Here is a 57,671-nt window from a genome sequence, read left to right as displayed (position 1 = left end):
TCTGTGGGAGTTAGGTGTAGATATTCGATGATTTTTTGAGTTGTAAATTTAATATATTCAGGAGAGTATGACCAGAGATTATCGTAAATATTGGCGATATTTTTGTAATGATTTTCGGAAGGGTTATTCAGCATAATTAAGATTTTTGCTCAAATTTTTGACAAACTTTTGATATTATAAAGAATTTAATCCCTGTTGTAAAATTGCTAATACTTGGGTTAAATTCCCTGCAAGTAAAGCCTCTAGGGCTAACCATAAACCAGGGAAATATTCACTACAAATAATACTTTTTTCATTTATTCCTTAAACTCCTTCAAAATGGTACTCGCCGCTCTCCAACTTTTGAATCGCAGCGGACTTGATTTCAGGCGGGCATAAACGAAACACTTTCCTACCGGGATTCTCAAAGTTCCTTCTTTCAAGAGTAACTGCCGACTCACCCAGTTTTTCTTCTCAGCAAATACCTCATGTTCGGTTCCGATAATCTCTTGCAAACGACGTAATATCATGCTTGCTCCTCTTGTGATTCAAACGATTGCTTAACTGATTTTTCAATAATATCGAGACCTTCAAGGAGCAACTCATCTTCAATAGTTAAAGGCGGCAGCAACTTTAGAACCTCATTGTACGGTCTGTACGAACCTTCATTATCACTATTCAACTGGATGATATAATTAAGCGAAACCCAATATGTGTTGTACCGGTATCAGGAGCTTGAGACTCTCTGGCAGCAGGTCGATAACGACTACAATAATTTTTAGCGCACAGGTAAGAACCACCTTTAATAACGTGTAAAGCTCCTTCCTGGGGTTTGATGGGATCGAAACTAGCGGTTTTGTCCGGTCCGAGGGGGTTTACACTATGGTCTTTGCCAGAATGTCCGACTTGATACCAGTCTGATGTCAGTTCCCAAACGTTTCCGGTCATCTCATACAGTCCGTAACCGTTAGGAGGAAAAGATTCTACAGGTGCAGTTCCTAAATAGTTATCTTCTTTGGTATTGAAAAAGGGAAACATCCCTTGCCAAGTGTTGGCTTTCTTTGCAGAATATTGATTTCCCCAAGTAAATTCTTGTTCCTGAAGACCACCCCGCGCTGCATATTCCCATTGAGCTTCTGTGGGGAGAGATTTACCCGCCCAATTAGCATAAGCAACAGCATCCTCATAAGCAATGTGAACCACAGGATAATTATTTTTCCCTCTGATGTTGCTTTTTGGACCGTAGGGATGTTGCCAATTAGCACCGACTGTCCAATGCCACCAGCTTAAGTAAGCAACTTGTTGGATGCCTTCGGAGGGAGGTTGAAAGACGAGGGAACCAGGTTGTCGTTGCTTGTCGGTTAGATTGGGGAATTGTGATTTTGAGAGGGGGCGTTCGGCAATAGTTTTATAGCCTGTTGCCTTGACAAATTTGCGGAATTCGGCATTGGTGATTTCGTGGCGATCGATGCAAAAACTATCTACAGTGACATCATTTGCCGAAACTTCTGATGGATAATGACTATCCGATCCCATTGTAAAAGTTCCTCCAGGAATAAATACCATTCCCTCTGGACAACTATTATCTGTAGAGGATGCTTGTGCTGGTGTGGAGAAAGGGAAAATCAGGGATATTGTTAGGAAACACAGAATAAGTGATTTTAACCAAAAAGTTTTCATAAAATGGTTGATATTTCGATAATACAGGGTATTACAGCGCTTTTCAAATTTATGAACCACATGGTCACAAACAAAATCCAGGGACGTTCCATGGAACGTCCCTACTTTGGTCTACTGACATGAAAACCGCTGTAATTTAATTTTATATCAGGTGAGCAAAGCTCACCCGAATGACGACTAACTAAAATTTAGGACACATGGGAGGTGTTCTTGATGGATTTGACTCAAAGATAGTATTGAAATCGTTTTGCATACTGACTACGATCCAATTTTCACGATTTTGGGCTACATAGAGAGATTCATTATCAAGTACTAAGTCATAATCTGTGATCTCAAAGCTTGTAGGATCGTCATTGTATTTATATTCTCGAACACAATCATCGTGATTAATTAGCACGATCAAGGATTGATCAACCCCAGTATCAGTGTATTGAAACATTTCAAAATCACCGCTAGAGTTACCCACTGCAATAATAGGTCGTTTGCCAATATGATTTTGAATCCCTACTGGTTTACCCTCTTGATCGTTATACTGAGCTAGCTGCTCATGGTCCACCATTCCTGCTAAAAAACCCGTATCACGTGTTACGTTTCCTCCAAACTCTCCATCGAAGCTTGTTTTGACGGCAGTACCAATCACTTGTTCAGGGGGAATACCATAAGCTTCGTCAGAAAAGGAACGTACAAAATCAATATCACCTCCAGAACAAATATAGACTTTGAAACCGTTAGCTTTGAGGTAGTTAACTAACTCAATTACAGGTTCATATACAAGTTCTCTATATGGAACACCAAAATCTACCTGATTTTCTTCATAGACAAATTGATGAGCTTTCTCTATATACTCGTCTGTTGTTAAGCCAACAGAACTCTCGTGATTTGCCAATATTGACAATTCAAACTGAATTGGGAAATACACAGGCTTTTCAGACCACAAGGTTCCATCATTATCGAAGACAGCAATGCGATCTTTTACTGGAACACCATCAGTAATAACTTGGTTCACGAAATTGGTGATCGCTTCTTTGGCTTCAGTATCATTCCAAGAATTTAAGTGCTCTTCACCAACAGCATGAGCAGGAAGACAACCTAAAGTACCGCCTAAACAAAAGATTGAGAGCAGAACCGAAAGAAAAAATGTGATAGTTTTTCTGTTGATATTGAGAAAGTTCATGATTGATTTACGCACCTTTAAATCAAGAAATAAAATAGGTCAAATTGTTGTTAACAGAAATAGGAGGATCTATCTTCAACAAAAGTCTTTAAAAGATCCTCCTAAATTCTACTTGTGTGTACACCGTAGTGTAGTCATGGAATTAATATCGCAGTCAATTTTAATTGCCTGGAAAATCACTGATGGGCAAAGTCCCCACGGACTAATCAATAGCACCCTGATATAAGTTAGTACCGACTGCTCCTTCCTGATTAGAGATTGAATCGATGATATCATCAACAATTATGTTAGGATTAGCCTGGAAAGGAGGCTGACTGGGGGGATACTTGTAAAAAGTATCTAGGTACTCCTTCACCAGTGTGCCCGCAGGTATCAGTAAGTAGCTACGGCGAATCCACCATTGGTTATAGTTGTTTGAATCTGTATCTGCTCGCTCGTAGGGATCCCGACGCAGGTTAAACAGCTTGGGAATTCGCAGGGGTACAAACTCTTCCCGCCAAACATCGAAATAGTGGGCTCGTTGCTCCAGATAGACGACTTTCCAGTCACCAACCCGAACCCCTGGCAATTGACCCTCATCATTAAAGTACATGAAGCCCGGACGCGCCCCCTCGGCATCGGTTTGGTCCGCATTTTCCAGATAGGCCAGTTGGTTATACCCATCCAGATAGGTATTGCAGAGATTGGGCTTCCCGATATTTGGAAGCACGGTACATGGCAGCTTCAGTTCTTCTTTTATGTCTGGCACGCCAGCTGCTGCCATCAGTGTTGGCACCCAATCCAGGTGGGAGAAAATTTCATGGGAGACAACGCCTGCCGGAATACGACCAGGCCAGCGCACTAAACCTGGAACCCGGTAGCCGCCTTCCCAGTTGGTGTTCTTCTCACCACGGAACGGACTCAGAGCACCATCTGGCCATTCGTTGTAATGGGGGCCGTTGTCTGTGGTATAAATCACAATCGTATTGTCAGCAATGCCCAATCCATTTGGGTTGTCTTCACTAGGCGGGTCTAGCAACTTCAGCAACTCGCCCACATGGCCGTCGTGCTCCAACATAGCATCGCCGTAGAAACCCTGACCGCTAAGACCATCCACTTTCTTGTTGATGTGGGTGTAGAAGTGCATACGGGTTGAGTTGAACCAGGTAAAGAAAGGCTGGTCGTTCTCAACAGCATTAGTAATGAATGTTTTGGTGCGATTAAGGAATTCGCGATCTACGTTCTTCATTCGTTGAATAGTCAGGGGCCCTGTATCTTTACAGAACTGATAGCCCAATTCACCGAAGCGTTGGAGAGATATCTCCCTGAGCTCTTGATCAGGAATCGGCGTTCCATCTTCCTGGTAAATTGGCTCTTCATACTCCTCATCCGATGCTATGCAATCAAGCACGCCACGAGGTCCAAATTTGTTGTAAAATTCTGGGTCTTCAGGGTAGTCCTCATTCTCCGGTTCTTCTTCCGCATTCAAGTGGTAGAGGTTGCCAAAAAATTCATCAAAGCCGTGAACCGTCGGTAGAAACTGGTTTCGATCGCCCAAGTGGTTTTTACCAAACTGGCCAGTCGTGTAGCCCAAGGGTTTGAGCATCTCCGCCAAGGTGGGATCATTGTCTTGGATGCCGAACGGCGCACCAGGGAAGCCCACTTTCAGTAGACCAGTACGCAGGCCGCTTTGTCCAGTGATAAATGTTGATCGACCGGCGGTACAACTCTGCTCGCCGTAGTAGTCAGTGAACAGCACACCTTCGTTGGCAATACGATCGATATTAGGGGTGTCGTAACCAACAATGCCTTTTTCGTAGGCGCTGACATTTGTCCAACCAATATCATCTCCCATAATCACTAAAATGTTAGGAGGCTCATTTGTTTGGGCTAATGCAGCAGATGTAGGAAACCAAGGCAGGATTCCCGACATTGCAAACACTAGGGAAATTGCGATAGCAATCCCTGTTTTCATAGCTTTTCGCATGAGGCAAAATCTACTTTTTTTATGTTAAGATTTTGTTACAAAGAATCAGAAAGAGAAAATTCAAATTTACTGAAAACTTTTTCTTCAAGTTCTTTAGTTAGTCATTATTCTAGCTAAAGTTATCTTTGTCAAATAGCTTGAGGAAGATTTAATATTTTTCTTATAATCAAAATAATTCTTAATATAAAGGCAATAATTATCATATTATGATATGAAATTTTTAATGATTATTGCTAATCAGTCGATTATACAAACCTATTAATTGACTTGATAAAAAATGAGTAACTTACCACAGTTTGCTGAGTTCATTCAAAATAAAGAGGCGATCGCCATTGCCAATAAGAAAGGACGATGGCCTCTTCGTAATCCAGATTAAGACTCAAACACGATTCAACTGAGTTTTGTGGCTATCGTGGAATGCAGATGATACAACTCACTACTGGTCCTCTCCAGAGTAAGTTTTTGTCGATCCGGATTGGTGAGTTACATTTCATATACAATCAGGCGAATCAAGGGATTCAAACTTGGGGTGAAGACTTGAAGAAATACCGAGATTTTACGATGGTCTGGTTTGAGAATGAAGGAGAATTTTACTCCCACCGTCGCCCTATCGATCCTCAAAGGACTATTTTTGGTTTCAATGGAGATGAAGTAGACTTCCTCATGCCTCAAGGTGGAACGATCGCAAATATTTTAATCCCTGTGGAAACTTTTCATGCTTATGCAAACCAACTACAACGCCACGATCTGGATGATTGTTTCCTGAGTAAAAATTATGTGAATTTGTTACCAACTGGGATGAAAGAAATTAAAGATTACTTGAAGGAAATATTTTGGTTAGCAGAACATAAACCAAGTTGGTTACAACAAGATCATGTTGTGGATCTTATTACTAATGATTTCCTGCCTTTGTTAATTAGTAAGATTCCCATCAAGTGGAATTCCAAAAGTTCCCTCAAACCTTCCCGACAAGCTAAGTTGATTGCCCAAGCAGAGCAAGAAATGTTATCTAGCTTTGAAGAACCTCTGACCTTAAAACAGCTAGCTCAAAATTTAGAGTCTAGCAGTTCCCCCTTATCCCGTGGTTTTAAGGAGTTATTTGGCATGAGTCCGATGCGTTATCTCAAGGTGCGAAGACTCAATGCATTACGACAACGCCTGAAGGCAAGCGATCCGGAGAACTCTACTATAACTATGCTTGCAGGTCAATTTTGGTTCTGGAGTGCAGGTCATTTTGCTAGAGATTACAAAGCCATGTTTGGAGAGTTGCCTTCAGAGACGTTGCGAAAGAAAGCATAGAGAGTGAAAAATCAGGGGATATGATAGTGGTCCGTTGTGTTACTCTAGCTAAATTTTGTAATGAAGCGATAACTTCAGATAATTCATAAGTTAGGAAAGAGATAATAAGTGATTTTAAGCAAAAAGTTTTCATAAAATGCTTGAGAATTTGATCATATAAGGTCTTAATTTAATTTGATATCAGGTAAGCAATGCCCACCCTACTGATTAAAGTTTAGTTACAGACTGGAGGTGTTCTTGATAGTTCTGACTCAAAAATAGTATTGGAGTCGTCTTTCATACTGACTACGATCCAATTGTCACGATTTTGAGCTTCGTCGAGAGATTCATTTAGAGAAGGGACATTATTGTATTCATATTCCCGATTGCAATCATCTTGGAAAAGAACCTCCCAAATTATACTTTTGCGTACACTGTAGGAACGTCGCGGTCGCTAATCAATATCGTCTTATATCATGTCCGGATAATAGCGTGATAAAAAAACCTTTTCCCTTCTAACCTTTTCTTTCCTTCTGCCTCCTGCCTCCTGCTCCCGCTGCCTTACCTCCTCTAAAGTGTAACTATTCAACCGGACATGATATTAGTATAGGCTATGGAGTGTCAAGATATCGACACCCCACAGCTTTGCCTAAAGGGGAAAAAGGAAAGTTAGCGTGCAATATAGAATCAACGATGTGGTTCATTCTATCTTAGATTTGCACCATCAAGTCCTAGTATTATTTTTCCAGCCTTTCAAGTATCTCCTCAATAATGCGCTCGGTTAACTCTTCAGGAATCAGATTATCCCCAGATGCTGGTTTTTCTGAAGACGTAAGTTCCTCCTCATTTAGAGCGATATCCAATACACAGCTTTGAGCAGATGCGAGTTCCTCTTCAGATGGAGCGATATCAATGGTCACCTTCTTAATCTCACCGTCTGTAAACTCAAAGGGTGGTTCATAGTTCTTGCTCACCGGAGCCCGCAGATCCATTCCCACATCTTGGCTATCCATATTAAAGTTACCGTTAAGGATTTCCCAACTCTCATCGGAATCGAACTTTTGACCATTGACACAGAGATAACCACTACCAATACGCTTGAAGTCTTTGGATTCCTTAAATTCCTCCGGGTCAAAGTTAAAGGAAAATGAAACCTGATTCAGACCATCCTTTAATCTTTCGTCGGAAACTATAGCTTTTCGTGTCCTATTGAGATACTTGTACTCGAAGACTGGATAATTGTCTTCGTTGACATAGAGGCTATAGCCTCCAGTATCTCCTCCTCCACTGGCTAAGATAACCCCTTGAACATTCTCCTTATCAGTAATATTCAGGTTTGCAGTAATGATATAGCCTAAGTTGTCGTCAGCGGCAATGTTGGGAGCAACATCTCCAGGCAGAAAGACTGCCCCAGGATAAAACTCAAATTTGGTACGATCTTCCCAAACAGTAGGCCGTGGGAGATTTGCCCGTCCGCCAAAGCGATCGTCAATGGGATAGACATTGTATTTTTCAGCTTCGCGATCGAACAGAGCCTTCATTTCCTCTAATTTGTCTGGATACTGCGTTGCTAAATTAGTATTCTGGGCAAAGTCTTTCTCCAGATCGAACAGTTCCCACTCATCCTCTAGCTCTGGATTATCTTTCAGGGTACTCTTTGCAAAAATATCCCAGGGTAGCTGTCCATGGAACGACGACGCCATCCAACCATCATGGTAAATCCCGCGATTGGCAAACATCTCGAAATACTGAGTATCCCGAAGTGGGATTGCGTTTGCTCCATCAGATCCGAAGGTGTTGACAAAGCTAGCGCCTTCCATTGGCTTTTGCTCAATGCCATTGACATACTCAGGAGGCTCGATGCCAACCAAATCCAAAATTGTTGGGGTAACATCAATAACATGGAGAAACTGATCTCGTAGATTTGCTGTGCGATCTTCCTCGACATTAATGTGACCTGGCCAAGAAACCACCATCGGATTGCGAGTGCCGCCAAAGTAAGAAGCAATTTGTTTAGTCCAGCGGAAGGGAGCATCCAGAGCCCAAGCCCAACCCACGGCATAGTGAGGAGTCGTTCCAGGATTTCCCCAGCCCAATTCTTCTTGGCACTTGAGGTTCTCTTCCTTGGTAAAGTCAAGGCCAGCATAGGTGGCGCTCATATTACAGCCACCCATTAAGCCGCCTTCTGCACTGGCTCCATTATCACCAACAATGTAGATAACTATGGTATTATCTTTTTCACCCAAGTCATCTATGGCCTCAAGCACTCGGCCAACTTGTTCGTCCGTGTATTCCAGGAAGCCTGCATAGTTTTGCATTTGCAAGGCCATTAAATCCCTGTATTCATCGTTTGGATAATTAAAATCGCTATTATCCCAGGCTGGAATCTCCTCTGGTCGCTCCGTACATTCGGCATCTTGAGGGATGATTCCCATATCTTTCTCATTTGTACAAATTTCATCATGTAGCTCGTCCCAGCCCTCGGTAAACATTCCTCTGTGTTCTACTCCTGCTGCAATGGCGTGTTCTCCTCTGGCCTGGTACTTCTGGGTATAAGAAGGAGGGGGTTGATGGGGAGCATGGGTAGCTCCTGGGGCAAAATAGAGAAAGAAAGGAGTGTCTGGAGACAAGGAGTGGTTATAGCTCACCCAGTTAATGGCCTTATCGGCTAGATCGCGGGTGAGGTTGTAGCTATTGTCAAGGTCTTCCTCATTAGGGTAGGAAGGTTGATTGATGGGATTGCGGTTTTCATACAGGGCGGGATACCATTGGTCAGTCTCCCCACCGCCACCGAGGAAGCCATAGAAGTAGTCAAAGCCAAGGTCATTAGGCCAGCGGGTGAATGGACCTGCGTTACTGCTTTGCTCGGCAGGTAAGTTGTGGTTTTTGCCTAACCAAGCTGTTTTATAGCCGTGGTCTTGCAAAATTTGGGCAACAGTAGCAGTGCTCTGGGGGATGAGTCCGGTATAACCGGGGAACCCAGTTGACACATCTGTAATAGCCCCAGTGGCAGCAGAGTGATGGTTGCGACCTGTTAGCAACCCGGCGCGGGTAGGAGAACACAAGGCCGTGGTATGGAAGCGGTTGTAGCTTAAGCCATCTGCTGCCAATTTCTCAAGGGTGGGGGTATGAACTGGGCCACCAAAGGTTTCCGAGGCACCAAAACCCACATCATCCAACATTATCAGCACAACGTTAGGTGCATCTGTAGGGAGGGCAGTAGGTGAGCTGAGAATGTCTGGATCTGGCTCTGAGTAGACGTAGGTTTTGTTAATTTTGTCAATGTGACCCTGAAAATCGGGTTCTGAGAGAGGCAGGTCTTGGGCCATGCCAGGGGGGACAGCGGTACCTAGCAGGAGAGAGAGTGCGATGGTAAACACCACAACTAACCTCCCAATACGGGTCAAAGTATGGTTGAAAAACATTAATTTACTTGAAAAAAGGGTTAACAGAACTCAGACCACATTCCAAAGCGGAATTGGGGTGAGTTATGAGTACATCATTTGGATTTGAGCAAAAATCAAGCCCACTATAACGGCCTAGTTAGTAAAGCAAATTACCCTGATTCATTCAATCCCAATGAGGAAAATAGGTTGTCCGGCGTAAGTCCTAAAAAAGTTAAATTTTAGCTGGAATCTTTGGGACACAACGACAATATAAACGATACAATTCTTCAAACCGATCTAAAAAACGCAAGTTTTTTTTCTTAACAAAAATTAACCTTAATGGTGGCTTAAGCCTATAGTTTTTTGACTTAGTTTGAATATCACAATATGTTTGAATTTGAACAAAAATCAGAGTTGCTTTTAGAACAAAAAAACATAACTTTTAGACATAATCATTTTCTGGATTTATCAGAACTTAGAAGTTTTGAGAAAACGTTTATTGGTGAAATATGCCACTTAGGCGATCGAAGTTTTGAGTGCTATGTATCCCAGGTTTTCACTGATAATATAAAATTAGGTTTATTCCAGCAAAATTCTCAGTTTTTATATAGGGGAGTTTGCCTAAATCACTTTACTTTTGCTTTTTCTGCTTTTCATTACGGTAATTTATTCTCCCATAAATACAAGACAGATATAAACACGATCACCATTGTTTATCCGGAAAAACAAGTAGCTGATTTACGACAGAAATTCCACGGTAATTATTTCCTCTTTTTTCAGGATGAATTTTTCAATAATATCTGTGAAACATTAGAATTATTTGAATTTCAAAAACAACTGAATAAGCAAAGTATTCCCCCAGTCATCAAAGCCGATCGCCAAAAAATTAACTATATACGGCGATTGTGTTATCAACTTTATCAATTATTATTTCAAATCAATGCTCAAACCTATTCTTCTGTTAATTCCTTATTAATTAACCATTACCTTAAACATAAATTAGAAGAAGAAATAGCTCAGACTCTGATCGTTGCGATCGCAGAAGCAACAGAAATTAGACTGAAAAAACCACAAATAAACCGAAGTCGTATTTTAAAAAAAGCGGAAGACTTTTACCTTAGTAATCTCAAATCATATATTACAACTCAGGATATATGTGAGGAATTAAAAATTAGTCAAAGAACCTTAGAATATATCTTTAAAGACTATTATCAGATGTCACCCCAAAAATATTTTAAACATCTACGTCTTCATGCTCTACATGAAGAACTTCAACAAAAAGATAAACAGGGTAATCTCAGAGAAATTACTCAGGAATTTGGCTTTTATCATCGAGGACAATTAGCAAGGGATTATTATAAGGTATTTGGTGAGGTTCCTTCAAAAACCTTCAGAAGATAACTATAGCTTTTTGGTGTGCATTGTCTACTCTAGGGATTAAGATTTAGTGACACATTGGAGGTGTTCTTGATAGGTTTGATTCAAAAATAATATTGAAATCGTTTTTCATAATAACTACGATCCAATTTTCATTATTTTGGGCATCACCAAATTTTCTAGCCTTGTTATCCGTCAAGAAATAAATTTCTTGGCTCACAACAGAAATATCTTTAGTTTAATTTGGTATTATCTAGTTACAGATATATCAATTACCTGAATATGACTAACTTGAATACCCAAAAAAATAACTACCGTAAATTAGCAATTTTATGCATAGTTATTTTAATATTTTTCCTCAGTGCTTGTAGACCAGCACCATCAAATTATCAATCTCGTATTGTTGTACCTACCCCTAGTGATGCCTCTACTTTCAACTATCCATTAAATCAGTCAGCATATAATGTTTTTGGTTATCTATATGAGGGTTTAATTATTGAAAATGGTATCACAGGAGAATTGGAGCCAGCTTTAGCTGAATCCTGGAAAGTTTCTGATGATGGACAAACAATAATTATTACTTTAAAAGAAGGCTTGAAGTGGTCAGATGGAGAACCTTTAACTGCTGATGATGTAGTTTTTTCTTATAATGAAATATACCTCAGCGATAAAATTCCTACTAGCTTTAAAGACATTCTCAGAATCGGTCAAAGTGGTGCTTTACCAACAGTCAAAAAAATAGATAATCGCCGTATAGAATTTTCCACACCAGAACCTTTTGCTCCTTTTATTAGATATGCCGGAGGATTACCTACTCTACCTATTCATGCTTTAAAAGAGTCAGTTCGTACTACTAATTCGGAAGGAGAATTAAACTATCTCACAAAATGGGGAACTGATACCCCGGTAAGAGAAATTGTTGGTAATGGTATGTATCGCCTCAAAAGTTATACACCTAATCAGCGAATTATTTTAGAAAAAAATCCATTTTACTGGCGTCAAGATGAGCAAGGAAATAATTTACCTTATATTGAAAATATTGTCTGGCAAGTCATCGAAAATACAGATAACCAACTATTAAATTTTCGTTCTGGAGAACTAGATACAATTCAAGTAGCAGCAGAAATGTATCCTCTGTTAAAACGAGAAGAAAATCGCGGCCAGTATACTATTTATAATGGCGGTCCGACATCTGCTTCTAGCTTTATTTCTTTTAATTTGAATGAGGCAAAGAATGCTCAAGGTGAACCATTTGTTAAACCCTTTAAATCTCGATGGTTTAATAACAAAGCTTTTCGGCAAGCGATCGCCTATGCAATTAATAGGGAAGCAATGACAAATAATATATACCGTGGATTAGGTGCGCCCCAATATTCACCAATTCCGGTCACCAGTCCTTTTTATCTATCTCCAGAAGAAGGCTTAAAAATTTACAATTACAACCCCGAAAAAGCCAAAGAACTTTTAGTGAGTGCTGGCTTTAAATATAATCAAAATGGTGAATTATTAGACAGTGAAGGTAATCGAGTAGAATTTAATTTATTATCAAGTGCGGGTCGGAAAGTTAGAGAACAAATGGCAACACAAATTAATCAAGATTTAGCCAAAATAGGTATTAAAGTAAATATGCAGTTTCTCAGTTTTAATACTTATGTAGAAAGACTATCTTTATCCAGAGATTGGGAAGGTTATCTAGGAGGTTTTGGAGGAGGAGGTATTGAACCTCATGGTGGTTATAATATTTGGTCTGTTAATGGTAGATTACACACTTTTAATCAAGGACCTCAACCTGGAGAAGACAATATAGAAGGTTGGAAAATCAATGATTGGGAACAAGAAATAGACGATCTTTATATTAGAGCTTCTCAAGTGCTAGATGAAGAAAAACGAAAAGAAATTTATGGTCAAGCACAGCAAATTATTGCTGAGGAATTACCTTTTATATATATGGTCAATCCTCTAGAATTTGAAGCTATAAGAAATCGGATTAAAGGAATTCAATATACTGAACTTTCCGGAGGTTTTTGGAATTTATATGAACTGCAAATTTCTGAGTAAAGAAGTAAGAAGGAAGAAGTAAGAAGGAAGAAGGAAGAAGGAAAATCTTACGTTGTCTTAGTTTTAAGTTTTTGATTTTTCCGCGCCCTTTCCTTCGACTGCTTATAGATAATAATTGCTTTGATTTTTGACTTTTGGAGATGTCTAATACCAATTTTATAAATGTTTGCTACAAATAGTAAGGGTATTTCTTAGGAGTCAGGAGTCAGGAGTCAGGAGTCAGAATGAATAATTTCAATAGCAGTTTTGAGCTAATAAATTCTATTTTTTGTCAAAGGAATACCTCCTGTAAAGTCTTTTTCTCATGCTTATTATTCGTAACATTCTTTTTTCAAAATGGTATAATATATCAATGATTAATTTATAGCACTTTGCAAAAATGATTAGGTAAAATTCTCAAAGTAATCAATCAGTATAGTAGTAAACTGTTTCATCTTAGAGGTTGTCTGAGAAATCCCATTTGCTACATTCAAGCCCCCTAAATCCCCCAATTTTGGGGGACTTTTAGAAGCAAATTGACTCTTGTTCCCCCCAAAGTTGGGGGGCTAGGGGGGCAAAATTCAGTATCAAAAAACTTTTCAGATATCCTCTTAAATGTTGCAATAGATGTAGGTTAGATTGAGGGAGGTTAGCGCCAGCTTATCCGTAGGATAAACCCAACAACAATCTTTCTCCCTTACTCCCTACTCCCTACTCCCTTATTTATTTAATTCTAATGAAATCAGAAGATTTAAAGCAGTTATTAACAGCAATTTATACAGGAGATATTACTCCAGAATCAGCTTTAGAAAAACTCAAGAATTTTGACTTTGAAAATGTCGAAAATTTTGCCAAAATTGACCACCATAGAAATATTAGAACAGGCTTTCCTGAAGTTATCTGGGGACCAGGAAAAACACCAGAACAAATTGTCAAAATCATGGAGGTAATGAGGAAAAATAATCCTGTAGTAATGGCAACAAGAATTGAACCAGAAATTTATGAAGAGTTACAGGACAAAATTGCTGGTCTTTATTATTATCGAGATGCAAAAATATGTGCAATTATTTCTGATTTTCCTACTCCAAAACATCAAGGTGTAATTACAATTGTCAGTGCTGGTACTGCTGATTTAAAAGTAGGAGAAGAAGCAGCAGTTACAGCTACTCTTTGTGGTTTTTCTGTAAAGCGACTTTGGGATGTAGGAGTAGCAGGAATACATCGTTTATTAAGTAATAAACATTTAATTGCAGAAGCGGATGTACTAATTGTAGTTGCAGGAATGGAAGGTGCTTTGCCTAGTGTAGTTGCAGGTTTAGCAGATTGTCCCGTTATTGCAGTACCTACAAGTGTAGGTTATGGAGCTAATTTTGATGGTTTAGCTCCACTATTAACAATGTTAAATTCTTGTGCTCCAGGAATAGGTGTTGTGAATATTGATAATGGTTTTGGGGCAGCTATTTTAGCAGGGCAAATTATTAGGACAGGAGAGAAATTGGTTAATAGGAGAAGTCAGGAGTCAGGAGTCAGGAGTCAGGAGTTTTAAAGTATAATGTTAAATCTGTTTGAATACCCACAATAAAAAATTTAGGGAATAAGGAAGAGGGAACAAGGAGAAATTTATCAGAGAAAACATTCTTATTATGGCTAATTAATGAGACTTGATATCAGGAGGAAAAAGTTTTTTTGTCGCTAATTATCAGGAAATTACATTACACCACTTTAAAAAAAAGAATTTTATGAATAATAAGTGTGATTAAAAGACACGTTCAAGAGATATCTCTTTGACAAAAAATATAATTGACGACATCAAAACTGGCATTAAATCTATTCATTCTGACAACTGATAACTGATAACTGATAACTGATAACTGAAATGAGCTATGCTAAATCAAATAAAAGAATTTCTGCATCTGACTTAGCTGTAATATCAACATCATTAATTTCGCTTAAAGCAGCACCATCACCTGCTTTTAAAGATAAATCATTAAGGTCTATTTCCCCACGAGCAACTTGAACCCATCCGTAACGTTCAGAATCAAAAGAATAAGACAAGCGATCTCCCTCTTTCAAAATACCTGCAAATAAATCAACATCCTGATTAATTTTTAGCGCCCCATTTCTACCATCTTTCGCAACTACTAAATTTAATTTACCAGAGTTTTTTTCTATATCAAAAGAACGTTGATTATAAATTGGTTTTAAACCCCTAGAATTTGGTAGTAACCAAATTTGTAAAAAGTGAACCTCCTCAGATTTTGAGTAGTTATATTCACTATGCATAATTCCTGTACCCGTACTCATGTGTTGTACTTCTCCAGGATAAAGTACAGCACTATTTCCTGCACTATCTTTATGTTCTAATGCTCCTTCTAAAACATAAGTAATAATTTCCATATCTCGATGTCCATGAGTTCCAAAACCATTATTAGGAGAAACTCTATCTTCATTAATTACTCTGAGAGAGCGAAACCCCATATATTCACGGTCAAAATAGTTGGCAAAAGAAAATGTATGATAACTATTGAGCCAACCATAATTTGCGTGCCCTCTTGCTTCAGCTTTTCGTATAGAAATCATTCTTACTACCTCCGATAAAATTTGATTTTTTTGTGAAAATTAAACTTTAATTACTAATATTAATTTTGACTAATAAAAAAAATTAATAATATCATTTCCGGATAATTAGTGGTCAAAAAAGTTTCTCTTTACTTCTTCTTTCTTCCCTCCTAACTCCTGACAACTGAGGACTGACTCCTTCGTCGTTTATTTATAACTGTTCAACCGGACATGATATAACTAGGTTGAATAACTGAAATTATTTGTTGAAGAAGGAGACAGGAGACAGGAGACAGGAGACAGGAGAGAAATTACATGGGGATTCGCTCCCCCAAGTAATTTTGAACACCGTGTAGACGGTGGGGTATTAAACCCATAAAGAAAATGATAATTTATGTTTGATTACTCCCAACTAATGTTGCATAATTGTGATTTTCCAGAAGTTAATTTTCAGTCAAAATAATTGTTTGATTATGCAACACTAACAAATGAATATTTTATTTATAATTTAGCGTGAGTCCCATCACAATCAGGAGGATTATTAGTATACTTACAATTACAAAGTGCTACACTCTTTTTCTCTGTTAACTCAAATTCCATAGGAGTAAACTCAGTTTCTGCATGGGAACCATCACAATATGGTTGCTTTTTCGATGCACCACATTTACACCAATAGTAATATCATGTCCGGATAATTAGTTATAAAAAAAACTTTCTCCTTCAACTCCAGTTCTTCCTCTTCCCACTTCAGTCTTCCCTCCTGACTCCTGACTCCTGACTCCTGACTCCTCAGTAGTTATTTATTTATCACTGTTCAACCGGACATGATATAAGTACTTGCTTCAAGTTCTAAAACGACATGTTTGTTATCTGCAATAATTGGTTCACTCATGGTGTTTTCTCTATTGCATTAATCTCTGGATACAAAATCTATAGGAGTTAATAACTGAGATTTTGTTTTGACATTTATAATCTAGCTTAAGTCAGGTTAGTATGTATAGTATGCACTTTAAAGTAAGATAGTACCCAAAAAGATACTATGGGTAGAGGTAGTAGACAAATGTGTAGAACTGATCAATATGGTTTTCCTAGAACCAAACCTAAACTTAGACACCAATAATCCTATGGTTTTATGAGTGGGGATATTTTTAAAGTAGTTGTCACCAAAAGCAAAAATATTGGTTTTTATCTCGGTCGAGTGGCTGTCATAAAAACTGGTAACTTTAATATAAAAACTGAGGAAAGCAACAATTTGAGATGAAAATTAAAAGTACAAATAAGAAGAAAAATTGCCCAGCACAGATGGCTATCAAAGTCATTGGTGGACGTTGGAAACTTTTGATTCTCAAGGAATTATTTGATGGGGTCAAACGTTTCAATCAACTTCATCGTTCTTTACAAGGTGTGACTCACAAAATGCTTACCCAACAATTGCGGGAAATGGAGGCAGATGGTATTGTTCATCGGGAAGTTTATTTACAGGTTCCTCCAAAAGTCGAATATTCTTTAACTCCTCTCGGAAAAAGTCTTAAACCTATGATTGATGAAATGCACGAATGGGGGATTGAACATCTGAATTCTCATCAGGAAAATGAAAAGATAGATGAATAATGTCAAATCCGTTTAATTCGGTATAAAAAAATGTTCCATCTTCAACCATTACCAAATATTTCCCCCCCATCTCCCCACATTCCCCTCCTGGGAGGGGCGAGGGGTGGGTCCCATCTCCCCATCCAATTACACCGATGCTACCGGACATAATATTACGACCGCTCTGAACTTAAAATATGGTCAGTTTTTAATGTGACAACAGTTGGTAAATTTATACTAAAAGTAGAGCCAACACCAACAGAGCTTTCTACCGTAATTTTTCCACCCATCATTTCACAAAATTTTTGACAGATAGACAACCCCAAACCAGTTCCACCGTACTTACGAGTCGTAGAGTTATCAGCTTGTACAAAAGGCTGAAACACTTTGTCAATCTGCTCTGGAGTCATACCTATGCCAGTATCAGTTACACTAAAAATTATCTGATTTAATACCTGATTATCTGAAAGATGACCTGACCCTATTTCCCATGTGCTGCTACCATTTCCATGCTGCTGTATGTTGTGTTCCCGAACTACCTTTAAAGTAATGATACCTTCGTGAGTAAACTTGCTAGCATTACTCAATAGATTAATCACAACTTGCTTAATTTTTGTTCGGTCAGCAACCATAGTTCCAATTTCTTTACTACAATGTATCTGAAAAGAATTACCATTTTTCATGATCAGTGGTTGTACAATGGATTGGACTTCTCTTATTAATGTCAAGATATCAAATTCTTCTTCATATATAGTCATCTCGCCTGATTCTACCTTAGAAATATCTAGGATATCTTGAATAATTGTTAGCAGATGTAAACCAGAGTTTTTAATTTGCTCCAGGTCTGGAATAAAATCTTCATAGCCTAAATCTTCAGCATCTTCTCGCAGCAGATCGCTATAACCAATAATCGCATTCAGAGGTGTTCTCAGCTCATGGCTCATACTAGCAAGAAACATACTTTTGGCTTTGTTAGCACCTTCTGCAGCCTCTTTTGCTTGTTTCAACTCTATATTAGCTAACTTACTTTCTGTAATATCTCGAACAATAGCCAAAACTTCATTTTTACCGCTTGCCAATATTCTTGCTTCAAAATGACGACGTCGTCCATGGACAAACCACTCATATTCAAATATTTTAATATCTCCTGTTTGCAGCGCTTCCTTAAAATATTGTAAATATTGTTTTGCAGCATTTTCTGGCAAAACTTCGGAAACTTTTTTACCTATTAATTTATCCCTAGACCAGGGTAAATCATTTTTTCTAGAAGGTTTATAGTAGAGAAAAACCCCATGATTGCTGAATCGCAAAATTACATCTGGGATAGCATCAAGCAGCGCTCTATTTTTAGCCTCACTTTGCCGTAAATCTTCTGCTCTTTGTTTTAAACTACGAATTAGCTTCTCCTTGCTATGAATTAGTTCTCTAAGTTGATAAGTCATACTATTAAAAGACTTTGCCAATACAGCTAATTCATCTCCAGTACAAATATCCATCTTCTGAGTTAGGTCTCCAGAAGCGAGACATTTAGTAACTACAGTCATTTCCTTTAGAGGTTCAGTAATAGAGCGACTAATTAACAATGCCAGAAAAGTTCCTGCAGTAGCAGCCATCGCTGCTACTATAAGACCTTGATTACGCACAGCAGCAATTTTTTGATTTAAAGGAGTTGTAGACAAACCTACACTCACAGCTCCCAGTCTTTTTCGCCCAATCACTACTGCCTTACCAGCAAGCAGTTGAGTAGACTGCCACTCAAAAATTGTTTCATCGCTCTCTAATAGACGCTGGCCAAATTCATCGGGTTTAATATTGTAAACCAAAACATCTTCACCATAAGCATCAGCAACTATTCTTCCATCTTTCTCATAAATACGGCCAGCAGCCAGCACTTGATCTTCTCCAAGCTGCTCCATTATTTCTTCCATAAAATCAGCATCTAGCCTGTAGAGAGAATCTCTAACTGTTACTGATATAGTATTAAGTAAGATTTCCGCCTGTTTTTTCAATTCAGTACGAAAATTTTGTTGCTGACGGTGAACGGATAGCCAAGTGACACCGGCCACTACCATGACAACCAAACCTGTCATGGCTAGCGTTAACTTGGTGGCTAGCGACCCTTGTCCAACCCTGAATAAGCCCATCTAATTCACCTGTTTTGAACAAGTTCATACAATTCTCGCATTCTTTCTATACTTGACTCTGGAGGAAAATCATCGAATTTGGCTGTCTTTTCAAACTTCTCTAAGACTTCTCGTCCCTCTGCCGTTTGATCCATTTTAATCAAAATAGCTTTGATGGCCTCAAGCATTTCCGGTTTCATCTCAGGTCTAACTAAAACTACATGGCGAGCTACTTTCTCACTTTTTGCTAAAACTATCATGGCTTGTCGGTTTGCTTCCGGAATTTCCATAAAAGTACCGATGTCAACTGCACCAGCAGCAACTTTTCCACTAATTACCCATTGGATAGTATTTTCATCATCATCAGTAAAAACATATCCTACTTCATTAGCGGATACTGTGGAACTAGCCGATCTCTTCTGTTGAGGATTTAAACCACTTTCTATTAGCAAAGAAGTGGGCAACATATAGCCTGAAGTAGAGCTAATTTCATCAAAACCAACTATCTTACTTTTTAAATCCTCTAAGGATTGAATTCCACGATCCTTCATGGTAAAAATAACAGTATAATAATCTGGTACACCACCTTTCCAACGACGTAGAATTGGTTTAGCATTAGACTGATCGCTCACAATCATTGCTGGGTAGGGACTATCAAAATAAATATCTACTTCTCCTGAGTTGAGTGCATTGGCCATTTCTTGTAAGTCAGAAGCTATTTCGACATCCCCTACCTTTACTCCAAATGGGCCTAGTCTTTCTGCTAAGTAGTCTGCTAAGGGTTGATAGCGTTTAATCTTTTTTGAAGGATTATTAGAAATATCAGCAATAACTATTGTACTTGGGTCTTGAGTACTAGCTAACAGCTTTGGGTTTAATGCTGATGATTTTAAGCTAGAGCTGACTAAGGCGATGACCATGCCAAAAAGTGATAGTTTCACAAAAAGCTTGCGTAACATTTTCTCCACTTCTCCATTCTTGATAGTTGTAACTTTAAGGATATAACTCAAATAAATTCACGAACAAAAGTTTTAATCAGGTAATTTTTCCACAGCTCTATCCCGGTTTGGCCATTGAGGTCTTATTAGTTCTATAAATTGCCAATAAATAATAGTCTAGTTACTAAACTTAAACACTTGACTGATTTTGTTGAGTACTTGGCCATCAATGTTAGGGATCTTTATTGTCACTTTTTTGAAAACACCACAGATATTTATACTATCCTAGCAAGATTATTGGAGGGCTGTAGGCCAGATATATATAGCCGCTCATTATATCGACTTAATACAACTATTGTTTGTGGCGTTGCTGAAGCACCTGTATGATACTAATCCTAATTACTTAGGAGTCAACCCACCCGCGCGCCCCTTCCAGGAGGGGAAGTCAGGAAGACCGAGTCAGGAGGGAAGAAAGAATCAGAAACCCCGAGTAGAAGGAGAAAGTTTTTTGCTCTCCCTCTTAGTCCTGAATAATATCATACCTCAAATTAGCAACGCCTTGTTTGTAAATAGCCACTCAAGATTGCTACTTTAATTAATCAACAATATATGAAGATTTGATGAAGTTAGCTCATAACTATTGCATATTTATAACTAATAATGCAATTATTTATAAAGTATCGATCAAAATTGTTTTTTTTACTCATACCAAATTCATTAGAGGTTGTATAAAATAATATCTTAATCAGAGTTGACATGAGATTAAGATAGATAAGTTAATCAATCTCATAATTTTGTGTAATATTACATCAAATTGTTATAAAATCTAAAACCTAATTCTGTGTAATATTACATCAAATTGGTATGACAACATGGATAACTGAGTAAAAATGTTCATATAAATTATTCTATCATTGAGATTCCATAACTATAGTTTAAGTGTTTTTATCAGGTAGTAAGCTTGTTGAGCACTGAAATTTGGCTATATGAATATTAACTTATTAAGTAGGGCTGATAGCTTAAAAGCCTCTCCCTATTAAGTATTGCCTTTAACAGTTTTATTTTGTCTTACCAAAATAAATACATCTTAGCTCATTAAACTTTACTAAATATTGAGAGAACGATCAGTAATAAAATAGGAAAATGTATAAAATTTTTACACATTTTCTTTGCTCTAAAAATACTAGCTGTCAAAGCTATAGCACGATTGAAAAAAAATTATGTAGAATATAGCGGAATAATTTCAAAAAGATATTTATTTAGGAGATACATAATCAATGAAAAACTATCAGGATAAAAGTAAATATACTAATACTAATGTATTAGAAAAAATCATTGAAGTAACTGTACAATCAAGTATGGCAATCGCCATAATGTCAGCACCAAGTACAGCTATTGGTTTAAATTTCACACCAGTAGGTACTTATGCTACAGGTGTATTTGATGATAGTGCATCAAGAATAACAGCCTTCGATCCAAATAGTGAAAGACTTTTTGTTGTTAACGACAACACAGTGGCAATAGATGTTTTAGATATTAGTAACCCCAACACTCCAAATCTAGATTTTAGTATAAATTTAGGTCAATTTGGCAATTTTGGTGGTGTCAATAGTGTTGCTTACAGTAACAGTGTATTTGCGGTTGCTGTTGAAAATGACACAATCACAAATCCAGGAGAAGTTTTATTCTTTGATAATGATGGCAATCTCATCAATCAAATAACAGTGGGTGCTTTACCCGATATGCTGACCTTTACACCAGATGGCACTAAACTACTGGTGGCCAATGAAGCTGAACCAGAAGGTTATCTAGAAGGAGATATAGATCCAGAAGGCTCTGTTAGTATCATCGATCTGTCTAATGGCATAGAAAATATCACGCATAATGTCGCAGGTTTTCAGGCTTTTAATGCTCAAGTAGATGAACTACGAGCAGAAGGTGTGCGGATATTTGGCCCAGGCGCAACAGTAGCCCAAGATTTGGAACCGGAGGCGCTCACTATTTCTGAAGATGGAAAAACAGCTTGGGTAACATTACAGGAAAATAATGCTATAGGTATACTCGATATAGAAACAGCTACATTTACAGATATTGTTGCTCTTGGTTTTAAGGATCATAGTCTACCTGGTAATGGAATAGATGGTAGCAATCAAGACGATCGAATTAATATTGATAATTATCCTGTATTTGGGATATACCAACCAGATGAAATTGCTAGCTATACAGTAGAAGGAAAAACTTACTTAGTGACAGCTAATGAGGGTGATAGTCGTGACTATGATGGGTTTAATGAAGAAACAAAAGTGGCAGATGAGATACTAGACCCAAATGCTTTCCCAGATGCTGAGATACTCCAGCAAGATGAAACTATAGGGCCTTTGGAAATTACAAATACCCTGGGTGATACAGATGGTGATGGTGACTTTGATGAGCTATATGCCTTCGGCGGTCGCTCTTTTTCCATTTGGGATGAAGAGGGAGCTTTAGTTTTTGACAGTGGGGATGATTTTGAACAAATAACTGCTCAATTATTTCCTGAATTCTTCAACTCCAATAATGATGAAAATGACTCCTTTGATAATCGAAGTGATAATAAAGGCCCAGAACCTGAAGGTGTGACTATTGGTATGGTAGGTAATAGTACTTTAGCCTTTATTGGTTTAGAAAGGATTGGTGGCTTTATGACCTATGATGTTAGTAATCCATGGGCTCCTAAGTTTATTAGCTACACGAATAATCGTAACTTTTTTGGAGACCCTGAAGCTGGTACTGCTGGCCTTCTAGGGCCAGAGGTGTTCACATTTATTAGTGCAGAAGATAGTCCCATTGGAGAACCCGAAGTTGGTACTGCTGGTGCTGGCGATCTAGGGCCAGAGGGGTTAACATTTATTAGTGCAGAAGATAGTCCCAATGGTATAGCTTTGTTAGTAGTGGCGAATGAAGTTAGTGGTACAACTACTATTTATGAAATTAATTCTGTACCTGAACCTGGTACAATTTTTGGTTTGTTGGTATTCGGAGCAGGAGGAAAGTTATTGTTGAAGCGTAAGAACAAAACTACTGAAGAAAATGCTGCCTTCTTATGATGTTCGGATAATCAATGATTAATCAAAATCTTCTGTAGGGACGTTCCATGGAGCGTCCCTACGCTGATATTAAAGATTGTTAAAATTAGCTGGACCTTTATAACCGGAATATTTTGCTAAATCCTCTAAAGAAACTGTACCTTCGTAAGAGTTACCATTAATTTTCCAAGTCGGATATGCGGTAATATTGGCTGCGATACATGAGCTTTGTTGAGGGTTTTTGCCTTTAGGATCGCACTCAATATAATTAAGTTTACTAACAGCTTCTTGACCAAACAACTTCTTTTGGTCTTGACAGTGACCACACCAATAAGCACCATACATTTTTGCTCCCACTTCTGTCAGATGTTCTGCTAAAGCAATTTTTGCCGGAGTCGAAGTAGTTGTAACTGCATAAATATCTTGTTTTTCAGCAATAGGACTATGAATGGGAGCATAAACCGCAAATGTTCCTACAAGAGTAACCATTCCAACAATAATAGCGGTAAAGATTAATTGCCCAATATCTTCCCAGTCACGACCGATTAATGCTAAAACAAATAAAGCTACAGAACAAATAGCCGAACCGATGCAATAAAAACACAGAGATTTAATCTCAAATGCCATGATGTACATCAAATAGCTACTGAAGATAGTCATGGATACGCCACCCACAAACATTAATAACCAACTCCAGTTTTCTAGTTTTGAGCGTAACTCCTTCTGAGAATCTGGGTTAATTACCCAAGGACCGATCGCCATTATTCCCATACCAGCATAAGCTATAAAGCCAAAGAGAGCTAGAGGTAAGCCAAAAATCATAGCATAAGGACTTTCAAGTACCTTATCGCAACCAGCTACAGGACAAGTCACGACTCCTCCCATAAATTTTTCTATAGCGAGATATGCTGTAATTACTGCTCCTACTGTGGAAATACCAGTAATAATAAAACGTGAATTACGATGAATCCAGGGTTTAGAGCGTTTACTACGCATTTATGCCTCCTTATTTAGTACAGTTTCTTTTCATGTTATTGACTTTCCGGTCAACTAGACAATCAAATATAAAGTTTCATAGTAAATAATTTTATCTGACTTTTCAAAATGTGCTTATGGCCATCTGTACATTGCCCTACTGACGGCTCCCCTACTTGACTTCTAATTAAAGATACTGGTCATTTGTAGCAAACATTTATCAAATTGGTATTACAGCAGTTTTCATTTGAAGAGACCATAGTAGGTAGATTCCATGATTAGTCCTGCGGAGCGTAATGGTATACAGCAAAGAGGAATATCTGGCACGGAAGCAAGATGCTCCCACTGTTTTCGTAACAAATATTGCCGGACAATGCACTACCATTACAATGTACTACCACCCGTTCCATAGAACATCACTACAAGTATTATTGTTAGGACTTACGCACCTCAACGTATTTCTGTCATTGCGACCCATAGGGAAGCAATCTCAAGTCCTAGTTTTTCGTACCTCATGCGTGAGTCCTGTTAATTTTTTGTTGACAAATAATCTCAAAGGGAAAGGTCTTAAATGTTTGCACTTCATGTACTTAGAATTTGCTGTAGCTACTCGTCTCGTTATGACGATCGCATTCCAGATATAACCTTTGCCTGAAAAATTTTTATCAATTGCTCTGAAGGTTCTTGTCTTCGGCAAATTGTATGAGCGATCGCTATTAATATTATTCATACTTTTGTTAGCAGCGATCGCTTCTACTTTAAGCATCTATGTTTTTTGTAGAGTAAAGATTGAAAAACCGCATATTCAATTATACCCGATCGACTTAATTTTGTAATTTTTTACTGGCAACACTTTTGATTTTGGCTTGTTCTCACTTTTAAAATTATCGATTGAAGCTAACATAACATCTGATAGTCATAGTTTTTCTCCATTTAATTCTCTGTTCAGTAACAATTAATATTTGTTTACTTTTGGTCTAAATAGCAACTTAAATGTTCGCTAATTTGGCAGATTTACAGATATAATTGTTTTGGGAAAAATTATCTTATTATCTTGACAATTTAAGTAGATGACTGTAAAATTTTACTTGCATAATCGCCGCAATAAACCAAGATTAATGATATCATAAAAAATAATTTTTTTTATTAATTTTTATTGATATTGAGACAGTAAAAACTAATATTAATAATGCCATTCTCTGGATTGAGAATTTATACTTAAAAAAACAAGCAACCGCTCATAAAATGAGAAAAAAGATAGTAAAAAGTATATTAGTTAACAATAAATGATCTGAATTTAGAGATATAAAAAGAATATAGATAGTAATTCACTATCCAAAAAGTAAACCGATTACAGGAGATTATTTATAATGAAAAGGTACTTAATCCTATCTGCACTAGCTTCTCTCGGTATTTTCTTACAAGCAGGATCGGCAAACGATCAGTATAGATGTAATTTTAGATATAAAGTTGGCGCAAATGATTGGGTTAATGAAAGTGCCAGTGCAACAACTCGTTCTCTTGCTAAAGGTTCAGTTGCCAGCATCCTAGAAAGTAAAGAAGCTAAAGCAAATAGAGAAGGTCAAAGTTTTGATTCAAATAACTTATTTTGTAGGGAAGTACTTGGGGATTAATGTGAGCGATCGAGTTAGTGAATTTCCCAACGAAAACGAATGTTTTAGTGAAATCAAGCTCTAAGAGTAGTTGCTATTTATAGGGGTTCCCTGTTTCTAGAGGGGACTTTTTTTTTGGCTTATATCACAAGGAAGAAGGAAGAAGGAAGAAGGCTTAATATCAAATCCGGTAGCATCGGTGTAATTAGATTCATAGTGTGGGGAGGGTGGGGAGTGTGGGGAGGTAGGGAGACCCAGAGATGGGGAGATGAAGAGATGGGGAGATGAAGAGATGGGGAAATGTTTGGTAATGGTTGAAGATGGAACATTTTTTACCGAAAAATTGTGGGTATGCGCCTCCCCTTGGATAGGGGATAATAAATAAAAATTTTCATCTCTTTGTCAATCCTCTTCTTTTCAAGAGGAGGTAATTATTAATTATTCATTATTAATTATTCATTATTGAAGTGCCGAATTAAACGGATTTGATATAAAAGCTTGAAAAAACTTAAACTTCCTGTAGATATTCACCCTTGGTTTTACACAAACAATAAAGTGCGGACATGATATTACGCAGGGACACTAAATTGAGTGATATCAAATCCGTTTAATTCGGTATACAAAAATGTTCCATCTTCAAGCATTACCAAATATTTCTCTCACTCCCCATCTCCCCATCTCCCCATCTCCCCATCTCCCCATCTCCCCATCTCCCCATCTCCCCATCTCCCCATCTAATTACACCGATGCTACCGGATTTGATATGAGGGCGCCATTCGGAGCTTTGCGGAACGCAAATGCCATTCGCCCCTACATTTTGAAATATCGATCGCCTCCTCATATCAATATCGGTAGTTTGACACTCCACGGACTAAAGTCGCGTGGATTCTTCAGAGGAGCTTTCTATCGTGGTAAAACCACAGTTTCCACATTGCTCGTTTACGAAGTATGCCGTTAGGCAAACAACCACATTGCCAGTACCGTACCGTAGTACATATACAGCAGCAGTCCACGCTTACGGTGCCAATTGCCACTACTCTCTCCGGCCAAAAGACCATTGAGCCTACTTTTTAAGTTATTAGTTAATTATAACACATTTTTTGACTACGGATTAAAATCCGTCGAGTCGTTTCCATCCACTGCTTAAAAGACGGTGGTTTCCCACTTACCGAAATTTTATGATTATAATCGATGACTACTGACTCTAATATCCAAACTATGTCCCAAAATCAATTGTTATTTACACCTGGCACTCTCTGGGAAAGACTGAAACAACAAACTGAATATGCTCTAGAATGTGGCGCACTTCAACCTATACCTACTGAGTACGAGTTTGTGCAACAGGATAATATTCGCTTCCTAGTACGCATTTTGTCTAATTTATCCCGGAAAGATGATGCTACAAAACAGCAGAAAAAAAAGAAAGCTGAGACTGGCAAAGATTTTAACCCTTTTCTACCTTATGAGCAGGATTTATTTGTTGCTGATATCTCTCAAACTCATCTGTGTTTGTTGAATAAGTATAACGTTGTAGATAATCATCTACTTATTGTGACTAGAGAGTTTGAGGAACAAGAAAATTTGCTGAATTTGCAAGATTTTCAGGCTTTGGGTTGCTGTATGGCAGAATTTGATGGTTTGGCATTTTACAACGCTGGGAAAGTAGCAGGTGCGAGTCAACGTCATAAACATTTACAAATGATTCCTCTACCAATGGTTTTGGATGGAGAGAGAATACCTATAGAAAGAGCGATCGCTACTGCTACGTTTGATAATGGTATAGGTGTTACGTCTGAGTTTCCTTTTCGACACGCTTTGGTTAAATTAGATTCTGGTTGGATAAATTCTCCTGTTGACTCTGCTGGTGAGATTTTGGCATCTTATTTTGCTTTACTCAAAGCTGTAGGAATAGAAGATAGTGATGATAAGAGTGGGAAACAGTCTGGGAATTATACAGGACTTACGCAAATCAACCTTAAAAATGCCATATGTAGGGGCGAATGGCATTCGCCCTCGCTGGATTTAGTGTCCGTGCCTAAGTCCTGTTATAATCTTTTGGTGACGCGAGAATGGATGTTAGTTGTGTCGCGATCGCATGAGAGTTTTAAATCTATTTCTGTTAATAGTTTGGGTTTTGCGGGTGCTTTGTTGGTAAAAAATCAGGAACAGATGAAAATTATTAAGGAGCATAAACCTTTAAATATTCTTCGTGATGTGGCTAGAAGAAGGAGTCAGGAGTCAGGAGTCAGGAGTCAGGAGGGAAGATGAAGGAAGGGTTGAGTTATCTAGGAGAGAAGTAAGAGGGAAGAAGAAAGGAGGAAGAAGGCTTGGTGCTGGTGCATTTTTATTGGTAGTACATTGTCTGGCAATGTTTGTTACGAGAACAGTGGGAGCATCTTGCTCCCGTGCCTGGTATTCTTTTTTAAGGAGTCAGGAGTCAGGAGGGAAGAAGAAGAAAAGGCTCGTATTAATTATTCATTATTCATTATTCATTATTTATCCCATTCCTTATCCAAGATTAATGGGATTTTTTATGGAGGTATAATAACGACTTTTCCATCTTGCAAAATAGCGATAGACTCTCCTAATTTTCTGTGTCTTTCTAAGGCTTCAGCAATGGCTTTATTAATACTTTAAGAAGTCTTTATTAAAATAATTTAGGTTGTTCATTATTCATGGTTTTATCTCCATAATTTGAGAATAAATTTCAGATTGATAAATAATCGGTGTGTGGTTAATTCTTTTTTTTCCTAATACAAACTGATTTATACAAACTGTTTAAGTATACTCTACCTAATTCTCTTACTTAATTTTTTTTAAGTTAACTTGACTACCAATAAAATTGAATCATTTATCAAAAATATTTTGTAGCCAAGTTAGTATGAACCTATTCAGTTATCTAATTGTTATTAGCCGAATTAGCTATTTGTTGAACAACCGACAAAGGCAAGTCTAAAGATTCAGCAATTACCTCTAAACTCAATCCTAATTTAACCATTCGAGCAACTGCTTCTTGTTTGGCCTTCTGTTGGCCTGTTTGTTCCCCAATATCTTCACCAATTAGTTGACCATCCGCAAAAGCATCTTGGTAAAATCTGGTTTGTTTTAAATCTCCTAAATTAAACATTGCTGCAATTTCCTCCCGACTTTTTTGTGGTAATTTGTAGACTATTATAGTCTCTATTAATTCGATGATATTTTCTTGTCTGACTGCATCTGTTAATTGAGTTTGAGTTTTTTCAACTAACGACTTAGCCAGATCGACTGCGGTTTCTTCTGGTTCTATTACCAGTTTAATAATTTCTACTCCTAACGAGTTTGTTTTTGCTAACTCATCTAAATAGATTCGTTGGACTCTTTCTAGAGTTAAAATATCTCCAAATTGGTGAGCTTCTTCTCTTTCGATACTACGAGTTGGATAAATAACTACTACTCGCCAAGGATTAATTGGTTGATATTGTCTTAAATATAGAAAAAGTTCGGAAAAGATACGATAGTATAATTCTTCTTTGGGTTGGAATTGTACTTCTACTAAATAGAATGGTTGGTCAGAATTAACATTAGTTGGTACAAATAATCCATCCATACGAAATGATAATTGTTTGACTTCACGGGAAGTTAATTTGTAATTTTTGGCTTCATTTCCAGGGATACCAATGAGTTCAAAAAAACTGGATGGAATTGTCAGAAATAATTTATAGAAGATGCTGTCTGTTTTCACGTTTTGTTGTGATTTTTTTTAGGTTATAGGTTTGGCTCCACTAACTTACCTAAAAGCCATTATTAATTATTAATTATTCATTATCCATCCCATTCCCGAACCAAGATTAATGGAATTTTTTATGGAGGTAAAATAACTATTTTCCATCTTCCCATTTCCCAGTTACTGCATTTATTGAGGGATGATGATTGGAGCGTCCGTTTTACAGCAGTCAAAGCAGTGGGTAATTTGGATTTAGAAGCTAAACAATTTATCCCTCAGTTGCAGCAGTTGTTGAGGGATGAAAATTCAGATGTCAGTTCAGCAGCAGCAAAAGCAGTGGGTGAGATTGGGTCGGAGGCTAAAAAATTCATTCCCCAGTTGCAGCAGTTGTTGAGCGATGAAGATTCAAATGTCCGTTCAGCAGCAGCAACAGCAGTAAGTCAGATGGGAAAATTGAATACTCAGGAAATTTTACCGATTTTGAATGCAGCTCATAAAAGCAGCTATGAAGAGGCAAGACTTCGTTTTATCGCTTACTTTGTCAGTGCCGGAGAATCTAACGCCGTTACCTTAATTCAATGGTTGGGTTCACCCAAAGAATATCCCTACGAAAACAATAAATTTGACGACACCCGCAAAGAAGGCAAAAAAGTCTTAAACCTCTTTGCCGAAATTTGGGAAGCAACCGAACTCCTGGAAGAATTACGCCCAGAATTAGAAAGACAAATTGCCAAAGTAGTCGATCGCGTCCAATGGCAACCCCAAGACATTAACCTACTCACCACCCACCACGAAAACCTAAAAGCTGCCAGCTCTACTCATGCTGATTCCATCAATACAAAAATCAAGCTATTAAAAGGAATACAAGTTTTCTCCTACATCTGGAAATTTCTACTCCTTCACGCCATAACTTGGTTCACTCTCCTCTCCCTCTATCCCAAATCTCGCGAAATTCAAACCCCTAGATTGGATTCCACCCTCTGCCACCAAAACCTATATTCTCCAACCATTAAAACGTCAGCAAATTCGACAGTTTCTCCAGACTCGTCAGTTTACCCCATCCGCAGAAACATCAATTTCCCAGTCTGAGTATGAGGAAGCTTGCGAAGAATACCTGGAAAAAACCTTCAATTCAAACAAACAGTCAGAGGAGGAGCGCAAAGCAGTACGTCGGTTATTATCGAATCCCATGGATTTAACTATTGTGGCGCAAATTCTTGCCCAGGGGAAAACCCCCGACTTGCTCAACCTGCAACAACAGCAGTATAACGTTATGGCAGCAGCATACGAGGGGATTAATTTTGATTCCTTTCCCCTAACAGAATTTGCCGAAACAGCATATCAAATGCGCCTCAACGATGAAATTAATATTCCGTCGGAGTGGAAAAAAGAGCTAAATTCCATGGAAAACTACAAAATGGTTTTGCGCCGTCAACGCAATGTAGAAGGTAATTCAGGTTCCCAATGGTATTTCCGCCATGATAAAATTCAAGAATATTTTATCGTCCAGACATTTCTTGGTGAGGAAAATCAAAAATTAGAACAACATATTAACGACCCCAGATTTCGAGGAGTTTATCTATTATTAGCAACTTTGTTACCCTATAACGAAGCACTGTTATTACGAGAGAAATTATTAATAAATGCAGCGGAAACCAAAGACCATGTTGTCAGCGACCGATTTATTCAACGATTAAACTCTCGGTCGGAACTATCCAAAGATGGTGAGAATTTGAATCTAGTGGAAATTATTAAATTGCTGATTGTTGAAAAAAATAATAATATAAATATTGAAGTTAATCCTAATATTGAAACTAAGCCTAATACTGAATTTAACCCTAATATAAGGAATGAAAAAATGAATGATTCTTACAGCTCAAAATATGACCAGAGACAAGCTGAACGTAATCATATAGTAGATCAAGAAAAAAGTCGGAATCTTAGTGGTAATGTAGTCGGGAACGCTGAAGGTAGTCCTGTAGTCCGGACTGCTGAAAGTAGCAGTCAAGTTGTAGGAACCCAAAATAACTATGGTTCCCAAGAAAAGCAAACCCTTGCGGAAGCTGCTGATGAGATTCAAAAATTGTTGAAACAGTTGGAATCAAATAATCCCGATGCGACAGATGCAGAAAAACAAGCATTTGTCACCGCCTCCATTCCCCCAAATAACCGTCAACGTTTTGTCGGAGCATTGCAAGCGGGAGGCAAAGAAGCGCTCAAAGAATTATTAGATAATCCTTATGTTAACGTTGGAGTTGCTATTGTGGAAGGGTGGCAAAATCCAAATTAAGAGGGTATAAAAAGTTGGAAACTTGTAGGTAGGGTTGAGTCAGGAAACCCCTCCGGGGGTGCTACGCTCGTAGTTGGGCTTTAGCCCTAACAATACTTATATCATGTCTCATTAATTAGACGTTATAAAAACGATATTCTCAAGATAATTGAAAATCTATCAAATTGCCCTCTACTACCTACTCGCTCATAAATGTTATTTGTGAGTATTTAAAGAGTAGTATTGGGGCTAAAGCCCAACTACGAGCAATTATAGCTGTTGCTAGCGCTTAACCAAACCTACATTATTTTTTAATAATTCTTACCACTTTTCCCCTATTCTGCCATTTCTAAATAGCAGTGTTAGAATTACCAGTGTATAGGGCAAAAGTCATTGGCATACAGTGGAAAAATATTAATAATAAGTTAAAAGTCTTTAACTTCCACATTGCCGTATTATCTTTTGTCTATACATTCTGCACTAATAATATCTAAAATCTAACATGAGTAGTACTATTACTCCTTCCCAACCAAATATTAGTCAGTTGTCTGACACTAAAACGACATCTTTAACCTCCGGTTCTGTAGTGGGAGATTTCTTCCAAGAAACCCTAGCATTAACCCGTCGATTATTTATCCAACTAAAACGACGCCCTTCGACATTAATAGCAGGAATTATCCAACCCCTGATGTGGTTAATCCTATTTGGGGCACTTTTCCAAAATGTACCTCAAGGTTTATTTGGTGAAAGTCAAAACTATGGACAATTTCTCGGTGCTGGTATTATTGTCTTCACCGCTTTTGCTGGTGCCCTGAATGCTGGTTTGCCAGTCATGTTTGACCGAGAATTTGGCTTTCTCAACCGCCTACTGGTAGCTCCATTAACATCCCGCTTTTCTATTGTCATAGCTTCAGCTACTTTTATTGTCACCCTGAGTTTTATTCAGTCAGCAATAATCATCGGTGCTGGTGCATTTTTGGGTGCTGGATTACCTGATATATTAGGATTAGCTACCATCGCTCTGATTGTCCTAATGTTGGTTGTGGGCGTAACTGGTTTAAGTTTGGGTCTGGCCTTTGCTTTACCTGGTCACATTGAACTTTTGGCAGTTATTTTTGTCACTAACTTACCTTTACTCTTTGCCAGTACTGCTTTAGCACCTCTATCTTTTATGCCTAATTGGTTACAGGTAGTGGCAAGTTTAAATCCTTTGACTTATGCGATCGAGCCTATTCGCTATTTGTATCTACATAGTGACTGGTCTATTGGTAGTATAATCATGGAAACACCTTTTGCTGATATTTCTTTTGGTACAGCATTGTTGGTACTTTTGGTATTTGATATAGTGACTTTAGTCGCAATTCAACCTTTATTACGTCGTCGGTTTGCCTAAAAATGTAGTAGCGTGACACGCCTAAAATGTTGCATCGGGTAGGGGCAGTTCCACGTTAATTTATATCATGTCCGGTAGTATCGTTTGTGTATAAAATTAAGGTGACAATAGAAGAAAACCTTCTGCCTTCTGCCTTTCTTCCACCAAAGTCTAATTATTCAACCGGACATGATATTAATTGTGTTACAAACTATTCAGATAAACCCGTCCCCTCCCTAATAGTCTAGTGCTACCCTCAAAAATTAATAATTAATCAGGACTTACGCAGGAACTCTACTTATGGCTAGGGCGAATGCCATTCGCCCCTACAGATGGTGCGTAAAATTAGCTCTCTTCTTCAGACAGACCAAAAAAGTTGTATGCTATATATCTAAAGTTTCCTAAAAAAGCTACGATATGACCTATGTCTACACAACTTTTGACAACAATCATTTTCAGCACCTTAACTACAGGAATAATCACTATATTCCTACCTCAGCCATCTTTTGCTGAATCTTATGAAACTAATACAGTTAATCCTCTAAAGGATTTGCAAACCGTAGATAACCCTGATCCTTTCAGTGGTTCCGGTGGGTTGAATATGTTCGACATTATTCATAACTCTAGACTGGGAAATAACCGGAATATGAAAGAGTATATGCTCGAACAACGTGACAGTCTTAATGATGCAGCGACGCAGTTTCGCAATAAACAGCAGCAACTTATACAACCATCACAGAATGCTGTTGGTGATACTCCTGCTTCTACCGTAGGTGAGAGTGAAATTAATCCTTAATCAACATAGTTATTTATTCGAGCGATCGCTCTGTTGTTCAAAGTAGCAACATGAGCGTTTTGTTTTTTTTCAAAGAGAATAGATAACAGGGAACGGGAAGTATATAGAAGTACCTTCTTTGGTCTTTGATATCAAATTGCACTGACTTAACCACAATATGATCAAAGATGGCATACTCCTCAAGAGTCATCTTAAGATGACTTATAGCGGTTTTCGCTCTTGATGAACCACATCGCCATAACCAAAACCCTGTAGGGACGTTGCATGCAACGTCCCTACAGTGGTCTACTGAAATGAAAACCGCTGTAAACTATTAGCCAAGGATTGAAATCCTTGGCTTTGATATAGCAACTTTTATTGTGATGAAGCAGAGTTATCAAAATAACATGGGTCTAAAACCCCACCTTATTAAGGCGCAACATTTTTGGAGCGGGGCTTAAACAAAAATAACTTCTGACTTCTGACTTCTGACTTCTGACTTCGTTATTCTGCGTCACTGTCGTAGGAACATCTGTAAGGCAGATTCCTCCTGGAACCTTGTGGGGCTATGCCCTCCCTGGAAGCAAAGCCAGTTGTCAGGTTTTCTTCTTCAAGTCCCTCTATAGGTTTTTCAATGTTCAAGCGAATCACAGGCTTTTGTTGTTGTGGCATCAGATTTTTCTTGGCCATCGGATTATTCCTCTGTGTATTTTTAGCTTAATTTGCTTGCATTTTAGATTTATGAGTCACTACTGTCAAGCTTGGCTTGGCGAGCCATCAGGTATAAAGTTGTGTGGCGTTGTCATCCGCCAAGAAATTTATTTCTTGGCTCACAGCAGAAGTCATCTTTAAGATGACTAAAGATAGCTGATTTATTATGGCTAATTAATGAGATTTGATATTATACTCGAAAACTCCCTCTTCTTCCCTCCTGACTCGGTCCTCCTGACTCCTCTATTATCTCAACGTTGGTTGAAGACCCGCGCTCTCCCAAAGGGGAGGGTCGGGATGAATGCGAGCGCATTCCGGAGGAAAAACCAATCAATTTTGAGGCGCATGTCAATAGTATGTTAGACTAAAACTCTGGCTGCTGGGCTAGCAGTGTCAGTCTGTGGAGCGCGCCTTTAGACCGAAAAGAGGCTCGACCTTGGAGGCTGGTGCATTGTTAGCGCAGCTCCTCTGCAAGAGGCAGCAGAAAGACCTAAGAGCGCGATGGTTAGGAATCCCGCGCTGTCACGCAAGTGCAGCGTCGGGAGGATGTCAATTCGGACATGATATTAAAATATGGCGTTGCTGATTTTGGGTATGATTTTGCCCCCTAGCCCCCCAATTTTGGGGGGAATAAAATTCTAAAAGTCCCCCAATTTTGGGGGATGCGCGGGGGCTTGACCAGAACCAAACAATCGCGCATTCATACTTCAATTCAGCAACGCCTAAAATATTATCGGCATTGAATTCATCTGTTCTTCCCGCAATGGTTCAGACAACCAACCCTTTTTCACAGGTACATCATACAACCTACCCCCCCCAAACCGCGGCCAAAAATGGCGTAACTCAGGCACAATAACTTTCACTACATTTAATTCAATATCTGGACGAGTCTGATCCAATACCAAAGTTTCCATTCCTGCTCCTTGAGCAATTTTCACACAGGTCAAAACATCCTCATAAATGTCATCGCTCCAAAGCAGAGGATAATCTCCATAAACTTTGGCTGGTATTTCTGGGTGGGGAGCTAAATAAGGTTGATTTTCTATAGTTGCTGTGGTCATCCATTCCTGTATCCCTTCTTCCATTTGACTAACATCTTCCTCATCTATTCCCAAACCAATTTGATTCACTTCTGTTACTGCCCGCAGCATGGCAATTTTGGGGTCAAAATGCGCTCCAAAACCTGTAATAATTCGTTCATACTCCCCATCAATTCGATGTGAAACTGCGCTAAAAGCTGGTATCCCCAAATCTGTGGTTAAATCTAACACCCATAACTCGCGATGATTTTGTTGATAAAATTCTTGTACTGCCAATAAATAGGGGTCGTCAAAACTGGCTAAATCTACCGATGGACGCTTCAGGCGATTGTACCACCAAATTGCTACACTATCGCGCTCTACTAATTCCATAAATCCTTGCAAAATTGCTTCTTCTATGGTATTGCCAGCAGCGTTGCCATTAGAATCAGCTATACAGAAATTATGGTTTGTGGGCAAGTTATAAGCATAATAACACCAAGCAGTAGGCAAGTATTTACGAGTATCTTCTGTGAGCGACCATACTGGAGTCCAATCAATTTTTTTGCTGGCATTAAAAGGTAGGGGAATCCAATCGCAGTCTACTTTACTTTTGGCATTCAACTTTTTGCGGTTTGCGTACTGAGTAGGACTGAAGTGCAAAATTTTTTCTGGGTGAATAGCTTTTTCTCCCAATTCAGCTAAAGTTGTTTTTTTCCGGGGTTCGTCTCCTTGGAATATTCCTGAATAACGTTCGATCGCTTCACAAAAACCACTAGCTTTAGCTTGGCGATCGCTTTTGCCTTTTCCTCCACTTTTATGACCAAGGGAACGACGCAAAGCACTGAGGGTTTTGGCACTACCGAAACTATGAATAGCATTGTAGGTATGAATTAAAGGATTATTTGGGTCGGAGGTTGGTACTAAAGCACTGACAACTCCAGTAATGGGACTTATCAGTTGTTCGTAGCGTTTTGTTGTTTGGTCGGGAGTGAGTGCGCGATGACCACCATCAGAGGTAAAATGTTTTTTGCTACTGGTAAGAGTCAGGGGATAAAATGCCATGTCTTTGAGTAATTTAGGATCGCCACAAGTTTGACATTGAGGTCGTTTACTCAAAATATGAGTTTCTGTAGTTAGGTTGGTCTGGTTAAAGGTAATTACTTTTCCAGCGAGGGTAGTAAAGTTAGGCATTTCCTCCCCACATCTTTGTACTATCCATTTGGCAACTTCAGTGGTTATTAGATTTATGGCAGTTGCTAAAGTTGAGGGTAGGAAACCAAAAGAGGTAGGGAGACATCCAGAAATTTCTCTTTTACTAGCACTAGATTTTTTGGTGGAAGGAGATTTCTGTTTCTGTCGCAAAACAGCAGCTTCAACTTCCCGATGACCGCGCAAACGTTGAGCTAAACATTCCCAACATCCGGTATCTTCTGGTTCAAATATTGGACCCAACCACAGTAACCCTCCCACAGGTTTTGCTAGTAACCAAGGTTGATGAGCGCAGACTGCGGTTTCATTGATTTTCGCAAGTTGTGGTTGTAAGTAGTCATCGGTGAGGACAACTAATAGTGCGTTGCGGTCTGATGTTAGTGGATAATTTTCCCAAAGCTTGGTTTTAATACCTATTGCTGTCAAATTTTCGATTAATAAGTTTGTGGTTGTTTTTCCGACTGAGGCGACATAAACTGAGATTTTCTGGAGATATTCGGAGGCGAGTTGTGGTTCGACATTGAGTAATGACCAAAATGCTGCGATTGGTTGGGGGAGTTGGGGAGTTGCTGTGGTTAAATAACCTTTGTTGTGGAGGCGATCAAGAACATATTCGATTTGTTCTGAGTCTGCTATTTCTGATAGGGATTGACAAATTTCTTCAAAGCTATGTTGACCGTCTAATAGGGGAATTAGGTGACAATAAAATTCTCCTGTGAGGGCGTGAGTGGAATTTTCTCCTAAGAGGTAAACGTGTTTTGGTTGGATAATTTCGATGCGAAAATGTGGTTTAATTTGTGGATTTTGCATAATGATTTTCAAGTTTGGATAAGTGATTAGTTTTATAGCAGAAAATAGGGAATAATAGGAAAAATATTTTCCATTCCAGATATTTTGCCATTCCAAATATTTTCCGTTGCAGATATTTTCCGTTGCAGATATTTTCCGATTCCAAATATTTTGCCATTCCAGATATTTTCCATTCCAGATATTTTGCCATTCCAGATATTTCCCGTTGCAGATATTTTGCCATTCCAGATATTTTCCGTTGCAGATATTTTCCGATTCCAGATATTTTGCCATTCCAGATATTTTCTCATTCCAGATATTTCCGATTCCAGATATTTTGCCATTCCAGATATTTTCCATTCCAGATATTTTGCCATTCCAGATATTTCCCGTTGCAGATATTTTGCCATTCCAAATATTTTCCCGTTCCAAATATTTCCCATTCCAGATATTTTGCCATTTCAGATATTTTGTCATTCCAGATATTTTGTCATTCCAGATATTTTGTCATTTCAGATATTTTCCGTTCCAGATATTTTGCCATTTCAGATATTTTGCCATTTCAGATATTTTCCGTTGCATATATTTCCCGTTCCAGATATTTTCCCGTTGCAGATATTTTCCGTTGCATATATTTCCCGTTGCATATATTTTCCGTTCCAGATATTTTGCCATTTCAGATATTTTGCCATTTCAGATATTTTCCGATTCCAGATATTTTCCCATTTCAGATATTTTCCGATTCCAGATATTTCCCGATTCCAGATATTTTCCCATTTCATACCAAATCCTGTTTAGTTAGACCACAAATAATTCAACTACAATTCATATATATCAAGCTTTTTTCAATAATAAATTGTGGTCTATAGTAATCTGATTTGGTATCAGATATTTTGCCATTCCAGATATTTTGTCATTTCAGATATTTTGCCATTCCAGATATTTTGCCATTCCAGATATTTTGTCATTTCAGATATTTTCCGTTCCAGATATTTTCCGTTCCAGATATTTTGCCATTTCAGATATTTTGTCATTTCAGATATTTTGTCATTCCAGATATTTTCCGTTGCAGATATTTTCCATTCCAGATATTTTCCCATTTCAGATATTTTCCGATTCCAGATATTTTCCGATTCCAGATATTTCCCGATTCCAGATATTTTCCCATTTCATACCAAATCCTGTTTAGTTAGACCACAAATAATTCAACTACAATTCATATATATCAAGCTTTTTTCAATAATAAATTGTGGTCTATAGTAATCTGATTTGGTATCAGATATTTTGCCATTCCAGATATTTTCCGTTCCAGATATTTTGCCATTTCATATATTTCCCATTCCAAATATTTTCCCATTCCAGATATTTTTCCGTTCCAAATATTTTCACGTTTCAGATTTTTCCCATTCCAGATATTTTCCCGTGGTAGATATTTCCCATTCCAGATATTTTCCCATTCCAGATATTTTCCCGTGGTAGATATTTCCCATTCCAGATATTTCCCCATTCCAAATATTTTCACGTTCCAAATATTTTCCCATTCCAGATATTTTCCCGTTGTAGATATTTTTATGTTCCAAATATTTTCACGTTTCAGATTTTTCCCATTCCAGGTATTTTCCCATTCCAGATATTTTCCCGTTGCGGATATTTCCCATTCCAGATATTTTCCCATTCCAGATATTTTCCCGTTGTAGATATTTCCCATTCCAGATATTTTCCCGTTGTAGATATTTCCCATTCCAGATATTTCCCATTCCAGGTATTTTCTCATTCCAGATATTTCCCATTCCAGATATTTTCTTATTCCAGATATTTCCCATTCCAAATATTTTCCCGTTGTAGATATTTTTCCGTTCCAGATATTTTCACGTTTCAGATATTTCCCATTCCAGATATTTTCACGTTTCAGATATTTCCCATTCCAGATATTTTCCCGTTGTAGATATTTCCCATTCCAGATATTTCCCCATTCCAAATATTTTCCCGTTGTAGATATTTTTATGTTCCAAATATTTTCACGTTTCAGATATTTCCCATTCCAGATATTTTCCCGTTGTAGATATTTTTATGTTCCAAATATTTTCCCGTTGTGGATATTTCCCATTCCAGATATTTTCCCATTCCAGATATTTTCCCGTTGTGGATATTTCCCATTCCAGATATTTTCCCATTCCAAATATTTCCCCATTCCAGATATTTTCCCGTTGTGGATATTTCCCATTCCAGATATTTTCCCATTCCAGATATTTTTCCGTTCCAGATATTTTCCCGTTGTAGATATTTCCCATTCCAGATATTTCCCAATTCCAGATATTTTCCCATTCCAGATATTTTTCCGTTCCAAATATTTTCACGTTTCAGATATTTCCCATTCCAGATATGTTCTCATTCCAGATATGTTCTCATTCCAGATATTTTCCCGTTGTAGATATTTTTCCGTTCCAAATATTTTCACGTTTCAGATATTTCCCGTTCCAAATATTTTCTCATTCCAAATATTTTCTCATTCCAAATATTTTCTCATTCCAGATATTTTCTCATTCCAGATATTTTCCCATTCCAGATATTTCCCATTCCAGATATTTCCCATTCCAGATATTTTCCCATTCCAGATATTTCCCATTCCAGATATTTCCCATTCCAAATATTTTCACGTTTCAGATATTTCCCATTCCAGATATTTTCCCATTCCAGATATTTTCCGATTCGAGATATTTTCTCATTCCAGATATTTCCCATTTCAGATATTTTCCCGTTGCAGATATTTCCGATTCCAGGTATTTTGTCATTCCAGATATTTTCCCGTTGCAGATATTTTCCCGTTGCAGATATTTTCTCATTCCAGATATTTCCCATTTCAGATATTTCCCATTTCAGATATTTCCCATTTCAGATATTTCCCGATTCCAGATATTTCCCGATTCCAGATATTTCCCGATTCCAGATATTTCCCGATTCCAGATATTTCCCGATTCCAGATATTTTGCCATTCCATATATTTTGTCATTCCAGATATTTGCCGTTGCAGATATTTTGCCATTCCAGATATTTTGTCATTCCAGATATTTGCCGTTGCAGATATTTTGCCATTTCAGATATTTTGTCATTTCAGATATTTTCCGTTCCAAATATTTTCCGTTGCAGATATTTTGCCATTCCAGATATTTTGCCATTCCAGATATTTGCCGTTGCAGATATTTTGCCATTTCATATATTTCCCGTTGCAGATATTTTGCAATTTCAGATATTTTGCAATTTCAGATATTTTGCAATTTCAGATATTTCCCGTTCTAAATATTTCCCATTCCAAATATTTTCCGTTCCAGATATTTTCCTATTTCATATATTTTCCTATTTCATATATTTTGCAATTTCAGATATTTCCCATTTCAGATATTTTGTCATTTCAGATATTTCCCGTTGCAGATATTTTGTCATTTCAGATATTTCCCGTTGCAGATATTTTGTCATTTCAGATATTTCCCGTTGCAGATATTTTGTCATTCCAAATATTTTCCGTTCCAGATATTTTGCCATTCCAGATATTTCCCGTTGCAGATATTTCCCGTTGCAGATATTTTGCCATTCCATATATTTTGTCATTTCAGATATTTTGCCATTCCAGATATTTCCCGTTGCAGATATTTCCCGATTCCAGATATTTTGTCATTTCAGATATTTTGCCATTCCAGATATTTTGTCATTCCAGATATTTTGTCATTCCAGATATTTTCCGTTGCAGATATTTTCCATTCCAGATATTTTCCCATTTCAGATATTTTCCAATTCCAGATATTTTCCGATTCCAGATATTTCCCGATTCCAGATATTTTCCCATTTCATACCAAATCCTGTTTAGTTAGACCACAAATAATTCAACTACAATTCATATATATCAAGCTTTTTTCAATAATAAATTGTGGTCTATAGTAATCTGATTTGGTATCAGATATTTTGCCATTCCAGATATTTTCCGTTCCAGATATTTTGCCATTTCATATATTTCCCATTCCAAATATTTTCCCATTCCAGATATTTTTCCGTTCCAAATATTTTCACGTTTCAGATTTTTCCCATTCCAGATATTTTCCCGTGGTAGATATTTCCCATTCCAGATATTTTCCCATTCCAGATATTTTCCCGTGGTAGATATTTCCCATTCCAGATATTTTCCCATTCCAAATATTTTTACGTTCCAAATATTTTTACGTTCCAAATATTTTCCCATTCCAGATATTTTCCCGTTGTAGATATTTTTATGTTCCAAATATTTTCACGTTTCAGATTTTTCCCATTCCAGGTATTTTCCCATTCCAGATATTTTCCCGTTGCGGATATTTCCCATTCCAGATATTTTCCCATTCCAGATATTTTCCCGTTGTAGATATTTCCCATTCCAGATATTTCCCATTCCAGGTATTTTGTCATTCCAGATATTTCCCATTCCAGATATTTTCCCGTTGTAGATATTTCCCATTCCAAATATTTTCCCGTTGTAGATATTTTTCCGTTCCAAACATTTTCACGTTTCAGATATTTCCCATTCCAAATATTTTCCCGTTGTAGATATTTCCCATTCCAGATATTTCCCATTCCAGATATTTTCCCGTTGTAGATATTTCCCATTCCAGATATTTCCCCATTCCAAATATTTTCCCGTTGTAGATATTTTCCCGTTGTAGATATTTTCACGTTTCAGATATTTCCCATTCCAGATATTTTCCCGTTGTAGATATTTTTATGTTCCAAATATTTTCCCGTTGTGGATATTTCCCATTCCAGATATTTTCCCATTCCAGATATTTTCCCGTTGTGGATATTTCCCATTCCAGATATTTTCCCATTCCAAATATTTCCCCATTCCAGATATTTTTCCGTTCCAGATATTTTTCCGTTCCAGATATTTTCCCATTCCAGATATTTTCCCATTCCAAATATTTCCCCATTCCAGATATTTTTCCGTTCCAGATATTTTTCCGTTCCAGATATTTTCCCATTCCAGATATTTTCCTATTCCAGATATTTTCCCATTCCAGATATTTTCCCATTCCAGATATTTTCCTATTCCAAATATTTTCCCATTCCAGATATTTTCCTATTCCAAATATTTTCACCGCAGGCAGAATAACAACCTTATATTCATCCCGCCCCTCAGCAATGCTGTTGATTGCTACACTTAATATTATATCCGGTTAAATAATTAGTAGTCCTAGATAGTAATTGCAGGTGGAGACAAGCAAAACTTAGAACGGAAGCAAGATGCTCCCACTGCCTATAGGCAAAATAATTAATAATTAATAATTACCTCTCCTTGAAAAGAAGAAGATTGACTCAAAATTCTGGCGTTGGTGATTTGAGGTATGATATTTTTTCCGGATAAGAGTGCGAACAAAAAATTTTCTCCTTCTACTACTCTTTCTTCTTCTTTCTTTCCTCCTGACTCCTGAGGACTGAGGACTGACTCCTAAATAATTAAGATTAATATCATGTACTAATTCACCAACACCAAAATTCTTTAATACTGAATAACACCAATGCTACTGGATTTGATATAACTGTATAAATATCAATTTGGGAAATAAATTCTATATTTAGCCATTCCATAACAACTGATAACTGAAATGACCCTATCCCCCTGTCAGTGTGTAAATTGCTATAAAATATTAGGTCTTTTGGTTATAGCTGTATAATTTTTTATATAATGCTTAAATATAGCTTTAACGGTAAATGAAATCTCTTTTTCCTCTGTAATTTTATCTATCAAACCTCGTCTTTCTAAAGATAGTAATGTCTGAAATAATTCTGGTGATGATAATTGGGATTTTTCTAATATTTGAGAAACTGAAATAGATTTTGGTTGTTCGCTGATTAGAGAAATAACTTGTTTTTCCAATTCAGACAAACGTTGAAAATGCTGCTGGAAAATATTGGTTAATTCACTGCACAAAAATAATGGTTGATAACTCAAATATTGAGCGACACTCCCACCAAATAAATTTTTAATTGTCTGCCCTACTAATTTTAACCATTGGGGATTACTTTGATAGAAATTTATCAAGTCTTGCCATTTTTCCTCATCCAATAATCCTTGATTTTCGAGCATCTCACGCGCCACCTTTTCCGTTAAACCAGTTAACTGAAATAAATGTACTGCTGAGTCATTATCTGTAAAGTTGAAAACTTCTAAAGGCGGCTCCCAACTATTAAGAATAAAACAACTATTGTGGGGTAATTCTCCGATAATTTTAAATAGGTTGCCGTAGTTTTCATATCCTGATTTATAGTTACCAATAAGTTGCCCACTACTGAATATTTGCTGTAAGTCATCTAGAATAATTAGACATCGGCGATCGCGTAATTTTTCAACGAGTAATGACAGTTGAGCATCGGTGTTATTGGAGAGGTTTATTTCTGTTACGTTGGAGATAATTTCAATTAAATTTTTGAGGGTTACGTTTAGGGGTGGGGAAGTGCGGAGGGTGCGCCAGATGATGTGGTTGAAATTAGATTCTATTTCTGGGATGAGGTGACGAATAAAGGTGCTTTTTCCGATACCGCTTATTCCTGAGACGGTGATGAGACGACAACGATATTTGACTATCCAGGTTTTGAGGGTTGTTAGTTCGGTGGAGCGATCGTAGAATGTTTTTTTGATATCTGGTGCGTCTCTGAGGTCGAGTTTTGGCAGTGGGGTGTTATTTTCGTTTGTTGTTTGTGTAGTGGGTAATTTTTGTTGAGTTTCTAATAGGGGGTGAGTGTTGTCTGTACAAAGATTAATATTACCTTTTACATAATTACTTTGTCGTCCAAAATTAAATACATTTGAAATATTAGAAACTTGATATCTTTCCATCGCAGCGCGGAAATTTGACTTATGAATTTTTTCATTTAATTCCTTGGAAATAAGTTGCCATAAATTTGAAGCGACATTGCCCACATGAAATTTAGTGCAGTGGTATTGTTGAGCAACCTTTGAGTATTTTTCCCCTTGCCAAGTAGCGCGTAAAATAGCTTCTTGCAGACTATCAAGGTGTTTGCCAGTTTTGTCAAAAACCACATCATCAACAAACCTTAAAACTTCATTAAGAGTCATTAGTCAAATTTAGTTAGGAATTTATTCCTATTATATCTGATGTTTTCTGATATTTCGGAAAAAAAATCTGATATTTTCTGATAATTATGTTTAGTTATACATTATTTTTTGTGAGTTTTATAGGTAGTAGCTCTGATTATTACTTGTAGTAAATTATTAAATATAAGATTACTTGGCGAAGCTATAACAATTTTTTTTACTTTTAAGCAAGGGTAGTCCCACATAGTAATGGTATATAGGAAAAAGAAATACCTGGCATGGGAGCAAGATACTCCCACTTTTCTTGTAACAAATATTGCCGAACAATACACGAAAATTACAATGCACTACCACCTAAATAAGTAATCTGAATCAATAAGTATTTGAAGAATATGTAAGCTATGAAAACTACAAATTTTCAATCTATTCTTTTATATTTAGGTGTTATTTTATTGCCACTGACAGTAAGTAATTTAGCATTAGCAAACATTTCTGCCCAAGCATTAAAAACCACCTTAAATAGAACCTTATCAGGTTCATACGACGAAGGAACTTGGGGAGGTAAAGGTAGGAACGACACATGGAATCATTCATGGACAATGGTAGGTGATGGAGTTGTTCAATTGAGTAATATTAAACAAGTAGATGATGAATTTACAGCTAATTTAAAAGTAGCTTGGAAATGTAAACATACTAGAGAAGACTATAATGCTTTTGCCGTCAAAACAAGTGAACATGACGATAGATATTCTGGTTATGTAACTGCAGAAGTTGCTGTGGGAAGTATCGCAGGTCAATCAAAGATTTTTGTAAACAAGATAAATAACACATATCGAAATTTTCGATGTGGAAATAGTCTGGTAAATAAACTTAAAAAGCTAAATTCATCTGAAATCTAAAATTGTAAATAAGCTAGTAGTGTATTTGGCAAATATTGATGGTATTAATAAATATAAAACTTGTCATTTTTGCTATTTATGAATAAAAAGTTTGTAATTAATCTTCCCGAAACCATTGATATTTCCTGATTCTCAAAACTGATGTTTTAGGAAATAAATAAATTAACAGGAGCGGCAAATGTTGACTATTTTATTATTGATTTTTTAAATGAATATAAAGCTTGTCATTTTTGCTATTTATGAGTAAAAAGTTTGTGATGAATCTTCCCGAAATAATTAATATTACCTAATTAGAAAAATTGATGTTTCAGGAGGTAAAAATCTTAGTAGATAGAGCAAAATTTGATAAATCTATATTAACAGTAAAGGTGATGATATTTACCGAATAATTAAGGTTTAAAGCCTCTCCTTTAAAGGAGAAACAAGCGGTCGTTTGCGGAGCATTCCGTTAGGATGGGATGGATGGGTTTCCTAACCATATCCAATCGACCAAGAGAGAAAAAATTTTCCTTTTATTCAATCCTCTTCCTTTTAGGGAGAGGTAATTATCAATTATCCATTATCAATTATCAATTATTGAACCACCTTACTTATTACTGTATACCAGTAAGCAGTAAATAAATTTAGCAAATATTGATTTGATTAATAAATATAAAACTTGTCAGGTTTGCTGAATATATTGGTTAGTTAAACTTTCTATCTCATCTATCAAATTTACAAAGGTTGAATCTATGTTTTTCAATAAAAAAAAGCGCCTAAAAAAACAAAAAGAAGAAGAACTTAAGGAAGTAATTAAATTACTTTCTCAAGTAAATAATGAAGCCTCAAAAGTTAGAAAAAATCGACATAATCCATCATTTAAAATAGCTAAAAATTTTCTAAAAGGTGTCCAGTTAGCTCTAATATTTTTACCAATAATTGGAGGGGCAGAACCAGCAATAGCAGGGGATTTTGAGGATTTAGATTTTGATGGAGATGAAATAGATATTGGTGAAATTGGTGAGACTATTCTAGATAATTTTATTGATCTAGTAGAAGGTTTAAACGATATAGATTTTGATGAGTTATATCTTAATGTTGAATATATTGATATGAGCGATTTAACCTTAGATGAATTACAGTCTGCTAGGTTTAACCTTGAGTTGATATTAAAAAAATGATGAAAAGTTTCAAAATTTATATGGCATTCAGACATATTTGATTGGCTGTTTACGAACACTAAGTTATTTACTAATAAAGGATAAACATGAAAAATAAATATTTAAAATTAATGCTCGTTTTGTTAATTATCTTTCCTTCATTATTGGGATGTAGCGAAGCAAAACAACTTCGTAAAGCAGGTGATGGACTATTAGATATTTGGAGAAAAATTCGAGGAGTGCCAACCCAAGTGATAGTACCACCATCAAAAGTCCCAAATCCAAAGGATGTTTCCGAGATTAAAAAGGTAGTTAAAGAATTATCATCTACAGCATCTACAAATCTTCTAGAAGAAGCAATTAGTAATGGGAATAAAATTTCAAAGCAGAAGGTAGATAAAGAAATTGAACGACAAATGAAAGAAATTAAACGACAAATGAAAAAAATTAAGCGAAACTTGGGAACACAGGAAGAACAGATAGAAGAAGAGTTAGAAAAAGAAGTAGAAAAAGACCTCGAAGAAAACGGAATAACTATAACTGCTTATTGAAATTGAAATTATTTGATAATGTTCAATCTATTCTTGTCATTATTGATGAATCTATCTATTAATTAAGTCATCCAGATTGAGGAGAAATATAATGCTTAAAGACTTCAAAAAAATAGGCTATTGTTTTTTAACAACAACACTATTAATATTCGGTATTAGTTCAAAAACAAATAGTCAAAATACTGCTCCCGGTTTATGTCTGAGACATACAAGAATAAGTGGTTCATCTGGAAATGTAGTAGATACTGATTGGATATGTTCAAGAGTAGGTAATTTTAGTCAATGAATTGGACTAGGAGATGATACTGGTTGGAAGGATCAAGAATTAGCTTTTAGAGCAATTGGTTGTGCATAAATTTGTTTAGAGCATACTAGAGTTAGCCCCTCTAGTGGATTGCGAAGAGAGAACAAATGTAGCAGTTCTGTTAATGATATTAAGTCAGTAAATTTAGGAGATGATACTGGTTGGAAAGATCAAAAATTGACTTTTACTATTTATACTCCTAGAGAAAATTACGAAATGTGTTTACAGCATAGAAGAAGAAGTGGTAGTTCGGGAAAAGTAATTAATACTGGTTGGAAATGCGCTTCTGAGTATAATACCGAAACTATTTATTTAGGAGACGATACAGGTTGGAGAGACCAGAACTTAAGATTTACAGTAAGAAATAGATAATGACTTCTGAACAGAAAAGATAGCTGTTTATTGAAATTTGAATTATTTGGCAAGATTCAATCTATTAATTTGGCATAAAGTAGATTTTTAATAGGAATAAAAATTATGAAACCACAAAAATTATTGAATCTAGCCACAATATTTCCAATAGTCAGGAAAAGAAAGTTGCTCAAAAACTTATTATTCTATCCTACTGCACTTTTAACAGCTCTAAGTTTAACTTTTTCTATACAGGAAAGAACCAACTCACAACTAAATATTAATACTGAAATATTTTACAATGTTAAAGTCTGCAACGAGTATAAAAAGAAAATATATGTAGCTAGGGCAAAAGAACGAATTTATACCGTAGCAGGAGCTAGCAATTATGGTAGTCCATATGGTGTAACAGTAGAAGCATCAAAACTGAGGGGATGGGGTTCAGTTCCTCCTAATGAATGTAAAAGTTTTCCCATTTTAAAATTAGATATTGATGCTCCACAAGGACGGTATGACCGCACAGAAGACTGGATATATCTAGAGAGTTCTGACAATAAAAAGTTTCCTCGACAAGACATAACAAGTTATAAAAATTCTCAGGGAGGTAACTCTAGAAAACCAGAATTTTGTGTAACTGATAAGGCTTTTAATTTATCTTCTAGAAATTATCAAAAAATGGGAACCAGAATTTGTCCTGGTTATAATGTGAATAAGAAATCTACCTTACCTGAAGGTACATACTTTGTCAGGTTTTATAGGGTTTCTCCTGAGAAAAATCAGATAGTTTTTCGCTAGATTTAGTTATGGTGGGCAAATTTTGACGAATTTATATCCACAGTAAAATTTATAATATTTGCCTACCCTACTTCTTACTTTAATTTCTAATTACAAAGACTTAACCGACCTAACCATTTCCACAAAAATTCCTATAATTTTTCTCGAATCTTTAATATAGTAATTCTCTACATCAATAAACACCACATTCTTTTCCAATTTCAAAAATTTCCAGACATGACCTGTCGTAACCGCACCATAAATAAAAGGAACATCTTTACCATCTTTTTGATTATATATTTCAGCCCCAACCATTTCTGCAATACATTGTCCTAAACCACCAACTATCTTTTCATTTTTAGCCTCTACAAGAACAATTACAGGAGTATCCAAATATAGTTGTTCCGGAGATTGACTAATAATAAAATCACAAAATCCATTCAATCCCTTATCTCGATCCACTGAGAAATCTATACCCGAAAAAAAACTGATTTGAAGTTGTCTCTTAATCTCCAACAAAATATTAATAATTATTAGTTCAGAACTTGCCTTTTCTGTAGCGATCGCTAAAGCAATAGGAACATTTTGCTTCAACATTTCAGCTAAAAGATTACTAATCTCTACAGGTTCAACTTGAGAAAATAAATCTTCTGTCTCTATAATTTTCAAGTTAAACTCAGCTTTTACTTTTTTTAAATCAAAATCACTATATGACATTTTACCTATTCCTGATTTCCTCTATCAGAATTTTTCCATTAATTACAAAGAATTTTATATCCTCAACTATACTCTTAATTACCCATAAAACTTCCTGTAAAAAACTGATAACTGAAGAGTTGCACCCACGGGAGCAAGATGCTCGCACTGGGAAAATTAAATTCTTAATATCTGTACTTCAGATACTTGGAATATGCTGTAATTTTTCCATAAATTATAAATAGTTTGATATCTAAAATTATACTCTATAATTACCCATAAAACTTCCTGTAAAAAACTAATAACTGATAACTGAAATGACGCGAACTCCCCACGACCAATTTGCCAAACAATATTTAGAAGAATTACTAACTCTATTAGGTAAAGTAGAAACCAGTCGCGATGTTGCCAGCGAAGTCCGAGAAATAGATGTATATTTCATCCCCGTTATTCCACCGCCGACAGATCCTCAAATTTTAGGGTTATTAGGCAAAATGGCAGCCACTGCTTCTATTTACGAGCCATTTCGTAATCAACCACAACGACTAGAAATACTCGACTGTCAAGCCAAACTTAACTTTATTATTAACCAAAAAAAACGTAAAGCTAGAAGGGAAAATACTCCCTATACTGAAGCCGAATGGCCTCTATTGTGGATTTTGTCCCCCTCTTGTTCGGCCAGAATAATTGACGGTTTTGGCGCTAAACTAGACTCAAGCGGTCAATGGCCTACAGGTGTTTATTTTTTACCAAAGTTTCAAAACACAGCAATAGTAGCCATTAATCAGTTACCAATTAACCAAGATACCCTCTGGTTGCGAGTATTGGGAAAAGGTCAAACACAACAGCAAGCCATTTTAGAATTGGAAGCTTTACCACCAGGAAACCCACTTAGAGAAAATTTGACCGAGCTTCTTGCAAGCTGGCACATCACAATTCAAGTAAGAGACAATATAAATGAAGATGACCAGGAGTTACTAATGAAACTATCACCTGTTTATTTACGTTGGCGCGAAGAGACCTTGGAGGAAGGTCGCCAAGAAGTTCGCCAAGAAAGCCAACAGAAAACAAAGCAACTAATTGAAAATTTCCTCAATGTCCGGTTCGGTTCTCTCGACCCAGAACTATTGGCCATTATTGAGCCAATGTTGCAGTTGTCTCCAGAGGAATTGACTCCTTTATTATGGAGTGCTTCTCGTGAGGAATTATTGGAGAGGTTTGGTGAGTAGTTAATGATAGGAGTTACTGATGAAGCGATCGCCTGTTTATTTACGTTGGCGCGAAGATCCCTTTGAACAAGTTCGCCGAGAAGTTTGGCAAGAAGGCTTTCAAAAAGGCTTCCAAGAAGGCCAACGGATAATGAAGCGACAAATAACTGAATGTTTTTTCAATGTCCGGTTTGGTTCTCTCGACCCAGAACTATTGGCCATTATTGAACCGATGTTGCAGTTGTCTCCAGAGGAGTTGGCTCCTTTGTTGTTAAATGGTTCTCGCGAGGAATTATTGCAGAGGTTTAATGGGTAATTTGATAAAGTTATTTTCTGTTTGTTTAAGTTGTGGCTAGGATATTTTCAGTTTGCTAAAAATTCCCATAGAAAAATTAAGAATAGTAGGAAGGTAGGCAAATATTTAGTTATCTATCTCAATGGTAAATATTGTGATTTTTGTCTACGCACTCTTTTCTTAAAAATAATGCTTAAAAATTTAGTTTATTGAGGGAAATTTCTAATTTTTCAACTCAGTCACAGAAATTATCTGACTTTTGACTTTTGATTTTGACTATATGTTACTAGAACTTGCTATTGGTGATGCCTACGGAGCGGGTTTTGAATATGCAGCACTGGATTTTATTAAAACACATAATCATCTTTTTACTTATGTGAAACATCCAAGACATAAACTTATTCCGGGTTCCTATACAGATGATACTCAAATGAGTATTGCTATTACCGAAATGATAGTTTCTCAGAAACTTTGGACGCGACAAGATTTAGCTGATAAATTTGTTGAAGCTTTTAAAAGAGATGAACGAGAAGGATATGCCAGTAAATTTTATGGCTTTTTAAAACGGGTGAAAAATGGTCAACAATTTTTAGCAGAAATAGGTGGTACAAGTGATAAGAGTGGGGCTGCAATGCGAGCTGCTCCCATTGGAATTTTTCCTACTATCAAAGAAGTGAAAGAAAAAGCAACTATTCAAGCAGCTATTACTCATAATAGTCCTGATGGAATTGATGCAGCGATCGCTTCGGCTTTAATGAGTCATTATTGCATTTATAATTTAGGTAAAAAAAGTAAATTAGGAAAGTTTATTGAAACTCATGTTCCTGGAAAACCTTGGTCATAAACTTGGGATAAAAAAGTAGGTTCTAAAGGTTGGATGAGTGTCAGAGCTGCTATTACTGCAGTGGAAAGAAATGAAAAAATGAGCAGTTTATTAATGGATTGTATTAATTTTACAGGGGATGTAGATACAGTGGCAACTATAGCTTTAGCTGCGGGTTCTTGTAGTGAAGAAATAGTTCAAGATTTGCCAGAAAATCTCAAATTATTATTAGAAAATGGTAAGTATGGACGAGATTTTTTAACTTCCCTGGCGGGAAGTCCCGCGCTCTCCCGCAGGGGAGCGTCGTATGGGAAAGCCAGGGCCAAGATTCGGATACCTTCATAAGCTAAACGTTCATATGCCCTTGACAAGCTAGGTACATTTTGTTGTGGTAAGGTCCAACACAGGGGGAGGACATCACCTCTGTCTAAACAGCGGTCAGGGTTTCCCAGACTGAAGAATCCCGCGTTGTCCCGTAAGGGCAACGTCGGGAGTATGTCAATAAATCTAGACCGACAATTAATGGGTATGAAAGTTTAACGAAGTCAGAAGTCAGAAGTCAGTAGGGGCGTTAACGATAGTTATGCGAAGCAAACGGCCGTTCGCCCCTACAGAAGTTATTTTGGTAACGGGGATTTGAGCCCCGCTCCAAAAATGTTGCGCCTTAAAAGGCGGGGTTGCGCGACCCATGTTATTTTGATAAAAAATATGTAGGGGCGAATGGCCATTCGCCCCTACTACCCTTATTAAAGGCAGAGGTCAGAAGGCAAAAGGCAAAAGAGAAAGAAAGGTTTCAAAAGCATTTACAGCAGATTTCGGGCAAATGACGTACAAAGTGAATGGTGAAAATATTGCAGTGCGGGCATCTTGCCAGCGATGGGTGTACCTCATAACTTCGGAAACCGCTCTAACAATCCTTCGTAGCGCACCATTTTAGATGCAACAAAATTAACCTCTAGTAGTAATAGAATCCTTTTTCAAAACATTCGGACTTTTCCCATTACCATGACCATTAACAGAAACATCTAACTGCGGGCGAATTTCCTTACCCCGGAATAATTTCTGTAACCAATGCATAAAATTATCAATATAAGTGAACCACACAGGTACTACCACCAACGTCAATAATGTCGCTGTCGAAAATCCACCAATTACAGCGATCGCCATGGGACTTCTTTCTGCGCCTCCTGCTCCTAATTCTAAGGCGATAGGTAACATTCCAGCAATAGTAGAAAACGTGGTCATCAAAATTGGTCGCAACCGGGAAATACCTGCTTCCCGCACTGCATGAAACTGAGACATTCCTTCCTTTTCATTTGCCAACGAACAGTCTACCAACAAAATTGCATTCTTAGTTACCAACCCCATCAACAACACTATTCCAATTAAAGCAAATAAACCCAACTCTTTCTGCATCACCAATAACCCTAACAAAGCGCCACCAATAGATAACGGCAACGCCACCAAAATAGCCATCGGATACAGAAAATTATTGTATAGCAATACCAGAATTGCATAAATACACAACACTGCAAATCCCAAAGCACCTAAAAATCCAGCAAATATCTCAATCATAATCTCAGCATCACCATCAGGTTGTTCCGTAACACCCTCCGGTAGTGGGTTCATTGCTGGCAACCCTTTTACCTGTTCTACCGCATCTCCTAGAGAAATTCCCTGTAAATTTGCCTCCAAGGAAACCTGGCGATAACGGTCAAAACGATTGATTTCAGCAGGCCCACTACCAATAGTAATCTCAGCCACCGCTGACAATGGGACTAACCCACCATTTTGACTAGGAATGCGTAAATTTTTAATTGCATCCAAGTCATTTCTAAATTCCTCCGCCAACTGTACTCGAATTGGAATTTGACGGTCTGGTAAATCAAACTTAGCTAAACTTGACTCACGATCTCCCAAAGTCGCCAATGAAGCTGTACGAGCGATCGCCTGTACAGAAACTCCTAAATCTCCAGCTCTAGCAGGTAATGGTTTAATCAAAATCTCCGGTTTCACCAAACTCGCGCTGGAAGTGACATCCACCAAACCTGAAATTTCTCGCATTTGCGCTTCCAAAGCATCTGCCGTCTGTTTCAAAGCAGTTGCATTTTCACTCTTCAGAACAAGGGTTAAATCCTTATTACCTCCTCTACCCCCACCACCAAAACTCACCCGCGCCCCTGGAATATCCTGAAATAGAGGTCGCATCTGTTGTTCAAACTCCTTTTGGGAAATCTCCCGCTCTTGCCTGGGTAATATATTTACATACAACTTGCCCTCATTTACCGCTTCACTATTGCCCCTAGTACCAACATCAGCAAACACACTGGTAACAATCGAATTTTGTTCTAATATTTGCATTGCCTGTTGAGCAACTTGTTCAGTTTCAGACAAAGTCGATCCAGGAGGCAACTCTAAGGAAACTATACTTACAGCATTGTCATCAGAACCCATTAACCCTTTAGGAATTAGTGGCACCAGTTGCAAGCTACCAATAAAGAAAGCTACAGCAATAATTAAAGTAGTAATTTTATGACGCAGTGCCCAAGTTAATAAGTTATTGTAGGGACGATTTTTGGGTTGTTTGACTCCCAATTTATCATTTAAAAATGAGGAACTTTGAGACCGTTTTGGCCTCAACAACCGCGCTCCTAACATTGGTGTCATAGTACAAGCAACCAATGTGGAAAACATCGTTGAAACTGCTACTGTTATGCCGAAGGGTTGGAAAAATTGACCGGGAACTCCACCCATAAACGCCACAGGTAAAAACACTGCCACAATAGTTCCAGTTGTTGCTACCACAGCCAAACCAATTTCTGCTGACGCATCCAAAGCAGCTTGGAATGGCTTTTTCCCCATATTAATATGTTGGTCGATATTCTCAATCATACAGATGGCATCATCTACCAAGTTTCCCATCGCTAATGCTAGTGCTAACAAGCTCATATTGTTGAGGGTGTAGTCTAAAATTTGCATTACTAAAAAGGTGGGAATAATTGATAATGGCAATGCTACTGCCGTGACTAGAGTCGGCCGCCAATCTCGCAAAAATACACCGACAACTACAACAGTGAGAATGGAACCAATAATTAGAGCGTCTACAGATGCTTGATAGGATTCTTCAATATCTGTTGCCCGGGTAAAAATTAGTTCTAAGTCTACATCTTCTGGTAATGTTTGTTCCAGTTCAGCAACTTTTGCCCGTACACCTTTTTCTACAGTCACTAGGGTAGTACCTGTGCTGCGAAGTACGCTAAAAGCAACGACGGGTTTACTTTCTATTGATGAGTCTTGTGCAAAACCCTGAGTTTCATCCTCACGATTTTTTTCTAATAACCAAGCTGTTTGTCTAGTTTCGCCAAAACCATCAATGACTTCACCTACACTGGACAGTGGTACTGCTCCACCAGAGGGCAGGATGATTCGATATTCTTTTAATGCTTCTACCGTGTCAGTGCTACCAATGGTACGAATACTTTTTTCTGTGCCTCCACCTTGAGAACGTCCACCAGGGATATTAGTGTTGAGGGCACGAATTTGATCGTTTACTTGAGTAGCAGTAATGCCAAGACTTTCGAGTCTGTCTGGGTTGAGATCGATGAGAATTTCTCGGTCTACTCCACCAATACGGTTGATTTCGGAAACACCGGGAACATTGAGAATGGTACGACTAATTTCTTTGTCTACGAGTTCACTGAGTTCTTTGACTGAACGTTTGTCTGAGGTGACAGCGTAGGTAATAATGGGACCGCTGCCAATAATTTCTAATCTTTTTACAATAGGGTCGTTGATATCTGGAGGTAGCTCCTCGCGAATTTCGGTGACGGCATTGCGAACGTCGTTAGTGGCGCGGTCGGTATCTACTCCCAAGTCAAAAAAGATGGTGGTTGTAGAAACTCCATCAGTTACTCTTGAGGTTAATTTATCGATATTTCCCAAACCTGCCACAGAATCTTCTATTTTTTTTGTTACCTGAGTTTCTAGTTCTGTGGGACCTGCCCCTTGTTGAGTTACTGTAACTGATACTGCTGGAACATCGATATTAGGAGTGTTGTCTATTCCTAGTTGAAAAAATGACATTAATCCTACTATTGTTAAGATTAAAAACATCACAATGGTAGGAACTGGTTTTTTGATTGACCAAGCTGAGATATGAAATGACATGATTTTAAGGAAGAAGGAAGAAGGAAGAAGGAAGAAGGAAGAAGTAATTAATTCAAAAGTCAAAACTCAAAAGTCAAAACTCAAAAGTAAGAACTAATTAATTCAAAAGTTAAAACTCAAAAGTAAGAACTAATTAATTCAAAAGTTAAAACTCAAAAGTAATAGGGAGTTAATTCAAAACTCAAAAGTCAAAACTCAAAAGTAATAGGGAGTTAATTCAAAACTCAAAAGTCAAAACTCAAAAGTAAGAACTAATTAATTCAAAAGTTAAAACTCAAAAGTAATAGGGAGTTAATTCAAAAGTTAAAACTCAAAAGTAATAGGGAGTTAATTCAAAACTCAAAAGTCAAAACTCAAAAGTAAGAACTAATTAATTCAAAAGTTAAAACTCAAAAGTAAGAACTAATTAATTCAAAAGTTAAAACTCAAAAGTAAGAACTAATTAATTCAAAAGTTAAAACTCAAAAGCAAGAACTAATTAATTCAAAAGTTAAAACTCAAAAGCAAGAACTAATTAATTCAAAAGTTAAAACTCAAAAGCAAGAACTAATTAATTCAAAAGTTAAAAGTAAGAAGTGATTATTTAATAGGATAATAAGCATGGAAGAGACATCTCAAACCCCTGAGATTGCTTCCTTCCACTGCGTTACATTCGCAATGACTTTATAGTTAATGTTTATCCGATTTTTATTGCTATGAAATTTCACCTAAAATCCAAAATGTACTAATTTTTCTCAATCACTTTCACTTTATCTCCATCTTTAAGATAACCTGCACCTGCAACTACCACACGATCGCCTAATTTTAAACCTTCTTTTATTTCAATTTTAGCATTAGCTAAATCGCTATTTTTACTCAGGATTTTTCCTACTTCTATAGGCACGGCTTTAACTTGATTATTTTCTGCCAAAACATAAACAATAGATTTTCCATCTGCTTGAGGTAATACTGCTTTTGCCGGAACTTTTAACCCTTGATTAGTTGCTGTTGTAATTGTTGCCCGCAAAAACATTCCTGGTCGTAACAAATCACTTTTAGGAAGGTCAATTTTAATTGTAGCTTCGCGACTTTCTTGGTCAACTAACGGCGCTATTTCTCTAACTGTTCCTAACATTTTTATCCGACTATCAGCATCAGAACTTATCTGAACTTTTTTGCCAACTTTAACTTGTGGTAATTGAGTTTCTGGTACTTTTAATTGGAGTTCTAATTGATTATCTCTAATAATAGAAAACAACATTTTACTACCAGAAGTAACATCACCAACGCGAGCTATTCGTTCCGCCACGATGCCATTTGCTGGTGCCCGGACTAAAGTTTGTGCTAACTGAGTTTTTCTCTCTTCCACCCGAGCTTTGTCACTGTTAACATTTGCCATAGCACTATCAATATTTGATAAAGCGCTGTCAACTTCTGCCTGAGCACTATTCACATTCGCACTTGCACTACTAACTTTTGCCTCTGCACTGCGTAGTTGAGCCATAACACTACTGACATTTGCCTCTGCGCTTTCAACTCTAGCTTCTGCACTGCTAACATTTGAGCTAGCAATATCAACTTTGGCTTTAGCACTACTGACATTAGCATCAGCAATATCAATTTTGGCTTCAGCACTACTAACGTTAGCATCAGCACTTTCAACTCTAGCTTTAGCACTATCAATATTAGCCTCAGCAACTCGCACTCCTTCCCTAGCAGTCTTCACAGCAGTGCTACGAGTTTCTAATTCTTGAGCACTAATAACCCCCTCTGACTCCAGAATTTGATATCGTTCAAACTCTCTGAGAGCTTGTTCTTTG

General features: G+C 37.3%; 53 protein-coding genes and 1 pseudogene (2 of these 54 cut by a window edge). 24 read left to right on the top strand and 30 right to left on the bottom strand.

Features of this window, described 5'->3' with window-relative positions; translation table 11 throughout:
- From F6K23_RS08060 to F6K23_RS08045, 4 genes are all read right to left on the bottom strand, one after another.
- Positions 1 to 134: the 5' end (the start) of a class I SAM-dependent methyltransferase gene (locus F6K23_RS08060; protein WP_293153101.1), read on the bottom strand. Its footprint begins 622 nt before the window's first position; 134 of the gene's 756 nt are visible here — the first part of the coding sequence; it begins with the start codon at positions 132 to 134; the stop codon falls past the left edge of the window.
- Positions 135 to 657: 523 nt separating this feature from the next.
- Positions 658 to 1,659, bottom strand: coding sequence for a formylglycine-generating enzyme family protein (locus F6K23_RS08055; RefSeq protein ID WP_293153098.1), 1,002 nt, complete (start codon positions 1,657 to 1,659; stop codon positions 658 to 660).
- Positions 1,660 to 1,840: 181 nt separating this feature from the next.
- Complete coding sequence (locus tag F6K23_RS08050) at positions 1,841 to 2,833, bottom strand: HAD family phosphatase (protein WP_293153095.1); 993 nt, start codon at positions 2,831 to 2,833, stop codon at positions 1,841 to 1,843.
- 202 nt (positions 2,834 to 3,035) lie between these two features.
- A complete protein-coding gene (locus F6K23_RS08045) occupies positions 3,036 to 4,787 on the bottom strand; it encodes an arylsulfatase (protein WP_293153092.1) in 1,752 nt (583 codons plus the stop codon).
- 435 nt (positions 4,788 to 5,222) lie between these two features.
- Here F6K23_RS08045 and F6K23_RS08040 point away from each other — a divergent pair, with 435 nt between their 5' ends.
- Positions 5,223 to 6,098 carry a helix-turn-helix domain-containing protein gene (locus tag F6K23_RS08040; protein WP_293153089.1) on the top strand — a complete coding sequence of 292 codons (876 nt, stop codon included), beginning with the start codon at positions 5,223 to 5,225 and terminating at the stop codon, positions 6,096 to 6,098.
- 716 nt (positions 6,099 to 6,814) lie between these two features.
- Here F6K23_RS08040 and F6K23_RS08035 read toward each other — a convergent pair.
- Positions 6,815 to 9,502: an arylsulfatase gene (locus F6K23_RS08035; RefSeq protein WP_293153086.1), complete on the bottom strand. Its 2,688-nt coding sequence runs from the start codon at positions 9,500 to 9,502 to the stop codon at positions 6,815 to 6,817.
- 348 nt (positions 9,503 to 9,850) lie between these two features.
- On the opposite strand from F6K23_RS08035, the gene F6K23_RS08030 reads away from it, so the two are divergent.
- The 3 genes from F6K23_RS08030 to larB all read left to right on the top strand — a co-directional run bounded on the left by F6K23_RS08030 (position 9,851) and on the right by larB (position 14,423).
- A complete protein-coding gene (locus tag F6K23_RS08030) occupies positions 9,851 to 10,864 on the top strand; it encodes a helix-turn-helix domain-containing protein (protein WP_293153083.1) in 1,014 nt (337 codons plus the stop codon).
- A 258-nt stretch (positions 10,865 to 11,122) separates the two neighbouring features.
- On the top strand, positions 11,123 to 12,898 hold the full coding sequence (locus F6K23_RS08025) for an ABC transporter substrate-binding protein (RefSeq protein ID WP_293153080.1): 1,776 nt from the start codon (positions 11,123 to 11,125) through the stop codon (positions 12,896 to 12,898).
- Between the two features lie 715 nt (positions 12,899 to 13,613).
- The gene (larB, locus tag F6K23_RS08020; RefSeq protein WP_293153077.1) at positions 13,614 to 14,423 is read left to right on the top strand and encodes a nickel pincer cofactor biosynthesis protein LarB; all 810 of its coding nucleotides are present in this window, start codon (positions 13,614 to 13,616) and stop codon (positions 14,421 to 14,423) included.
- A 335-nt stretch (positions 14,424 to 14,758) separates the two neighbouring features.
- Here the strand turns inward: larB and F6K23_RS08015 are convergent, their stop codons facing one another.
- Positions 14,759 to 15,457 carry a pirin family protein gene (locus tag F6K23_RS08015; protein ID WP_293153074.1) on the bottom strand — a complete coding sequence of 233 codons (699 nt, stop codon included), beginning with the start codon at positions 15,455 to 15,457 and terminating at the stop codon, positions 14,759 to 14,761.
- Positions 15,458 to 15,937: 480 nt separating this feature from the next.
- A pseudogene (locus tag F6K23_RS08010) lies at positions 15,938 to 16,111 on the bottom strand (CDGSH iron-sulfur domain-containing protein); the annotation flags it as partial.
- 582 nt (positions 16,112 to 16,693) lie between these two features.
- Between F6K23_RS08010 and F6K23_RS08005 the strand changes: the two are divergent.
- On the top strand, positions 16,694 to 17,047 hold the full coding sequence (locus tag F6K23_RS08005) for a helix-turn-helix domain-containing protein (protein ID WP_293153071.1): 354 nt from the start codon (positions 16,694 to 16,696) through the stop codon (positions 17,045 to 17,047).
- Positions 17,048 to 17,199: 152 nt separating this feature from the next.
- On the opposite strand, the gene F6K23_RS08000 is transcribed toward F6K23_RS08005, so the two are convergent.
- Complete coding sequence (locus tag F6K23_RS08000; RefSeq protein ID WP_293153068.1) at positions 17,200 to 19,170, bottom strand: ATP-binding protein; 1,971 nt, start codon at positions 19,168 to 19,170, stop codon at positions 17,200 to 17,202.
- A gap of 5 nt (positions 19,171 to 19,175) precedes the next feature.
- On the bottom strand, positions 19,176 to 20,108 hold the full coding sequence (locus tag F6K23_RS07995; protein ID WP_293153065.1) for a phosphate/phosphite/phosphonate ABC transporter substrate-binding protein: 933 nt from the start codon (positions 20,106 to 20,108) through the stop codon (positions 19,176 to 19,178).
- A 1,256-nt stretch (positions 20,109 to 21,364) separates the two neighbouring features.
- Here F6K23_RS07995 and F6K23_RS07990 point away from each other — a divergent pair.
- On the top strand, positions 21,365 to 23,173 hold the full coding sequence (locus F6K23_RS07990) for a choice-of-anchor I family protein (protein WP_293153062.1): 1,809 nt from the start codon (positions 21,365 to 21,367) through the stop codon (positions 23,171 to 23,173).
- A gap of 69 nt (positions 23,174 to 23,242) precedes the next feature.
- Here F6K23_RS07990 and F6K23_RS07985 read toward each other — a convergent pair whose 3' ends face one another.
- Together F6K23_RS07985 and F6K23_RS07980 are read right to left on the bottom strand one after the other, a co-directional pair.
- Complete coding sequence (locus F6K23_RS07985; protein ID WP_293153059.1) at positions 23,243 to 24,148, bottom strand: vitamin K epoxide reductase family protein; 906 nt, start codon at positions 24,146 to 24,148, stop codon at positions 23,243 to 23,245.
- A 469-nt stretch (positions 24,149 to 24,617) separates the two neighbouring features.
- Positions 24,618 to 24,893: a hypothetical protein gene (locus tag F6K23_RS07980; protein WP_293153056.1), complete on the bottom strand. Its 276-nt coding sequence runs from the start codon at positions 24,891 to 24,893 to the stop codon at positions 24,618 to 24,620.
- A 604-nt stretch (positions 24,894 to 25,497) separates the two neighbouring features.
- Here F6K23_RS07980 and F6K23_RS07975 point away from each other — a divergent pair.
- Both F6K23_RS07975 and F6K23_RS07970 read left to right on the top strand, forming a co-directional pair.
- Positions 25,498 to 25,761 carry a hypothetical protein gene (locus tag F6K23_RS07975; RefSeq protein WP_293064434.1) on the top strand — a complete coding sequence of 88 codons (264 nt, stop codon included), beginning with the start codon at positions 25,498 to 25,500 and terminating at the stop codon, positions 25,759 to 25,761.
- Positions 25,762 to 25,875: 114 nt separating this feature from the next.
- A complete protein-coding gene (locus F6K23_RS07970) occupies positions 25,876 to 26,028 on the top strand; it encodes a hypothetical protein (protein ID WP_293153053.1) in 153 nt (50 codons plus the stop codon).
- 355 nt (positions 26,029 to 26,383) lie between these two features.
- Here F6K23_RS07970 and F6K23_RS07965 read toward each other — a convergent pair whose 3' ends face one another.
- On the bottom strand, positions 26,384 to 26,608 hold the full coding sequence (locus tag F6K23_RS07965; RefSeq protein WP_293153050.1) for a hypothetical protein: 225 nt from the start codon (positions 26,606 to 26,608) through the stop codon (positions 26,384 to 26,386).
- Positions 26,609 to 26,931: 323 nt separating this feature from the next.
- Here F6K23_RS07965 and F6K23_RS07960 point away from each other — a divergent pair, with 323 nt between their 5' ends.
- On the top strand, positions 26,932 to 28,008 hold the full coding sequence (locus F6K23_RS07960) for a phosphorylase (RefSeq protein ID WP_293153047.1): 1,077 nt from the start codon (positions 26,932 to 26,934) through the stop codon (positions 28,006 to 28,008).
- Positions 27,953 to 28,285: a hypothetical protein gene (locus F6K23_RS07955; RefSeq protein ID WP_293153044.1), complete on the top strand. Its 333-nt coding sequence runs from the start codon at positions 27,953 to 27,955 to the stop codon at positions 28,283 to 28,285. Before F6K23_RS07960 ends, F6K23_RS07955 begins: the two co-directional genes overlap by 56 nt.
- A gap of 354 nt (positions 28,286 to 28,639) precedes the next feature.
- Here the strand turns inward: F6K23_RS07955 and F6K23_RS07950 are convergent, their stop codons facing one another.
- The gene (locus tag F6K23_RS07950) at positions 28,640 to 29,461 is read right to left on the bottom strand and encodes an Rpn family recombination-promoting nuclease/putative transposase (RefSeq protein ID WP_293153041.1); all 822 of its coding nucleotides are present in this window, start codon (positions 29,459 to 29,461) and stop codon (positions 28,640 to 28,642) included.
- A 72-nt stretch (positions 29,462 to 29,533) separates the two neighbouring features.
- Between F6K23_RS07950 and F6K23_RS07945 the strand changes: the two genes are divergently transcribed.
- From F6K23_RS07945 to F6K23_RS07930, 4 genes are all read left to right on the top strand, one after another.
- Positions 29,534 to 30,532, top strand: a complete 999-nt coding sequence (locus F6K23_RS07945) for a HEAT repeat domain-containing protein (RefSeq protein ID WP_367267657.1) — start codon at positions 29,534 to 29,536, stop codon at positions 30,530 to 30,532.
- A gap of 100 nt (positions 30,533 to 30,632) precedes the next feature.
- Positions 30,633 to 31,733, top strand: coding sequence for a hypothetical protein (locus F6K23_RS07940; protein ID WP_293153038.1), 1,101 nt, complete (start codon positions 30,633 to 30,635; stop codon positions 31,731 to 31,733).
- A 481-nt stretch (positions 31,734 to 32,214) separates the two neighbouring features.
- The gene (locus F6K23_RS07935) at positions 32,215 to 33,105 is read left to right on the top strand and encodes an ABC transporter permease (RefSeq protein ID WP_293153035.1); all 891 of its coding nucleotides are present in this window, start codon (positions 32,215 to 32,217) and stop codon (positions 33,103 to 33,105) included.
- Positions 33,106 to 33,508: 403 nt separating this feature from the next.
- Positions 33,509 to 33,880, top strand: coding sequence for a hypothetical protein (locus F6K23_RS07930; RefSeq protein ID WP_293153032.1), 372 nt, complete (start codon positions 33,509 to 33,511; stop codon positions 33,878 to 33,880).
- A gap of 483 nt (positions 33,881 to 34,363) precedes the next feature.
- On the opposite strand, the gene F6K23_RS07925 is transcribed toward F6K23_RS07930, so the two are convergent.
- The 14 genes from F6K23_RS07925 to F6K23_RS07860 form a co-directional block, all read right to left on the bottom strand.
- Positions 34,364 to 34,549, bottom strand: coding sequence for a DUF5837 family cyanobactin class RiPP (locus F6K23_RS07925; RefSeq protein ID WP_293153029.1), 186 nt, complete (start codon positions 34,547 to 34,549; stop codon positions 34,364 to 34,366).
- A gap of 743 nt (positions 34,550 to 35,292) precedes the next feature.
- Positions 35,293 to 38,067, bottom strand: coding sequence for a TOMM precursor leader peptide-binding protein (locus F6K23_RS07920; protein ID WP_375340741.1), 2,775 nt, complete (start codon positions 38,065 to 38,067; stop codon positions 35,293 to 35,295).
- 68 nt (positions 38,068 to 38,135) lie between these two features.
- Positions 38,136 to 38,372 carry a hypothetical protein gene (locus F6K23_RS07915; RefSeq protein ID WP_293153026.1) on the bottom strand — a complete coding sequence of 79 codons (237 nt, stop codon included), beginning with the start codon at positions 38,370 to 38,372 and terminating at the stop codon, positions 38,136 to 38,138.
- A 102-nt stretch (positions 38,373 to 38,474) separates the two neighbouring features.
- Entirely contained in the window at positions 38,475 to 38,690 is a 216-nt protein-coding gene (locus F6K23_RS07910; RefSeq protein WP_293153023.1) for a hypothetical protein, read from the bottom strand.
- Positions 38,691 to 38,815: 125 nt separating this feature from the next.
- Positions 38,816 to 39,568 (bottom strand): hypothetical protein, encoded by a 753-nt coding sequence (locus tag F6K23_RS07905; protein WP_293153020.1) that lies wholly within the window; start codon positions 39,566 to 39,568, stop codon positions 38,816 to 38,818.
- A 40-nt stretch (positions 39,569 to 39,608) separates the two neighbouring features.
- Positions 39,609 to 39,947 (bottom strand): hypothetical protein, encoded by a 339-nt coding sequence (locus F6K23_RS07900; protein ID WP_293153017.1) that lies wholly within the window; start codon positions 39,945 to 39,947, stop codon positions 39,609 to 39,611.
- Positions 39,948 to 40,113: 166 nt separating this feature from the next.
- The gene (locus tag F6K23_RS07895) at positions 40,114 to 40,449 is read right to left on the bottom strand and encodes a hypothetical protein (protein WP_293153014.1); all 336 of its coding nucleotides are present in this window, start codon (positions 40,447 to 40,449) and stop codon (positions 40,114 to 40,116) included.
- A 1-nt stretch (position 40,450) separates the two neighbouring features.
- A complete protein-coding gene (locus tag F6K23_RS07890) occupies positions 40,451 to 40,633 on the bottom strand; it encodes a hypothetical protein (protein ID WP_293153011.1) in 183 nt (60 codons plus the stop codon).
- Positions 40,634 to 40,646: 13 nt separating this feature from the next.
- The gene (locus F6K23_RS07885) at positions 40,647 to 40,799 is read right to left on the bottom strand and encodes a hypothetical protein (protein ID WP_293153008.1); all 153 of its coding nucleotides are present in this window, start codon (positions 40,797 to 40,799) and stop codon (positions 40,647 to 40,649) included.
- A 145-nt stretch (positions 40,800 to 40,944) separates the two neighbouring features.
- On the bottom strand, positions 40,945 to 41,196 hold the full coding sequence (locus F6K23_RS07880; RefSeq protein ID WP_293153005.1) for a hypothetical protein: 252 nt from the start codon (positions 41,194 to 41,196) through the stop codon (positions 40,945 to 40,947).
- Positions 41,197 to 41,488: 292 nt separating this feature from the next.
- Positions 41,489 to 41,821 (bottom strand): hypothetical protein, encoded by a 333-nt coding sequence (locus F6K23_RS07875; RefSeq protein WP_293153002.1) that lies wholly within the window; start codon positions 41,819 to 41,821, stop codon positions 41,489 to 41,491.
- Complete coding sequence (locus F6K23_RS07870; protein ID WP_293152999.1) at positions 41,782 to 42,285, bottom strand: hypothetical protein; 504 nt, start codon at positions 42,283 to 42,285, stop codon at positions 41,782 to 41,784. Before F6K23_RS07870 ends, F6K23_RS07875 begins: the two co-directional genes overlap by 40 nt.
- Positions 42,282 to 42,641: a hypothetical protein gene (locus F6K23_RS07865; RefSeq protein ID WP_293152996.1), complete on the bottom strand. Its 360-nt coding sequence runs from the start codon at positions 42,639 to 42,641 to the stop codon at positions 42,282 to 42,284. The genes F6K23_RS07870 and F6K23_RS07865 overlap by 4 nt, the downstream gene beginning before the upstream one ends.
- Before the next feature lie 605 nt (positions 42,642 to 43,246).
- Entirely contained in the window at positions 43,247 to 44,686 is a 1,440-nt protein-coding gene (locus F6K23_RS07860; RefSeq protein WP_293152993.1) for an ATP-binding protein, read from the bottom strand.
- Positions 44,687 to 45,066: 380 nt separating this feature from the next.
- On the opposite strand from F6K23_RS07860, the gene F6K23_RS07855 reads away from it, so the two are divergent.
- The 6 genes from F6K23_RS07855 to F6K23_RS07830 all read left to right on the top strand — a co-directional run bounded on the left by F6K23_RS07855 (position 45,067) and on the right by F6K23_RS07830 (position 48,704).
- The gene (locus tag F6K23_RS07855; protein ID WP_293152990.1) at positions 45,067 to 45,564 is read left to right on the top strand and encodes a hypothetical protein; all 498 of its coding nucleotides are present in this window, start codon (positions 45,067 to 45,069) and stop codon (positions 45,562 to 45,564) included.
- Positions 45,565 to 46,295: 731 nt separating this feature from the next.
- A complete protein-coding gene (locus F6K23_RS07850; RefSeq protein ID WP_293152987.1) occupies positions 46,296 to 46,724 on the top strand; it encodes a hypothetical protein in 429 nt (142 codons plus the stop codon).
- 86 nt (positions 46,725 to 46,810) lie between these two features.
- The gene (locus F6K23_RS07845) at positions 46,811 to 47,254 is read left to right on the top strand and encodes a hypothetical protein (protein ID WP_293152984.1); all 444 of its coding nucleotides are present in this window, start codon (positions 46,811 to 46,813) and stop codon (positions 47,252 to 47,254) included.
- A 91-nt stretch (positions 47,255 to 47,345) separates the two neighbouring features.
- Positions 47,346 to 47,540, top strand: coding sequence for a hypothetical protein (locus tag F6K23_RS07840; protein ID WP_293152981.1), 195 nt, complete (start codon positions 47,346 to 47,348; stop codon positions 47,538 to 47,540).
- A 108-nt stretch (positions 47,541 to 47,648) separates the two neighbouring features.
- On the top strand, positions 47,649 to 47,930 hold the full coding sequence (locus F6K23_RS07835; protein WP_293152978.1) for a hypothetical protein: 282 nt from the start codon (positions 47,649 to 47,651) through the stop codon (positions 47,928 to 47,930).
- Between the two features lie 105 nt (positions 47,931 to 48,035).
- Complete coding sequence (locus F6K23_RS07830) at positions 48,036 to 48,704, top strand: hypothetical protein (RefSeq protein WP_293152975.1); 669 nt, start codon at positions 48,036 to 48,038, stop codon at positions 48,702 to 48,704.
- A gap of 90 nt (positions 48,705 to 48,794) precedes the next feature.
- Here F6K23_RS07830 and F6K23_RS07825 read toward each other — a convergent pair whose 3' ends face one another.
- Entirely contained in the window at positions 48,795 to 49,400 is a 606-nt protein-coding gene (locus F6K23_RS07825; protein WP_293152972.1) for a hypothetical protein, read from the bottom strand.
- Between the two features lie 296 nt (positions 49,401 to 49,696).
- Here F6K23_RS07825 and F6K23_RS07820 point away from each other — a divergent pair, with 296 nt between their 5' ends.
- From F6K23_RS07820 to F6K23_RS07805, 4 genes are all read left to right on the top strand, one after another.
- Positions 49,697 to 50,608 carry a hypothetical protein gene (locus tag F6K23_RS07820; protein WP_293152969.1) on the top strand — a complete coding sequence of 304 codons (912 nt, stop codon included), beginning with the start codon at positions 49,697 to 49,699 and terminating at the stop codon, positions 50,606 to 50,608.
- A gap of 19 nt (positions 50,609 to 50,627) precedes the next feature.
- Positions 50,628 to 50,903, top strand: a complete 276-nt coding sequence (locus F6K23_RS07815; protein WP_293152966.1) for a hypothetical protein — start codon at positions 50,628 to 50,630, stop codon at positions 50,901 to 50,903.
- Between the two features lie 259 nt (positions 50,904 to 51,162).
- On the top strand, positions 51,163 to 51,726 hold the full coding sequence (locus tag F6K23_RS07810; protein WP_293152963.1) for an ADP-ribosylglycohydrolase family protein: 564 nt from the start codon (positions 51,163 to 51,165) through the stop codon (positions 51,724 to 51,726).
- 33 nt (positions 51,727 to 51,759) lie between these two features.
- Positions 51,760 to 52,050, top strand: a complete 291-nt coding sequence (locus F6K23_RS07805) for a hypothetical protein (protein WP_293152960.1) — start codon at positions 51,760 to 51,762, stop codon at positions 52,048 to 52,050.
- 603 nt (positions 52,051 to 52,653) lie between these two features.
- Here the strand turns inward: F6K23_RS07805 and F6K23_RS07800 are convergent.
- Together F6K23_RS07800 and F6K23_RS07795 are read right to left on the bottom strand one after the other, a co-directional pair.
- A complete protein-coding gene (locus F6K23_RS07800; protein ID WP_293152957.1) occupies positions 52,654 to 55,872 on the bottom strand; it encodes an efflux RND transporter permease subunit in 3,219 nt (1,072 codons plus the stop codon).
- Between the two features lie 724 nt (positions 55,873 to 56,596).
- A protein-coding gene (locus F6K23_RS07795; protein WP_293152954.1) for an efflux RND transporter periplasmic adaptor subunit crosses the window boundary here: on the bottom strand, positions 56,597 to 57,671 show its 3' portion. It continues 905 nt past the right edge of the window; 1,075 of the gene's 1,980 nt are visible here — the last part of the coding sequence; the start codon falls outside the window, past its right edge; the stop codon is at positions 56,597 to 56,599.

The organism is Okeania sp. SIO2C9, assembly GCF_010672455.1.
Taxonomy (GTDB): domain Bacteria; phylum Cyanobacteriota; class Cyanobacteriia; order Cyanobacteriales; family Microcoleaceae; genus Okeania.
Note: the sequence above shows the minus strand (reverse complement) of the source record. Positions and strands in the feature narration are given on the sequence as shown.

Coding starts and splice junctions, on each gene's coding strand:
- F6K23_RS08055 (WP_293153098.1), bottom strand. CDS start 1,659: ATGAAAACTTTTTGGTTAAAATCACTTATTCTGTGTTTCCTAACAATA.
- F6K23_RS08050 (WP_293153095.1), bottom strand. CDS start 2,833: ATGAACTTTCTCAATATCAACAGAAAAACTATCACATTTTTTCTTTCG.
- F6K23_RS08045 (WP_293153092.1), bottom strand. CDS start 4,787: ATGAAAACAGGGATTGCTATCGCAATTTCCCTAGTGTTTGCAATGTCG.
- F6K23_RS08040 (WP_293153089.1), top strand. CDS start 5,223: ATGATACAACTCACTACTGGTCCTCTCCAGAGTAAGTTTTTGTCGATC.
- F6K23_RS08035 (WP_293153086.1), bottom strand. CDS start 9,502: ATGTTTTTCAACCATACTTTGACCCGTATTGGGAGGTTAGTTGTGGTG.
- F6K23_RS08030 (WP_293153083.1), top strand. CDS start 9,851: ATGTTTGAATTTGAACAAAAATCAGAGTTGCTTTTAGAACAAAAAAAC.
- F6K23_RS08025 (WP_293153080.1), top strand. CDS start 11,123: ATGACTAACTTGAATACCCAAAAAAATAACTACCGTAAATTAGCAATT.
- larB (WP_293153077.1), top strand. CDS start 13,614: ATGAAATCAGAAGATTTAAAGCAGTTATTAACAGCAATTTATACAGGA.
- F6K23_RS08015 (WP_293153074.1), bottom strand. CDS start 15,457: ATGATTTCTATACGAAAAGCTGAAGCAAGAGGGCACGCAAATTATGGT.
- F6K23_RS08005 (WP_293153071.1), top strand. CDS start 16,694: ATGAAAATTAAAAGTACAAATAAGAAGAAAAATTGCCCAGCACAGATG.
- F6K23_RS08000 (WP_293153068.1), bottom strand. CDS start 19,170: ATGGGCTTATTCAGGGTTGGACAAGGGTCGCTAGCCACCAAGTTAACG.
- F6K23_RS07995 (WP_293153065.1), bottom strand. CDS start 20,108: ATGTTACGCAAGCTTTTTGTGAAACTATCACTTTTTGGCATGGTCATC.
- F6K23_RS07990 (WP_293153062.1), top strand. CDS start 21,365: ATGAAAAACTATCAGGATAAAAGTAAATATACTAATACTAATGTATTA.
- F6K23_RS07985 (WP_293153059.1), bottom strand. CDS start 24,148: ATGCGTAGTAAACGCTCTAAACCCTGGATTCATCGTAATTCACGTTTT.
- F6K23_RS07980 (WP_293153056.1), bottom strand. CDS start 24,893: ATGCTTAAAGTAGAAGCGATCGCTGCTAACAAAAGTATGAATAATATT.
- F6K23_RS07975 (WP_293064434.1), top strand. CDS start 25,498: ATGAAAAGGTACTTAATCCTATCTGCACTAGCTTCTCTCGGTATTTTC.
- F6K23_RS07960 (WP_293153047.1), top strand. CDS start 26,932: ATGACTACTGACTCTAATATCCAAACTATGTCCCAAAATCAATTGTTA.
- F6K23_RS07955 (WP_293153044.1), top strand. CDS start 27,953: ATGTGGCTAGAAGAAGGAGTCAGGAGTCAGGAGTCAGGAGTCAGGAGG.
- F6K23_RS07940 (WP_293153038.1), top strand. CDS start 30,633: ATGGATTTAACTATTGTGGCGCAAATTCTTGCCCAGGGGAAAACCCCC.
- F6K23_RS07935 (WP_293153035.1), top strand. CDS start 32,215: ATGAGTAGTACTATTACTCCTTCCCAACCAAATATTAGTCAGTTGTCT.
- F6K23_RS07930 (WP_293153032.1), top strand. CDS start 33,509: ATGTCTACACAACTTTTGACAACAATCATTTTCAGCACCTTAACTACA.
- F6K23_RS07925 (WP_293153029.1), bottom strand. CDS start 34,549: ATGGCCAAGAAAAATCTGATGCCACAACAACAAAAGCCTGTGATTCGC.
- F6K23_RS07920 (WP_375340741.1), bottom strand. CDS start 38,067: ATGACAAAATATCTGAAATGGCAAAATATCTGGAATGGGAAATATTTG.
- F6K23_RS07915 (WP_293153026.1), bottom strand. CDS start 38,372: ATGAAATGGGAAAATATCTGGAATCGGGAAATATCTGGAATCGGAAAA.
- F6K23_RS07910 (WP_293153023.1), bottom strand. CDS start 38,690: ATGGGAAAATATCTGGAATGGAAAATATCTGCAACGGAAAATATCTGG.
- F6K23_RS07895 (WP_293153014.1), bottom strand. CDS start 40,449: ATGGGAAATATCTGGAATGAGAAAATATCTGCAACGGGAAAATATCTG.
- F6K23_RS07890 (WP_293153011.1), bottom strand. CDS start 40,633: ATGGCAAAATATCTGCAACGGCAAATATCTGGAATGACAAAATATATG.
- F6K23_RS07885 (WP_293153008.1), bottom strand. CDS start 40,799: ATGGCAAAATATCTGCAACGGCAAATATCTGGAATGGCAAAATATCTG.
- F6K23_RS07880 (WP_293153005.1), bottom strand. CDS start 41,196: ATGACAAAATATATGGAATGGCAAAATATCTGCAACGGGAAATATCTG.
- F6K23_RS07875 (WP_293153002.1), bottom strand. CDS start 41,821: ATGGGAAAATATTTGGAACGTAAAAATATTTGGAACGTAAAAATATTT.
- F6K23_RS07865 (WP_293152996.1), bottom strand. CDS start 42,641: ATGGGAAAATATCTGGAATGGGAAAATATCTGGAATAGGAAAATATCT.
- F6K23_RS07860 (WP_293152993.1), bottom strand. CDS start 44,686: ATGACTCTTAATGAAGTTTTAAGGTTTGTTGATGATGTGGTTTTTGAC.
- F6K23_RS07855 (WP_293152990.1), top strand. CDS start 45,067: ATGAAAACTACAAATTTTCAATCTATTCTTTTATATTTAGGTGTTATT.
- F6K23_RS07850 (WP_293152987.1), top strand. CDS start 46,296: ATGTTTTTCAATAAAAAAAAGCGCCTAAAAAAACAAAAAGAAGAAGAA.
- F6K23_RS07845 (WP_293152984.1), top strand. CDS start 46,811: ATGAAAAATAAATATTTAAAATTAATGCTCGTTTTGTTAATTATCTTT.
- F6K23_RS07840 (WP_293152981.1), top strand. CDS start 47,346: ATGCTTAAAGACTTCAAAAAAATAGGCTATTGTTTTTTAACAACAACA.
- F6K23_RS07830 (WP_293152975.1), top strand. CDS start 48,036: ATGAAACCACAAAAATTATTGAATCTAGCCACAATATTTCCAATAGTC.
- F6K23_RS07825 (WP_293152972.1), bottom strand. CDS start 49,400: ATGTCATATAGTGATTTTGATTTAAAAAAAGTAAAAGCTGAGTTTAAC.
- F6K23_RS07820 (WP_293152969.1), top strand. CDS start 49,697: ATGACGCGAACTCCCCACGACCAATTTGCCAAACAATATTTAGAAGAA.
- F6K23_RS07815 (WP_293152966.1), top strand. CDS start 50,628: ATGAAGCGATCGCCTGTTTATTTACGTTGGCGCGAAGATCCCTTTGAA.
- F6K23_RS07810 (WP_293152963.1), top strand. CDS start 51,163: ATGTTACTAGAACTTGCTATTGGTGATGCCTACGGAGCGGGTTTTGAA.
- F6K23_RS07805 (WP_293152960.1), top strand. CDS start 51,760: ATGAGTGTCAGAGCTGCTATTACTGCAGTGGAAAGAAATGAAAAAATG.
- F6K23_RS07800 (WP_293152957.1), bottom strand. CDS start 55,872: ATGTCATTTCATATCTCAGCTTGGTCAATCAAAAAACCAGTTCCTACC.